This is a genomic window from Streptomyces sp. NPDC006655 (assembly GCF_040703965.1).
Lineage (GTDB): Bacteria > Actinomycetota > Actinomycetes > Streptomycetales > Streptomycetaceae > Streptomyces.
In genome coordinates this window covers 1-46219 of record NZ_JBEYJU010000074.1, presented here as the reverse complement: position 1 = coordinate 46219, position 46219 = coordinate 1, and the positions used below count along the sequence as shown (strand labels likewise).

Below are 46219 nucleotides of genomic sequence, written 5' to 3'. Positions count from 1 at the left end.
TCCCGTCGTCGCCCGGAGGGCGGCCGCGCGGCGTCAGGCGCGTGCTCTGGGGGTCCCCCCGGCCGGAGGCTGGGGGAGCGTGCATGGCGTCGCGTGGCAGGCGGGAATTGTCAGACAGCCCTAAGGGCCGTGACGGAATCGGGTGGGGCGGCGCTGTCATCAGTGGGTGGCTCGGCGCGCTCGCGGCCGACCGGCCGGTAACCGGACGGGGGCGGTGACCGGGCCGTACAGATTCGGTGGAGATTACGGAGGCGGAACCTACGGCACCGTAGGCGTTCTGCCCGGCCCTTCCCGATGTGAGCGTATTTTCCGGACGGGAACGCGACCATACGAGAGCAATGCTCGTTTTCACACACCCTCCCGCGCGGTCTTGCGGTGGGGTAGCTTTCACGGCGCTGTGCGGAGCGTCACTGCCGTCACTGTGGAGCGAGAAGCGGGGAGCGGGGTTTGCGCGAGTTCACCAACCCGCCGTCGGCATCGGCACCGCCGGTCGGCGGACTGGCCGACAGTGTGTTCGAGCGTGCCCGGACGGACCCGCTGCACACCGCCCTGGGCCGCAAGGACGAGCTGGGGCAGTGGCGCGACGTGACGTCCGGCGAGTTCCGCGACGAGGTGCTGGCGCTCGCCAAAGGGCTGCTGGCGCGCGGCATCCGGTTCGGCGACCGGGTCGCGATCATGTCCCGCACCCGTTACGAGTGGACCCTGTTCGACTTCGCGCTGTGGACGATCGGCGCCCAGGTGGTGCCGGTCTACCCGACCTCCTCGGCCGAGCAGTGCTTCTGGATGCTGTACGACTCCGAGTGCACGGCCGCGATCGTGGAGCACGAGGACCACGCGATGACGATCGCCACCGTCATCGACCGGCTGCCGCAGCTGCACCGGCTGTGGCAGCTGGACGAGGGCGCGGTGCAGGAGCTGTACGACGCGGGTGCGCACCTGGAGGACGAGGTCGTGCACCGGCACCGGCAGGCGGTCACTCCGGACTCGGTCGCCACGATCATCTACACCTCGGGCACCACGGGCCGCCCCAAGGGCTGTGTGATCTCGCACGGGAACCTCATGTACGAGGCGGACACGGTGGTCGGCCGCTGGGAGCCGGTGTTCCGTTCGAAGAAGAACGAAGAGGTCTCGACGCTGCTGTTCCTGCCGCTGGCGCACGTCCTCGGCCGGCTGGTGGAGGTGGCCGCGATCCGGCACGGCGTCCGCTTCGGCCACCAGCCCCAGCTGAGCGCGGCCGTGCTGCTGCCCGATCTGGCCGCCTTCAAGCCGACGTTCGTGGTGGCCGTGCCGTACATCTTCGAGAAGGTGTTCAACGCGGCGCGGCGGAAGGCGGAGAAGGAGGGCAAGGGCGGACCGTTCGAGAAGGCGGTCGAACTCGCGGTGAAGTACGCGGACGCGGTCGAGGCGAAGGCGTGGGGCACCGGCCCGGGCCCGTCGGCGGGGCTGCGCATGCAGCACCAGCTCTTCGACAAGCTCGTCTACTCCAAGGTGCGGGCCGCGCTGGGCGGCCGGATCCGCAACGCGGTGTCCGGCGGATCGGCCATGGACCGCCGACTCGGCCTGTTCTTCGCCGGGGCGGGCGTGCAGATCTACGAGGGCTACGGTCTGACCGAGTCGACGGCCGCCGCGACCATCAATCCCCCCGAGCGCACCCGGTACGGCACGGTCGGCCAGGCCATTCCCGGTGCCACCGTGCACATCGCGGACGACGGGGAGATATGGCTGCACGGCGGCAACGTCTTCCAGGGCTACCTCAACAACCAGAAGGCCACCGACGCCACCCTGCACGACGGCTGGCTGGCCACCGGCGACCTGGGCTCCCTCGACGAGGACGGCTATCTCACCATCACGGGCCGCAAGAAGGAGATCCTGGTGACCTCCGGCGGCAAGAGCGTCTCCCCGGGGGTGCTGGAGGAGCGGGTCCGTGACCATCCGCTGGTCAGCCAGTGCATCGTCGTCGGCAACGACCGCCCCTACATCGCCGCCCTGGTGACCCTCGACGCCGAGGCGGTCGAGCACTGGCTGACCATGCGGGGCAAGCCGCAGATGTCCGCGGCCCAGCTGGTGCGCGACGCCGACCTGGAGACCGAGGTGCGGCGCGCGGTGGTGGCCGCCAACACCCTGGTCTCACAGGCCGAGTCGATCCGTACGTTCCGTATCCTCGCGCAGCCGTTCACCGAGGAACACGGTCTGCTGACCCCGTCGTTGAAGCTCAAGCGCAAGGCGATCGAGAACGCCTACGCCAACGAGGTCGAGGCCCTCTACCGGGCCTGACGGGCCTGACGGCCCGTCATTTGATGTCGATCCGGAAGATCTTGTCCGATCCGTCCGGCTGGTTGCCGTTGTTGTCGCAGTTGGTGGTGGACAGCCACAGCTGGTCGGCGCCGGGCACCTTGGTCACGGTGCGCAGCCGGCCGTAGGTTCCGACGTAGTACGCCGTCGGGGTGCCGACGCTCTCGTTGTCACCGTTGATCGGGATCCGCCACAGCCGTTCGCCGCGCAGGGACGCCATGTAGACGACGTTGCGGACGATGGCGATGCCGCTCGGGGAGGCCTCGGAGACGTCCCAGGTGGCCTTCGGGTTGGTCATGCCCGCGACGGAGCAGGTGCCCTCGCAGGTGGGCCAGCCGTAGTTGGCGCCGGGCTTGATGAGGTTGAGTTCGTCCTTGGAGCTGTTGCCGAACTCGGCCTCCCACAGCCGCCCGCTGCGGTCGAAGGCGAGGCCCTGCGGGTTGCGGTGGCCGAGGCTGTAGACGTAGTTGCCGAAGGGGTTGCCCGGCGCCGGTTTGCCGTCGGTCGTCATGCGCAGGATCTTGCCGTTGAGGGAGGTCTTGTCCTGCGCCAGGTCCGGTGTCTGGGCCTCCCCCGTCGAGACGTACAGGTAGCCGTCGGGGCCGAAGAGGAGCCGTCCGCCGTTGTGGTAGCGGTTCTTCTTGATGCCCTGGAGCAGGATCTTGTAGTCGCTGAGCTTGGTGCCGTCGTAGGTCATGCGCACGACCCGGTTGCCCTCGGAGGCGGTGTGCATGAAGTACACGTAGTGGTTCGTGCCCCACTTGGGGTCGACGGCGACTCCCAGCAGTCCGCCCTCGCCGTTGGTGGTGACGGCGTTCGGGACGGTCCCGACCTGGGTCTTCGTGCCGTCCTTGGTGAGCTTCCAGACCGTGAAGTCGTCCCGCTGGGTGACCAGGGCGGTCTTGCCGTCGGGCATCCAGTAGGTGCCCCAGGGGATGGTCCAGCCGCTGGAGAGCGTCGCGATCGAGGACGGGACGCCGCCGTCGGTCGCGCACGCCTTCGTGGTGAAGGTGACGGTGTTGCCGGCCTCGGAGACGTTGCCGGCCGCGTCCCGGGCGACGACGTTCAGGCTGTACGGGCTGTTGCAGGCGAGCCCGGTGAGCGTGGTCGAGGTGCCGCTGGTGACGGTGTCGTAGACGGTGGTGTCGCTGCGCACGTCGTAGGCGACGACCCCCTTGTCGTCGGTCGAGGCGCCCCACGTGAGATCGGCGCTGTTCGCGGTGATGTTGCTCGCGGACAGCGTGCCCGGCCTGCTCGGCGGGGTGGTGTCGGAGCTGGGCCTGGTGGTGCAGTCGACGACCGGGCTGGCGGGCGAGGTGTTGCCGGCCGCGTCCCGGGCGATCACCGTGAGGTTGTAGTCGGTGTTCGGGGTGAGACCGGTCAGGGTCTTCGAGGTCGAACTCCCGGGCGCCTCGCTGATCTTGTTGCCGTGCTCGTAGATGTCGTACGCGCTCACGCCCACGTTGTCCGTGGCCGCCCCCCACGCCAGGGTGAGCGCGTCCTCACCGATGTCGGAGCAGCTGGGCTGTCCGGGGCGGGTCGGGGCCTGGGTGTCGGCGGCCGCGTCGAGGCTGACGCGGTCGAGGTTGGGGCCGCCGTCGGCGGTGGTGGCGGTGGCCCGGATCTTGTCGGTGCCCGCGGTCAGCGGAATGTCGACGGTCTTGGTGACCCAGGTGTTCCAGTCGGCGGTGGCCGGGAAGGACACCCCGGAGGCGACGACCGTGCCGTTCACGGAGATGTCCATCGGCCGGTCGGCGGAGGTCCCGTTGGCGTACCGGAGGGTGAGGGCGGAGGTGCCGGCGGCGGCCGCGCTCACCGTGAACTCCACGTAGGAACCCTTGACGTTGGTGTAGTCGACGAAGCCGGTGCCGGTGTACCCGGTGTGGTTGGTGGCGACGGTGCCCTGGGAGATGGTCGCGTCCTCGGCCTGGTAGTCGGTGGCCGCCCGCGCGGTGCCCTGGCCGAGTCCGGCGAGCGGCAGCGCCAGGGCCGCCGCCACGCCGTACGGCAGAACTCTTCTGATGTTCACGGATGTTCCCCTCAGCCCGTGTACTGGGTGAAGACCTTGAGGTAGTCGTACGGTTGCTGGCTCACGCCGCTGCACGCGTCGCCGTCGGTGCCCGAGCCGCAGGCCCGGTCCCGGTTGACGGCCCAGTAGGTGAGCCGTCCGATGTGGTGCTGCTGTGCGTAGGCGAGCATGGTCCTGAAGTCGGCCACCCGCACCTGCTCACCGGAGTCGTCGGTCCTGCCGTTCATCGACGACAGGCCGATGTGGGTGTAGGCGGTGGCGTCGCTGTAGCCGTACGCCGCCTTCACCTGGGCCTTGAGCCCTTCCATGGCCTTGGTGGTGAGGCTGCCCATGTTCGTGGTGCCGCCGCCGAAGTCGAACGGCATGATGCACCAGACGTCGTTCGCCAGACCGGAGTTCGCGGCCCGCTTGATCATGTCGGTGCCGGTGGGGTCGGGGCCGGAGGAGGTGGTACCGAAGGTGATGACGGTCTTCAGACCGGAGTTGTTGGCCTTCACCGTCTTCAGCGCGTCGACGACCCGCTGCCGCACGGTCGCGTCGGACCACTCGGTGTTCTCGATGTCGATGTCGAGCGCCTTCAGCTTGTAGGCGTTGATCACCTTCTGGTAGGCGCCGGCGAGCGCGGAGGCGCTGGAGCACTTCTCGCCGAGCTTGTTCCCGCTCCAGCCGCCGACGGAGACGACGACGTCACCGCCCGCCGCTCTGATCGCGTTGATGGTGGACTGGTCGCTGCCTCCGGTCAGCGGGCGGGAGCCGTCCCACTTCGGGTTGCAGGTGCCGTCGGAGAGGACGAAGGCGAGCGTGAACCACTTGACGCCGGTCGCGGACATCACCGACGTGGGGTTCTGGGGGCTGCCCCAGCCGAGGTACTCGTAGGGGGCGACGGCGAATCCGGGCGAAGCTGCCACTGACTTCGGGGAGTTGGCGGGCTTGACCCTGATGAGCCTGGTCTCGCCCGGACGCAGGGTCGCGCTGTAGGAGTCGGCGATCACGCCCTTGTGGGATCCGGACCAGAGATCGGTCACGTCACCCGAGCCGCTGAAGCCGACCTGCGACCAGTTCACGCTCACGGTCGCGTTGCCCGAGGTGCCGGTGTTGAACAGGGCCACGACGTACTGCCCGTCGCTCTCCTTCTTGCTCCAGACCTGCTGCACACCGCTGCTCACGATCCGCTTCGCGGCGACCCCGTCCTGGTCGACGCCGATCAGCCGGTCGTTGGTGAGCATCGCCTTGTCGACCGGGTCGAGCCGGGTGAGGTCGGTGCCGAGCAGCAGCGGGGCCGCCGCCATCGACCAGAGCGTGAAGTGCGAGCGGCGCTGGTCCGCCGTCAGACCCACCTGGTCGCCGTTGCCGATCTCCAGCGAGTCCAGGTCGTTCCAGCCGCCGGGTCCGGCGTACGGCTGCCAGGAGGCGGCCGAGTCGAAGCGCTTGGAGACGTGGGACCAGTCGGTCAGCGGATAGCCGCTGCCGTTGCTCCCCGGCCCGCAGTAGCACTCGACGTCACCCTGGGTGCGCCAGCTGTTCGCCAGTTTCCGCCAGGTGGCGGCGTCGGCGATCGGCAGGTTGTTGGACAGGGCGAAGTTGATGGGCCGTCCGCTCGCCCGCAGTGCCTTGTCCCAGGCCTGGACGTCGGGGACGTCGGCGCTGCCCACCCCGTCGATCTTCAGGTAGTCGACCCCCCAGGACGCGAACTGCTTGGCCCAGGAGTCGACGAACTCCTGCGCGCCCGGCTTGGAATAGTCGATGGCGTACATGTTCTTGCAGTTGTAGTTCTTCTCGGTCGTGGACGTGTCCGCGATGTCCTTCGCGTGGTACGGGGTCCCCTCGATCGGCGTGTTCTTGGTGACGGCGTTCTTCGCGATGCCGGGGGTGACGTAGAAGCCGAACTTCAGGCCCTTGGAGTGGACGTAGTCGGCCACCCCCTTGATGCCGTCGGGAAACTTGCCGGTGTCCACGGCCCAGCGGCCGTAGGTGTCGACGACGAAGCCGTTGCTGTCGCACTTCTGCCAGAAGTCGTCGAGGTTGACGTAGACGAAGCCGTGGTCCTTCAGGCCGCTGGAGACCAGGGCGTCGGCCTGCGCCTCGATCTTCGCCTCGGTCGGCGTGCGGCGTACGAAGCTCCAGCTGGACCAGCCCATGGCGGGCCGTACGGACTGTCCGTTGTCGGAGGCGGCGGCCGGGTGGGCGGTGACGCCCGCCAACGGCACGGCGGCCGCCACGAGCAGCCCGGCCACCGCGGCCGTGAGCGATCTGAGCCGGATCATGACTGTCCCCCGTTCGCGGGTGTGGCGTACGACGTGCCGATCCACGCCTCGTCGACCCGCAGTCGCTTGTAGCGGGTGGTGTCGCTGGAGGCGGCCCAGGTGGTGTCGACCTCGAGCCGGACGTAGCGGGCGTCGGCGGCGGTCAGGTCGATGCCCTGGATGCCGCGGCGGCTCGGCAGCTGCCCGGACTTGACCGCGCTGCCCCAGGTCGAGCCGTCGTTGCTGAGGAACACCTTGTAGTCCTTGATCCGCGCGGACTGCTCGGTGTCCGAGCGGGCGTAGGCCACGGAGTCCTCGCGCTGGTTGAGCCCGATGTACTGCACCTTCTTGGCCGAGCCGAGGTCGAAGGTGAGGTTCACGGGGAGGGTCTTGTTGTTGTCCCAGTAGGTGAGGTGGTCGCCGTCACCGGCCGCCGACGCGGCGTGCCCGCTCGCGGAGGCGCTCGCGCTGACCTTGACGCCGGTGAGGATGCCCTGGCGGCCGGCCGTCGTGACCTTGAAGACCGTGTCGTACGGGTCCCAGGTGCCGAGCCCGCCCAGGGTGAGCACGCCTCCGGACTGCGACCACGAAACCGCCGCTCCCGTGCGGAGGTCGGTGACGGAGGCGATGCGGTAGCCGTTGTCCCGCACGCGCAGGGTGCTGGTGCTGGGCGGGGTCAGGACGTGGATGTACTGCCGGTTCGCGTCGTCCTTGGCGATGGTCGTCACCCCGTACGCGCCGTCGTTCCAGGCGCCGGGCTTGAGACCGCCGTACATGTAGCCGCCGCCCTCGGTGCCGTGCAGGGACTCCCAGATGGGGTCGAGGTAGGAGTCGGCGTAGTTGTTGAAGGCGGCCTGGTTCGCTGGGAACTTCCCGTTGACCTGGGCGGTCTCGGCCATCAGGGCCTTCACCGAGGAGCCGACGTTGGTGACGAGGCGGCCGAGGGTGAGCATCTTGTCGACGGACGGGTCGGAGCCGTCGTACCACCAGGCGCCGGTGGAGGGCAGCTTGAAGTCGGCCTCGGTCAGGCGGGGCTGGGCGGTGTAGACGGCCTGCGGGTAGTCGTAGGCCGGGGTCATCCCCGTCTTCTGCTCATTGCTGATCATATCCATGATCGGCGTGTCTTCGTTGTTGTTGCTGAGCGTGTAGTTCGGGCGCTTGTCGTAGATCTGCTGGTAGAGGTTGTGGCTCTCCCAGTAGGAGTTGTCGTTGTCGATCCAGAAGCCGCCGAGGTCGGGGTAGCGGTCCATGACCTCGAAGAAGTTGTCGTAACTGAACTGACCGAAGCCGTCGTTGGTGGTCAGGTCGACGTTCTTGCCCTTGTACGCGGAGTACGCGGCCGAGTCCAGCCACTCGTGGCCGCCCTCGTCGTGCCACTGGGGGTCGTTGGTCATGTAGAGGATGACCTTCATGCCCTTGGCCTTGGCGGCGGTGATCAGTTCGCCGAGGAAGTCCCGCTTGGTGGAGCAGGAGCCGGGGATCTTCGAGGGCCAGGGGCGGGCGTAGCCGAGCCGGCTGTGGAAGGTGGCGAGGACCAGGTACTGGGTGTGCAGTTTCTGCGCCTCGTTCACCCAGTAGCCGGGGGTCCAGCCGCCGCTCGTGACGTCGTTCTCCCAGGCGGTGCAGCTGGTGTGGGCCGGTGCGGTGCGCAGGCCCCAGTGCAGGAACAGGCCGCCGACGGAGGCACGGAGGAAGTCCTGGCGGGGGTTCTCCAGGTCGAGCGGCCGCACCGCCGTGCTGCCGCAGTCCTGGCTTCCCGAGACCCGCAGGGCCCCGCCGGAGGTGTTGTGACTGCCCGTCAGACAGCCGCCGGTGACGTCCTGGAAGCCCACGTCGAAGGGCGAGTTGCCGCCCTTCTGCGCGGTGAACCGGGTGAGGCGGATGCCGCTCGCCGCGTTGGCGATGAACGCCGGCCGACCGTCGTCCGAGGCGAACTTCACCGAGCTGTCGGTGAACTGGACGTTGTCGGCGTTGTGCAGGTACCAGCCGTAGGCGGGCCGGGTGCCGATGCTCTTCGGGTTGTAGTCGGTCGCGTCGTTGCTCGGCACGCCCGTGGACATGGTGCCGTTGCCGCCGGGGACCGTGATGTTGACGTTGGTGAAGGTCACGCCGTCGATGCGGTGACCGGACTCGCCCCACAGGGTCGGGCTGAAGGAGGGGCTGTTGCCGGTCGCGGTGATGTCGTCGTACGTGACGTCGCTGATCGATCCGACGCCGGGACTGTTGCCGCAGCGTTTGCGGGTGCCGATCTTCTCCATGATCGGCGAGTGGACGTTCGTCATCGTGATGTCGCGGTAGTGGACGTCGGAGATCTTCGAGCCGTCCATGGAGACCATGCCGAGCCCGGACTTGTCGGCGCCGTCGATGCGGATGTTCTCGAACTGGTAGTCAGAGAAGTCTCCGCAGGTCTCGGAGCCGAACATCAGGGCGTTGCAGCACTTGGCGCCGAGGGTGGAACCGCTCACCCGGACGTGCCCGTTGGGCAGCTTGGCGCCGAGCGCGTAGTCGCTCTTGAACACCAGTGCGTCGTCGTTGGCGTGGATGGTGGCGTTGGTGATCGTGGCGTTGGTGGTGGAGATGACGTTCCAGCCGTCGCGGTCGCTCGCGGTGTCGATGGTGAGGTGGTCCGACGTCACGTTCGTGCAGCCGTTGATCAGCGCCGCGAAGTGGCCGCCGCGGCGCAGGGTGAGACCGTCGCCGATCCTGAGCCCGTCGCACCGTGTCAGCGAGATGATCTTGTCGGCCTGGCCCGGCTTGGGGTTGCCGGTGATCAGGTTGCCCGCGCCGTCGATGACGCCCTGGCCGACGAAGCCGATGTCGGTGAGCCTGTCGCCGTAGATCATCGCGTCGTGGAAGTGGCTGTGGCCGTAGTCCTGGTAGGCGTCGTAGGGGTTGGACTCGGCCTTGTCGTAGGTGTCCGCGCTGGAGCCCTGGAGAGTGGCGCCCTTGTCCAGCTGGAGCGTCACATGGCTCTTCATGTGCAGGGTGTTCTTGGACTTGTAGGTGCCGGCGGCGAAGCGGACGGTGCCGCCGCCCGCGTTGCCGGCCGCGGTGATGGCCTTGTCGATGGCCGGGCTGTCGTTGGTGGAGCCGTCGCCCTTGGCGCCGTAGTCGCGCACGTCGTAGACGGCGGCGGCGCCCCGGGCGGCGTGCGGGGCGGCGAGGGCCGCGGGATGGGAGAGCCCGAGGACGACGGCGAGCACGAAGAGGACGATCGCGGCAGCACTGCGCCGCTCAGCGGTCGGGGGTTTCATGGTGACGGTTCCTCACACCTGTTGGTAGCCGCGCAGATCGGTGAGCAGAAGGTAGGTGTCCTGGAGCGAGCCCGAGGTGTCGCCGAGGGAGCGGTAGATGCCCCACTTGGGTCGCACCCGGTCCGCCAGGAAGGTGTCCACGCCGCTCTTCGAGACGTCGATCACCGTGGCGCCGCCGGACTTGAGGATCCAGCGGACCGAACCCGCCGAGCCGTTGCCGACCTTGATCTGGAAGTCGACGTCGGTCCAGGTGTCGTGCAGCGGGTCGAGACCGGTACGGCCGACGACGATGCCGTCGGTGGCGAGGTTCAGCTCGATGGTCTGCTTGCCGTTCACCCGGCGCAGCGACTGCGTGACGATCGGCGAGGTGCCGCTGCCGGGCTGCTTCATCTGCATGATGTGCGTGAAGGTGGTGGTCGCCTTCAGCGAGCTCGGGATGTACATCGAGTACGTCACCCGCCAGGTCTGGCCCTGGTTCCACTTGAGGTAGCTGTCGGCACCGGTGCGCAGGCCGGTGACCTCCTGGCGCTGGCGGTCGGTCGAGGTGTCGCGGTCGACCATGTGCATGTTGAAGCGCCAGTTGTCGCCGGTGGCGAAGATGTGCGGATGCCCGGCGGGGTGCGAGTCGGCGCGGTCGTCCTCGACGGTCTCGAAAGCACCGAGACCGTCGCCGTTCGCCGACGGGGACCACTTGAGCTGCCAGGACGCGGCGTGTGCGGTGGTGGCGGGCAGACCGGCGGCCGCTGCTGCACCGGCGAGCGCGGCCCCCAGGACCGCCCTCCTGGATGTCGTGCTCATGACACTGAGTCTCCTCGAAGTTGCTCGTTCATGATCAGGAAGGCCCCTAGGCCGTGGAAGTCGTTGACGGCCCGGGTGCGGGCGACGTAGTACGCGTAGTCGCCGACGTTCGTGCCGACGGAGATGTCGGCGAGGTCGGTGCGGCCGTCCGCGCCGACCGACAGGTTCGCGAGCACGCCCTGGTAGCCGCGCCGGGCGACGTCCGCGAAGTGCGGGTCCAGGTAGTGCTGCTGGGCGCCGCGCGAGAGGGCGTAGGTGAACATGCTGGAACAGGACGTCTCAGTCCAGTTGTCGCTCCGGCCGCCCTTGTCGATCACCTGGAACCAGCGTCCGGTCGCCGGGTCCTGGTACTTCTCCAGAGCCGCCGCCAGCTTCCGGAAGACGGTCAGGACCTGGGGCCGGCGGGGCTGGTCCGCCGGGACGGCGTCCAGTACGTCGACGGCCGCCATCGCGTACCAGCCGACGGCACGGCACCAGTGTTCCGGTGCGAGCCCGGTCCCCGGATCCGCCCAGCTCGCGCTCTTCGACTCGTCGTAGGCGTGCCTGAGGAGGCCGTTCGCGACCTGGAGGTGGCCACCGTAGACGGCGAGTTGCTTCGCCGCCTCGTCGTCGGTGTAGGCGCTGTCGCCGAACTCCTTGCCGTACTCGACCAGGAACGGGTTCACCATGTAGGTGCCGTCCGCCCAGAGCTGGTGGGCGCGGCTGCTGGTGTCGGCGTGCCAGAAGCCGCCGTCGCTCGTGCGCGGGTAGGTGTTCAGGCGGTCGCGGATCTTCTGGGCCGCCTTGCGGTATCGGTCCTGGCCCGTCTCGTGGTGCAGGATCACCAGGAGCCGGCCGGCCTGCATGCTGTCCAGGCTGTTGAAGGACTGGCCGATCGAGCCGTCGCCCTTCACGAACCGGTCGACGTAGTTCTTGATGTAGCTGAGGTAGCGGGGGTCGTGGGTGCGCCGGTAGGTGAGGTACTGGCCGTAGAGGTAGAGGCCGACGGGGTAGGACCAGCCACCGATGGTGGCGGGGGTGTAGCGGGCCATGGTGGACTCGACGACCGCGGTCGACCAGTCGGTGGCGGCCGCCGGCCGGGACGCGGCGGCCGGCCCGACGGCGGCGGGGACCGCGGCGGCCGGCGGGGCGACGGCCGCGGGCAGGGCGGTGAGCGTGGCGGCGGTGAGCGCGACAGCCGTGAGCGCGGCGGTTCGCAGGCGTTTCATGATCCTCCTTCTCGGCGGTGGACAGCGGGCACCGGCGCATCCAGCCGGCGCGGCCGGTCACTTCCAGACGGTCTCCACGACCTGGTAACCAGGGCTTCGCCAGACCTTTTCATCCGATGTCTGTGCGGCGGCCGGGTCCGACGGTCGGCCCTCGGAGGCGGTCTTGTTCATGGCTGTGTACCTGTTTTCCGGAGGTGGGAGGTCTCGGGGTCCCTCGAGAAGTTCCCGTTCACAGGGGTCTGCTGGAAAACCCGCAGAGGTTCACATCTCTGTACCGGGTTCAGCGATACGTCCGACGATGCGAACCAGAGTCCCGGCAGGACGGTCAGCGGTCAATGGTCCGGACCCATAACGTCGGATGCATTTCCGGCCAATCTCGCCCCGGACGGCTGACTCATCGGTCAGTTCCGGCGGATTCCGCGGTCAGGAATGCATCGGGGCCCGTGATCGTTGACGATGGGAGTACCACCTGTCGACAACCTAAGGATCGAGAGCTCGTGAGCAGCAAGGTCCCCCCGAAAATCCTCAACAACGGCGTCGAGATGCCCCAGCTGGGCTTCGGCGTGTGGCAGGTGCCGGACGACGAGGCCGAGCAGGCCGTCGCCACGGCGCTGGAGGCCGGGTACCGCAGCATCGACACAGCGGCGATCTACGGCAACGAAGAGGGCACCGGCAAGGCGATCGCCGCCTCCGGCGTTCCGCGCGAGGACATCTTCGTCACCACCAAGCTCTGGAACGCCGACCAGGGATACGACTCCACGCTCCGCGCGTTCGACGTGTCGCTGGACAAGCTGGGTCTCGACTACCTGGACCTGTACCTCATCCACTGGCCGCTGCCGGCCCAGGACAAGTACCTGGACACCTACAAGGCGTTCGAGAAGCTGTACGCCGACGGCCGCGTCAAGGCGATCGGCGTCTCCAACTTCCTTCCCGAGCACCTGGAGCGGCTGATCGCCGAGACCTCGGTCATCCCGGCGGTCAACCAGATCGAGCTGCACCCGCACCTGCAGCAGCACGCCTCGCGCGAGGCCCACGACGAGCAGGGCATCGCCACCGAGGCCTGGTCGCCGCTCGGTCAGGGCAAGGGCCTGCTGGAGGTGCCGGCGATCGTCGCGATCGCGCAGAAGCACGGCCGCACCCCGGCCCAGATCGTGCTGCGCTGGCACATCCAGCTCGGCAACGTCGTGATCCCGAAGTCCGTGACGCCGTCCCGGATCAAGGAGAACATCCAGGTGTTCGACTTCAGCCTGGACACCGAGGACCTCGCGGCGATCAGCGCGCTCAACGAGGACCGGCGCATCGGCCCGGATCCGGCCACGTTCGACGTGAGCTGAGCGGTTCCGTACCGCAGCGGCCGTCCCGCCGACAGCACGGCGGGGCGGCCGTTCGCGTTCCGCGACTCCCCGTCAGGGCGCGTAGGCGGGGTGCACGTCGGCGTGGACGACCTCGAACTCCTCCAGACCGACCACGGTCACCCGCGCCTTGGCGGAGTCCGCACGCCGGGCGGCGGCCTGGCCCGTGCGTGAGGCGGCCATCGAGGCACGGTCGACGAAGAGCGAGCCGGCCATGCCCCGCCCCCGCTGCCGGTCGACGAACAGGGCGCATTGGGCGAATCCCGGCAGCGCCTCCAGCCGGGGCACGGCCGAGGAGCGGAACGTCTCGGCGAACAGGTCCGTGTCGGCGGGATCGAACTCGACCCAGGCGCAGCGCAGACCGCCGCCCGTCCTCGGCAGCTGCGCCGAACGGAAGACCGCCACCTCGTAGTTGCGGACCGCCACGGTGCCCGCGAACGGCTCCAGCATCGGCCCGCGCCGCTCGCTCATCACCTGGTCGCTGTTGCGCCGGGCCGCCTCGGAGCCCCACCAGCTCACCGCGAGCAGTTTGCCCAGGTCCCGGTCGACGAAGACCCCCGCGCCCCGGTACTCGGGGCGGTCCGCCAGCAGATCGCGTCCCTCGCTGTTGAGCGCCCTGATCGCGGCCTCGATCCTCGCCGGATCACCGGTGGCGTACACCGCACGTACGAACATGACCCCTCGCCTTCCAGGAGCCACCGGAGCCACCGCTCAACCCCCGCACGGCTCCTGCGTAAATATTCGGAATGTTCCGCCCCACCAGTGTTCCCCGACGGTCATATCACCGCAATGCGCGACAATTTCCCGAGTTCACACCCAGGGGTTGACGCGGACATGCAGCCGGGTCCACCTTGTACGGCACCCGGTCAGGAAACTTTCCTAACAGAAGGGCACCCCCACAGTGCGCATGCGAACACTGACCCTTGCCGCGGCCTCCGGGGCCGCACTGCTCGCCACCGGTGTGCTGCCCGCCAGCGCGTCCGGCGCCACTCCCAGGTCCGCCCAGGAGGGCTCGGTCAGCGCGGCGGACCTGCTCGCCAAGGTGACCTCGTGCTCCCAGATCTCCAACGGCAAGTACAAGACCGACGACGAGACCTCGGCCACGATTCCCGTCTGCGGCAAGAACGGCGCGGTCTTCTGGAAGGCCGACATGGACATCGACTGCGACGGCCAGCGCACCACCAACTGCAACGAGGACCGCGACCCCTGGTACCAGAACGACACCGCGTTCCACCAGTCCGACGGCAAGCCGCTGAAGGCCGAGTCGCTGCCGTACATCGTGGTTCCCAGCTCCAGCAGCATCTGGAACTACTCCAGCGCCGGCATCAAGGGCGGCGGCGTGGTGGCCGTGATCTACAACAACAAGGTCGAGTACGCGGTGGTCGGCGACACCGGCCCCACGAAGATCATCGGTGAGGCGTCGTACGCCACCGCCAAGGCGCTCGGCATAGACCCCGACCCGGCGACCGGCGGTGCCGACTCCGGCGTGACCTACATCCTGTTCAAGAACTCGAAGGTCTCCCCCATCGAGAGCCACAGCGCGGCGGTGTCCCTCGGTGACCAGTTGGCGAAGCAGTTCCTGGCCAACAACTGACCGGGGGTTCGCCGCCGGCCGACGACCCGGGGTGGGCGAGCGGCCCGGTACCGCACGGTACCGGGCCGCTGGGACCAGGGCGCGGACACGGCACCGCCGGATCCCGACGGGACGCTCCCTAGGCCGGCCGTACGGCCGTGTGCACCGTGCGGGCGCCCAGGACGAAGACGTCCGGCCTGCGGTGGACGCTCGCCGGGTCGGCCGGGTCCAGCAGCCGGTCCAGGGTGGCGCGGTCGTCGGTGGCGAGTCCCTCGGCGACCGTGTCCCGGAAGCGGGAGAGCTGCTCGGCCGCGTAGGCGCGGGCCCGGTCGGAGGCCGGGGCGGGCAGGTCGACCAGGAAACTGCGGCTGCGGGTGTGCTTGAGGCCGGCCGAGTTCAGCAGCGTGGGCCAGTCCTCGGCCTCCGCCACCGAGCCGGGCAGGTCGGTGCGCATCTGCTCGAACCACTCCTCCTGCAACGCGTCCAGCCGCGCCTGGAGACCGGGCCGCCCGATGCCGATGTCCCGGGGCAGGAAGCGGCTGGGCAGGCCGCCCTCCAGGATGGCCAGGGTGCCGCCGGGGGCCAGCCGCTCGCCGAAGGCGGTCAGGGCGGCCCGCTGGTCACCGAGGTGGTGCAGGGCGTGTCCGGCCCACAGCAGATCCGCCGGGTAGTCCAACTCGTCCAGCACCCCGGGGAGGTCGCCGGCCAGCACGCCGAAGCGGTCACCGACGCCCAGTCGCCCGGCGCGGGCCAGGGCCCGGTCAAGGAGCGGCGCGCTGCCGTCCACGGCCAGTACCCGGGCGCCCGGGAAGGCCTCCGCGAACAGACACGACACCACGCCGGGTCCGCTGCCCGCGTCCACGATCAGTCCGGGCTCGGTGACCTCCTTGCCGAGCCAGCCCAGCGCGTTCTCGTACAGGGGCGCGAAGAGCTCCGCCTGCGACTCCAGGTGGTCGGCCATCTCGGCCCAGTCGATGTCGGTGCCCGCGTGGGAGTGGGTGTGCCGGTGGTCGTGGTCGTGGTCGTGGTCGTGCGCCATGGGATCAGCCTCTCGTCCGGATGGCGCAAGGGTGCGCCGACGCCACGTCCGGGGGCCAGTTCTGTTGCCGATGCGGCAAAAAACCCGATGCGGACGGCAAGGCGGACGGGGCACGATGACCCGGTGGACGACGAACTCGTGGAACGATTCCTGACCGACGGCTTCGTGAAGATCGAGGGCGCGTTCCCGCCGCGGGTCGCCGAGGACTGCGCCCGCCTGCTGTGGCGGGAGACGGGGTACGACCCGGAGGACCCCGGCACCTGGCGGGACCCGGTGGTGTGGGTGGCGGACATGGCCCAGGGCCCGTTCGCGGCGGCGGCGAACTCGCCCGCCCTGCACCGGGCGTTCGACCTGCTGGTGGGCGAGGGCAGGTGGGTGCCCAGGTACTCGCTGGGGAGCTTCCCGCTGCGGTTCCCGCACCCCGAGGAGCCGGACGACGCGGGCTGGCACATCGAGGGGAGCTACCTTCCCGAGGGCGCGAGCTGGTACTTCACCAACCTGCGGTCACGGGACCGGGCGCTGCTGATGCTCTTCCTGTTCAGCGAGGTGACGCAGGAGGACGCCCCGACCCGGATCCGGATCGGCTCGCATCTCGACGTGCCGCCGCTGCTCGAACCGTACGGGGAGGACGGCGTGTCCGGTCTGAAGATCGCGCCGCGACTGGTCGAGGCCTCCGCGCACCGCCCCCTCGCGTACGCCACCGGCCGTCCCGGCGACGTCTTCCTCTGTCACCCGTTCCTGGTGCACGCGGCCCAGCCGCACCACGGCTCCCGCCCCCGATTCATGGCCCAGCCGCCACTGATGCCGGCCGCTCCCTACGAACTGGAGCGGCCGGACGGTGACTACTCGGCGGTGGAGACCGCCATCCGCCGGGGCCTGGCCCGGGAGGGCTGAGCCCCGGCGGAGGCCGCCGTCAGGACAACGGCGGGTAGGCGTTCGCCATCAGCTGCTGGAACTCGGCGGAGAACCAGTGCCCGGACAGCGGCGCGTTCGGCAGGGCGCCGGACATGTTGTTGTCGTTGCGGGCGTTGCCCGTGTACGTCGGGTCGCACATCCGGTCGAAGCCCTTGCCCTCGTCGTTCGGGATGGCGGAGCTGGAGCCGTCCGACTCACCCGGAGGCTTCATCCAGACGTAGGCGTCGATCCCGGCCGCCGGGCTGGCCTGCGGGCGCTCGCCGAGGCCCGCTCCGGCCTGGTTGCACCAGTTGCCGACGTTGATCCGGCGGTCGTAGCGGCCGCCGTCGACGTACGCGTCCACGCTGGTCGTCGGGCCGGGGCCGGCCGGCCGCGCGCTGCCGCCCCAGCCGTTGCGGGAGGTGTCGATCAGCATGCCGATGTTCGAGTTGAAGCCGACCGAGACCAGTTCGGTGCGGAAGGCCTGGGCGAAGGACAGCTCGTCGACGTAGCGATTCCAGTCGACCCACTTGGACTGGCGGACGGAGGTGCCGTTCACCGAGTCGTTGATGGTGAAGTTGTTCTCCTTCAGGGCGCTGTAGTTGGCCGTGTTGGTGATGAAGCCCTGGACGTCGTCGACGGTCGCGCCCTCACTGGTGGCCGCCTGCTTGAACACGTTGGCCGCCGGGGCGAAGTTGTCGTCCCAGCCGAGCCAGCCGTGGTGGCCGGCGTCCAGGTAGTTGTAGACGTTGGGGATCGCGCCGAGCTTGGCGAGCGCGTAGCCGACGCCCTTCACGTAGTTACCGTTGGCCAGCATGGTGTTGCAGTTGGCGGTGGCGGTGGCCCGGCTGCCGGTGTTGGTGACCAGGTTGGGCAGCGAGTCGAGCTCGATGGTGGTGACGATCCGCAGCGAGGCGTACTTGCTGTCGGAGAGGATCGCCGCGATCGGGTCGATGAACTGCGTCTTGTACTTGTCGATCTCCGTCGGGCCGAGTTCGCCGTTCGAGGCGAGGGCGGCACAGTCGCGTCCGGGCAGGTCGTAGATGACCAGCTGGACGACCTCCTGACCGCTGCCCTTCTGGGCCAGGGCCGCGTCGAGGTGGTCGCGCAGGCCCATGCCGCCGTTCACGCCGTTGATCGCGGCGATGCGGTCGATCCAGACGCCGGTGGGCTGGTTGGAGACGCGGGTGCCGCCCGGTTCGGCGGCGGCCTTCGCCGACCACTCGGGGTTCACGTACACCTTGGCGCCGGCGTACGGGTTGTCGACACGGGTGCCGGAGCCGCCGCCGTTGCCTCCGCCGCCACCACTGCCGGTGCCGTCGTCGACGTTGCAGGTGACTCCGTCGAGCGTGAAGGCGGTCGGGACCGCGTTGGTGCCGCTGTAGGTTCCGTTGAACCCGAAGCTGACCGAACCACCGGTCGCCAGCGTGCCGTTGTACGTCTCGTTGCTCGCGGTGACCGCGGTGCCGCTCTGGCTGATCTTGGCGCTCCAGTAGCTGCTCACCGACTGGTTACCGGCGTACGACCACTTCACCGCCCAACTCGACTTCGCGGCAGAGTTGTTGGTGACGGTGACGGCGGCGGTGAAGCCGGAGCCCCAGTCGTTCTGGATCTTGTAGTCGACGGTGCAGGGGATGGCGGAGATCGCCGCGTGGGCGGCGGGGGCCGCGGCGAGCGCAGGCCCCGAAACCCCGGCGACGAGCGCCAGGGCGGCGAGTAACGCTGTTCTGGTACGACTCATGAGTGCGGGTTCCTTCTTCTCGGTTCGGACTTCTCCGGTGGGGTGGGTGCGCTTACGGGTTGAGGGCCTTGAGGTGGTCGTGCAGGCCGGCGCCGTACGCGGTCGGCGTGCCGTCGTAGTCGGAGATCAGGGACGGGCCGGAGGAGCAGTCCCAGGTGTTCCAGGTCCAGCCCAGGTAGGAGAGGCCGCGGTCGTCGAACCACTTCATGACCTGGTCCACGAACGCGTGCGAGCAGGTGTTCTCACCGATCTCCCCGGCCACCAGCGGCACCTTGGCCGCGACCGGCGCGAGGGTGGAGTTCCAGCAGCTCTCGGTGGAGCAGGTGTTGAAGTTGTAGACGTGGTAGGCGGCGACGAGATTGCCCGCCGGATCGGTGGGCTCGTACGTCAGCCACTGGCTGAGGTCGTTGGAGTACGCCAGTCCGCCGATCATGATGACGTTCCTGGCACCGGCGCCGCGGACGCTGTTCACCAGGTCCTGCATGCCGGCGACCGGGTAGCCGATCCCGGGGCAGGTGCCGCCGTCCCGCCAGCACTCCCAGGCCTGGGTGGTCGTCGAGGTCGCCCGGTCCGGGTAGGGCTCGTTGAACAGGTCGAACACGGCCGCCGGGTCGTCCTTGAAGGTGCCGGCCACCGAGGACCAGAAGGTCGGGCTGTACTGGGCGTCCGGCATCGGCTTCTGGCAGGTGGCGTGCACGTCGGAGCAGCCCGCCGAGTTGCCGGTGTACTGGCCGTGGGACCAGTGGAGTTCGAGGATCGGGGTCATGCCGTACGACTCGACGCGGGCCACCAGGTCCTTGACCGCGTCGATGTAGTGGGCGCCCGCGTACTCGGGCTTGATATTGGACAGGCCCAGCCAGCACTCCTCGTTGAGCGGGATGCGGACCGCGTTGGCCTTCCAGTCGGCGATCGCCTTGATGGCGGCGTCGTCGACCGGACCGTCCCAGATGCCGTAGCCCTGCACGCACATGAACTCGCCGCCGGAGCGGTTCACGCCGAGGAGGCGGTGGGCCGTGCCACCGGCGTCCACGAGCTTGGTGCCGGAGACGTGCAGGGCCGGGGCCGACCCGGTGGCGGGCGGGCCGGTCGGTGTCGGGGTCGGCGTCGGTTCCGCATCCGCGTTGCAGGTCGTGCCGTTGAGCCTGAAGGCCGACGGCACGGCGTTGCTGCCCGACCAGGAGCCGAGGAACCCGGCGCTGACGCTCGCGCCGGTGCCGAGGGAGCCGTTCCAGCTCTCGTTCGCGGCGGTGACCGTCGTACCGGACTGGGACCACCTGCCGTTCCAGCCCTGGGTGACCTTCTGGCCGCTCGGGAAGTCGAAGCTCAGGCTCCAACTGCTCAGGGCCGCCATGTTGTTGGTGATGGTCACGGAGCCCTGGAAGCCGGTGTCCCACTGACTCGTGACCGTGTACTGCACCGTGCACGCGGGCGTGGCGCCGGACGCCGACACCACCGGCACCAGCGCGGCGCCGACGAGGGCGACCGCACCGGTGACGGCTAAAAGAACCGAACGCGGGGGGTGTCGCATGAGCGACTCCTTGCAGCTCGGGCACGTCGTGACGGACGCGCCGACTGAACGGAATCGCTCCCACTGGTGCGAAGGAAGGTAGCGCCGAGCGACTGCAAAGAACAGGGGAACCGCTTGACTTTTCTCCAGCCGGATCCGTCGAATCTTTTCGACTCTTCAACAGCCTTGACCGCACCATGCCACATCCGCACTATGGGAGCGCTCCCACTGGTTCAAGCCTTGACTTCTCCCCGAGCCGCAAGCGCAAGGAGGAACCAGCACATGCATCCCGCACTTTCCCCCACTCCCGGTGCCGGGAGGAGGCGCAGAGCCGTACGGCGGTTGTGGACCGCCGTCGTCGCGGCCCTCGCCCTGCCGCTGTCCATGCTGGCCGTCGGGACGGTTCCCGCCCACGCGGCGACCGTCCAGTGCAGCGTCGACTACAAGACCAACGACTGGGGTTCCGGCTTCACCGCGGACCTCACGATCACCAACCGCGGTACGGACGCGATCAACGGCTGGACGCTGACGTACGCGTACGCGGGCAACCAGAAGCTGTCGAACGGCTGGAACGGCACCTGGTCCCAGTCCGGCACCTCGGTCACCGTGAAGGACGCCGGCTACAACGGCACGATCGCGCCGGGCGCGGCGGTGTCGACGGGCGCCCAGTTCTCGTACACGGGCAGCAACGTGGCGCCGACCTCCTTCGCGGTCAACGGCACGACCTGCGCCGGCGCGCACCAGCCGCCGGTCACCGTGCTGACCAGCCCGAGCGCGGGCGCGGTCTACACGCAGGGCGACGCGGTGCCGCTGGCGGCGACCGCGGCGGCGGCGGACGGCGCCACGGTCAGCAAGGTGGAGTTCTACGACGACACCACGCTGCTGGGCACGGACACCTCGGCGCCGTACACGCTCTCGGTCTCCAGTTTGACCGTGGGCAGTCACTCCCTGGTGGCCAAGGCGTACGACAGCCTCGGCGCGTCCGCGGCCTCCACGCCGGTCGGCATCACGGTGGCCTCGGGTCCCGCGGTGGTCGCCTCGCCCACCCAGCTGGGTGTCCGGCAGGGCGCGACCGGGAGCTTCGGGGTGAGTCTGTCGAAGCAGCCGAGCGCCAGTGTGACGGTGTCGGTGGCGCGTACGGCAGGCAACACCGGACTGTCGGTGAGCGCCGGTTCGTCGCTGACGTTCACGCCGTCGAACTGGAGCACCGCACAGAACGTGACCGTGGCGGCGGACTCCTCCGGCACCGGCACCGCGACCTTCACCGCGTCCGCGCCCGGCTACACCGGGGCCGCGGTGACGGTGACGGAGCTGGCCGCGTCGAAGGCGTACGACGCGCGCTTCCTGGATCTGTACGGGAAGATCACCAACCCGGCGAACGGCTACTTCTCGCCGCAGGGCATCCCGTACCACTCGGTCGAGACGCTGATCGTCGAGGCCCCGGACCAGGGCCACGAGACCACGTCCGAGGCGTACAGCTACCTCCTGTGGCTACAGGCGATGTACGGCAAGGTCACCGGTGACTGGTCCAAGTTCAACGGCGCGTGGGCGCTCATGGAGAAGTACATGATCCCCACCCACGCCGACCAGCCCGCCAACTCCTTCTACAACGCCTCCAAACCGGCCACCTACGCACCGGAACTGGACACACCGAACCAGTACCCGGCGAAGCTCGACACGTCGGTGTCGGTGGGCACGGACCCGCTCGCCGGGGAGCTGAAGAGCGCGTACGGCACGGACGACGTGTACGGCATGCACTGGCTGGAGGACGTCGACAACGTCTACGGCTACGGCGACACCCCCGGCGGCACCTGCGAGGGCGGCCCGACGGCCACCGGTCCGTCGTACATCAACACCTTCCAGCGCGGTCCGCAGGAGTCCGTGTGGGAGACCGTGCCGCAACCGACCTGCGACGCCTTCAAGTACGGCGGGACCAACGGGTACCTGGACCTGTTCACCGGCGACTCGTCCTACGCCAAGCAGTGGAAGTACACCGACGCCCCGGACGCCGACGCGCGTGCGGTGCAGGCCGCGTACTGGGCGGACGTGTGGGCGAAGCAGCAGGGCAAGGGCAGCGACGTCGCCACGACCGTGGGCAAGGCCGCGAAGATGGGCGACTACCTGCGCTACGCCATGTACGACAAGTACTTCAAGAAGATCGGCAACTGCGTCGGACCGTCCACCTGCCCGGCCGGCACCGGCAAGGACGCCTCGGACTACCTGCTCTCCTGGTACTACGCGTGGGGCGGCTCGAACGACACCAACGGGGGCTGGGCCTGGCGCATCGGGTCGAGCCATGTGCACGGCGGGTACCAGAACCCGTTGGCCGCCTACGCGCTCAGCTCGAACGCCGACCTGAAGCCCAAGTCAGCGACGGGCGCGACGGACTGGGGTACCTCGCTGACCCGGCAGCTGGAGTTCTACCGCTGGCTGCAGTCGTCCGAGGGCGCCATCGCGGGCGGCGCGACCAACAGCTGGCAGGGGCGGTACGCGAGTCCGCCGGCGGGTACGTCGACGTTCTACGGCATGTACTACGACTGGGAGCCGGTGTACCACGACCCGCCGTCCAACCAGTGGTTCGGCTTCCAGGCCTGGTCGATGGAGCGGGTCGCCGAGTACTACCAGCAGACCGGCAACGCGCAGGCCAAGGCGATCCTCGACAAGTGGGTGGCGTGGGCGCTGTCGAAGACCACGATCAACCCGGACGGCACGTATCTCATCCCGTCGACGCTCCAGTGGTCGGGGCAGCCGGACACCTGGAACGCGTCGAGTCCCGGTTCCAACAGCGGGCTCCATGTCACGGTCGCCGACTACACGAACGACGTGGGCGTGGCGGCCGCGTACGCAAAGACGTTGACGTACTACGCCGCCAAGTCCGGTGACGCGACGGCGAAGTCGACGGCGAAGGCGCTGCTCGACGGCATGTGGGACCACTACCAGGACAGCCTGGGGGTCGCGGTGCCGGAGACGCGGGCCGACTACAACCGGTTCGGGGACGCCGTGTACGTCCCGAGCGGGTGGAGCGGGAAGATGCCGAACGGCGACGCGATCAACTCGTCGTCGACGTTCGCCTCGCTGCGGAGCTTCTACAAGAACGACCCCGCGTGGTCGAAGATCCAGGCGTATCTGGCGGGCGGGGCCGCACCGGTGTTCACGTACCACCGGTTCTGGGCCCAGGCGGACATCGCTCTCGCCATGGGGTCGTACGCGGAGCTGCTGGAGTAGGGCGGCCGCGGGTCGCGTGTGGCGGAGCGCGCCACACGCGACGGCAGCCGCGCATGAGATACAGCCCGCGCCCCTGACGGGGCGCGCCGGTGGGCGGTCCCTGCCTGCACCAGGGGCCGCCCTTCCCTCTCCGGAGAGGACCTCTCCCGTGCGAAGAACCCGCATCCTCACCGCCGTGCTCGCCCTCGCGGCCGGGCTGCTCGCGGGCACCCCGCCGGCGGTCGCCGCCACCACCCAGCAGGTGGCGCTCGCCGCCGACACGTACACCTGGCACAACGCCCGGATCGACGGCGGTGGTTTCGTCCCCGGGATCGTCTTCAACCGTACCGAGAAGAACCTCGCCTACGCCCGTACCGACATCGGCGGTGCCTACCGCTGGTCGGAGTCGACCAGGAGCTGGACGCCGCTGCTGGACTCGGTCGGCTGGGACGAGTGGGGGCACACCGGTGTGGTCAGCCTGGCCTCCGACTCCGTCGATCCGGACAAGGTGTACGCGGCCGTCGGGACGTACACCAACAGCTGGGACCCGACGAACGGCGCCGTGCTGCGCTCCTCCGACCGGGGTGCCAGCTGGCAGAAGGCCGACCTGCCGTTCAAGCTGGGCGGCAACATGCCCGGGCGGGGCATGGGCGAGCGGCTGGCGGTCGACCCGAACAAGGACAGCGTGCTGTACCTGGGCGCGCCCAGCGGCAAGGGGCTGTGGCGGTCGACGGACTCCGGGGTGAGCTGGTCGCAGGTGACCGGCTTCCCGAACGTCGGCGACTACCGGCAGGACCCGAGCGACACGACGGGGTACGCCAGCGACAACCAGGGCATCGTCTGGGTCACCTTCGACGAGTCCACGGGCACCTCGGGCAGCGCCACGAGAACCGTCTACGTCGGGGTCGCCGACAAGGACAACGCGGTGTACCGGTCGACGGACGCGGGCGCGACCTGGACCCGGCTGGCCGGCCAGCCCACCGGCTACCTCGCCCACAAGGGCGTGCTGGACGCCAGGAACGGCTACCTGTACCTGGCCTACAGCGACACGGGCGGTCCCTACGACGGCGGCAAGGGCCAGTTGTGGCGGTACTCTACGGCGACCGGTGGCTGGACGAACATCAGCCCGGTCGCGGAGGCCGACACCTCCTACGGGTTCAGCGGCCTGACGGTCGACCGGCAGCACCCCGGCACGGTGATGGCGACGGCGTACAGCTCCTGGTGGCCGGACACCCAGATCTTCCGCTCCACCGACAGCGGGGCGACCTGGACGAAGGCGTGGGACTACACCTCGTACCCGAACCGCTCGAACCGCTACACGATCGACGTCTCGTCCTCCCCCTGGCTCACCTTCGGCGCGAACCCGTCGCCGCCCGAACAGACGCCGAAACTGGGGTGGATGACGGAGTCCCTGGAGATCGACCCGTTCGACTCGGACCGGATGATGTACGGCACGGGTGCGACGCTGTACGGCACGGAGAACCTGACGAAGTGGGACAGCGGCGGCCGGTTCACCGTGACGCCCATGGTGCGGGGCCTGGAGGAGACCTCGGTCAACGACCTGGCCGCTCCCCCGTCGGGCGGCGCCCGGCTCTTCAGCGCGCTCGGTGACATCGGCGGCTTCCGGCACACGGACCTCACCGAGGTCCCGTCGATGATGTACACGTCCCCGACCTTCACCACCACCACCGGCCTCGACTTCGCCGAGTCGAACCCGGACACGGTGGTCCGGGTGGGCGACCTGGACTCCGGCCCGCACATCGCGTTCTCGACGGACAACGGCGCCGACTGGTTCGCGGGCACGGACCCCTCGGGGGTGAGCGGCGGCGGTACCGTCGCGGCCGCCGCCGACGGCAGCCGCTTCGTGTGGAGCCCGGCCGGCACCGGCGTCCAGTACACGACGGGGTTCGGCTCGTCCTGGTCGGCGTCCAGCGGCATCCCGGCCGGAGCGGTCGTCGAGTCGGACCGCGCGGACGCGAAGACCTTCTACGGTTTCAAGTCCGGGAAGTTCTACGTCAGTACGGACGGCGGCGCGACGTTCACGGCGTCCGCCGCGACCGGCCTGCCGAGCGGGGACAGCGTGCGCTTCAAGGCACTGCCCGGGACGAAGGGCGACGTGTGGCTGGCCGGCGGCGCGTCGGACGGCGCGTACGGCCTCTGGCACTCGACGGACGGCGGCGCGACCTTCACCAGGCTCTCCGACGTCGACCAGGCCGACACCGTCGGCTTCGGGAAGGCGGCGCCCGGCGCCTCGTACCAGACCCTCTACACCAGTGCGAAGATCGGCGGCGTCCGGGGCGTCTTCCGTTCCACGGACAAGGGCGCGACCTGGACCCGGATCAACGACGACGCCCACCAGTGGGGTTGGACGGGTGCGGCGATCACGGGTGACCCGCGGGTGTACGGCCGGGTGTACGTCTCGACCAACGGCCGGGGTGTGATCTACGGCGACACCTCGGACAGCGACGGAGACGGCGGCGGCACGGATCCGACGCCGACCGGCGCCTGCACGGTCGCCTACCGGATCACCAACCAGTGGGCGGGCGGTTTCCAGGCGGACGTGCGGCTCACCAACACCGGCTCGACGGCGTGGAACGGCTGGACGCTGGGCTGGTCGTTCGCGAACGGGCAGACGGTCGGGCAGCTCTGGAACGCCGACTGGACCCAGTCGGGCACGTCCGTGACGGCCAGGAACGTGAGCTGGAACGGCACGGTGGCCGCGGGCTCCTCGGTGTCCTTCGGTCTCACCGGCGCCTGGACGGGTGCCAATGAGAGACCCACGGCGTTCACCCTGGGCGACCGGACCTGTACGGCCGCTTGACCGGCCGAGGGCGCGGGTCAGGGCTTGCCGAAGGCGGGTCAGGGCTTGCCGAAGGCGGGTCAGGGCTTGCCGAAGGCGCGGACGGTGAAGCGGGGGTCGGGGCGACGGCGGTCCTGGTCCGGCAGGGCCGCCAGCCGATCGGCGAACTCCGCCACCCTGGGGTCGTCGGGGCGCAGCACGGTGAACCAGCCGCGTCGCAGGTCGGCGATGGTGGAGCGGGGGCTGCGGCCCTGGCCGAGGCCGGGGAAGGCGGCCTGCCCGGCGGGAGACAGTCCACTGTGCCGGGCGTGCGCGGTGACGTCGGCGGCCGCGTCCGGTGCGGGGCGTCGGGGACGGTCGGCGAGCACCGCGTCGATGTCGCTGCCGACGTCGTGCGCGGCGGCCTTGTCGACGGTCGTGACGTACACCCCGCCGGGGCGCAGCACCCGCGCGCACTCCGCGACGATCTCACGGGCCTCGGCGCTGTCCCGGGCGAGGTGGAGCAGCCAGACGGTGGTGACCGCGTCGAAGGTGGCGTCCGGGAAGGGGAGCCGCCGTCCGTCGGCGCGTACGACCGCCCCCGGCAGCCGGGCGGCGGCCGTGCGGGCCATGGCGTGCGCACGGTCCGCGGCGGTGACCCGGAGGTCCGGGCGGGCGGCGGCCAGCCGGCGGGTGACGATGCCGGTGCCGCAGCCGAGGTCGAGGAGCCGGCCGGGGCGGCCGGACGGGCCGCCGGGCTGCCCGGCCCGGTCGGGTATCAGGCCGAGGACGGCGTTCGCGGCCGCCGCCGCGCGGGGTTCTCCGCCGCGTGTCGCGTCATAGACACCGGCTTCCTCGTCGTAGTCCAGCACAGGGCTCAGTGTGCGCCGTGGCCCGGGGCGATGTCCTCCACCCTGCGGGCGAGTCCGAAGTCCTTGGCGGTGACGGCGCCGCCCGCGCTGTGGGTGTGCACGGTGAGGGTGACGGTGTGATAGCCGAGGGTGAGGTCGGAGTGGTGGTCGAGTTCGTCCTGGATGGCGGCGATGTGCATGACCAGCGCGGCGGCGGCGACGTGCGAGTCGAGGCGGTAGGCGCGGGCGAGCCGGTCGCCGTCCACCGACCAGCCCGGCAGCTCGGCCAGCCGGTCCTCGATCTCCTTCTGGGACAGCGGTTCGACGGCCATGGTGCGGTTTCCCTCCCGGTTCTGCGGCGGCTTGCGGGGTCTTCGAGCCTACGGGGTGGGGGCGGTGCCGGGCGTGCGGCGCGACCGTGATCGGTCCCGGCTTCCGGCCGGCGTCCCCCGTCGATGTCAAGTAGGCGCGTTTGGCGCGGTGTTGACGCGACGAGGGTTTCGCGCGTAGACACAGGAGGCCGCCTCGACAACGTGTGCGACGGCGGCCTCGCGTGGCAGACTGCACGGGTACTTGTGCACGTAGGGGAGGCGTGGCGTGAGTGAGCGGCGTGCTGCGCCCACGGTCGGTCAGGTCGTGCTCGGCAAGCGTCTGCAGGAGCTGCGGGAGGCGGCGGGCCTGGGCCGGGACGAGGCGGCGCGGGTCCTGCGGGTGGCGCAGGCCACCGTGCGGCGGATGGAGATGGCCGAGGTCGCGCTGAAGATCCCGTACGTCCAGGTGCTGCTGGAGACGTACGGGGTGCCCGAGGAGGAACAGGCCGCGTTCGTGCGGCTCGCCGAGGAGGCCAACCAGCCGGGCTGGTGGCAGCGGTTCCACGACGTGCTGCCGGACTGGTTCAGCCTCTACGTGAGCCTGGAGGGCGCCGCCCGGGTGATCCGCTCCTACGAACCGCACTTCTTCCCCGGCCTGTTGCAGACCGAGGCGTACGCGCGGGCCGTGATGGAGGCCGGGACGATCGGCCACACCGACCCCGCGGCCGTGGAACGGCACGTGGACCTGCGGTTGACCCGGCAGCGGCTGCTGGAGCAGGACGATCCGCCCCACCTGTGGGTCATCATGGACGAGACCGTGCTGCGCCGCCCGGTGAGCATCGACTGCGCGGTGATGCGCGACCAGGTCGACAAGCTGCTCGCCTTCGTCGAGCGGGACCGGATCACCCTCCAGCTGGCCGAGTTCGCCAGTGGCCCGCACCCGGGGACGTACGCGCCGTTCACGCTGTTCCGGTTCGCCGAACCCGAGCTGCCCGACATGGTCTTCACCGAGTACCTGACCGGCGCCCTGTACCTGGACTCCCGGGACGAGGTGGGGGCGCACCTGGAGGTGCTGGACCACATGACGGCCCGGGCCGCCTCCGCGCAGCGGACCGGGGAACTGCTGCGGAAGTACCGCGACGAACTCTGAGGAGCCCAGAACGTGACCGCATCCGAGCCCGCGCCTCCCGCCATCGACACCAGCCGGCCGCACCCGGCGCGGGTGTACGACTGGTGGCTGGGCGGCAAGGACAACTACCCGGTGGACGAGGAGCTCGCCCGCAGGATCCTGGCCGTGGACGGCACGGTGCTGCGCGGGGCGCGCGCCAACCGCCGGTTCATGCAGCGGGCGGTCCGGGTCGCCGCCGAGTCCGGCACCCGGCAGTTCCTGGACATCGGCACGGGCATCCCCACCGAGCCCAACCTGCACCAGGTGGCGCAGGGCGTCGCACCGGAGTCGAAGGTGGTGTACGCGGACAACGACCCGATCGTGCTGCGGCACGCGGAGGCCCTGCTGCGCGGCACCGCGGAGGGCGCCACCGCCTATGTGCACGCCGACGTACGCGACCGCGACACCCTGCTGGCCAGGGCCGCCGAGACCCTGGACTTCACCGAGCCGGTCGCGCTGTCCCTGGTGGCGCTGACCCACTACCTCGGCGACGACGTGTACGGCCTGCTGCGCGGGTACGTCGAGGCGCTCGCCCCGGGCAGCCACCTGATCCTCTCCCAGGTCACCCCGGACCTGAGCCCGGCGGCCGTCGAGCAGGCGGCGGCGAACTTCCGGCGCAGCGGGACGCCCTTCCACCCGCGTTCGCTGCCCGAGTTCTCCCGCTTCTTCGACGGTCTGGAGCTGCTCGGCCCCGGCGTGATCCCGGTCTCCGGGTGGCGCCCGGACCCCGAGGACGTGGCCCTCCAGCAGGAGGGGATCGTGCCGGTGTACGGCGGGGTGGCCCTGAAGGTGTGACCCGTCCGGGCGCCCTGGACGGGTGCGTTCCCGCGTCCGCCCCTAGCGTCGAGACGAGACGAAGGGGGCAGCGAGGGAGGCGAAGGAGGACCGATGCCCTCGGACGCGGTGTTCTACCAGGCGGCGGCGCTCTGTCTGACCTATCCGGACGACGACTTCATCGCCCGGCTGCCGCTGCTGCGCGAAGCCGCCCCGCAGCTGCGGGAGTTCACCGACCACGCGACGGTGACCCCGCCGCCGGAGCTGGCCGCGCACTACGTGTGGGTCTTCGACTCAGAGAACCGGCACGGCCTCTACCTCAGCCGGTGGCAGGACGGCGACACCGGTCGGCGGGGCGGGTCCCTGGTCCGGTTCGAGGACGTCTACAAGGCGTACGGCATCGAGTTCACCGGCGCGGAACTGCCGGACTACCTGCCGGCCGTGCTGGAGTTCACGGCCCGCACCGGCGACACGGACCTGCTCACCGAGCACCGCGCCTGCCTGGAGCGCCTGCGGGGCCGGCTGACCGACATCGGCACGCCCTACGCCTGCGTCCTGAACGCGGTCTGCACCACCCTGCCGGCCACCCGGGAGTGAGTTCCGGCGGTGGCTGGTGCTGTGGCCGGAAAGGTTCACCGGAACGCGACGCCGCGGAGATCCATCAGAAGGGCCCTAGCCGGCGGCGCCCTTCTCGTCGTCCACGATCTCCGCGTCCACCACGCCCTCCTCCTCGGCTTCCGGTGTCCGCTGTTCCTCGGCCGAACCGCCGGCCGCGGCGGCCGACGCGTACATGGCCTGGCCCATCCGCTGGCTGACCGTGGCGAGCTTCTCCACCCCGTTGCGCAGGTCGGCCGTCTCCGCGTTCTCGGCCAGCAGCCGCTTGAGGTCCGCCACCGCCGACTCCACCTCGGTCCTGGTCTCGCCCGCCACCCGGTCGCCGTTGTCCCGGAGGAAGCTCTCCGTCTGGTACACGAGTTGCTCGGCCTGGTTCCGGGTCTCCGCGGCCTCCCGGCGCCTGTGGTCCTCCTCGGCGTACTGCTCGGCCTCCCGCATCATGCGGTCGATGTCGTCCTTGGGCAGGGCCGAACCGCCGGTGACGGTCATCTTCTGCTCACGCCCGGTGGCCAGGTCCTTCGCCGAGACGTGCATGATCCCGTTCGCGTCGATGTCGAAGGCCACCTCGATCTGCGGCACCCCCCGCGGCGCCGGCGGCAGCCCCGTGAGGTCGAAGACGCCCAGCTTCTTGTTGTACGCGGCGATCTCACGCTCGCCCTGGTAGACCTGGATGCCGACGGAGGGCTGGTTGTCCGCGGCGGTCGTGAAGATCTCCGAACGCCTGGTCGGGATCGTCGTGTTGCGCTCGATGAGTTTGGTCATGATGCCGCCCTTGGTCTCGATGCCCAGGGACAGCGGGGTGACGTCGAGCAGCAGCACGTCCTTCACGTCACCGCGGATGACACCGGCCTGGAGGGCCGCCCCGACCGCGACGACCTCGTCCGGGTTGACGCCCTTGTGCGGGTCCTTGCCGGTGAGTTCCTTGACCAGGTCGGTGACGGCGGGCATCCGCGTGGAACCGCCGACGAGGATGACGTGGTCGATCGCGGACAGCTGCACCCCGGCGTCCTTGACGGCCTGGTGGAACGGCTTCTTGCAGCGGTCCAGCAGGTCCGCCGTGAGCTCCTGGAACTGGGCGCGGGTCAGCTTCTCGTCCAGGTGCAGCGGCCCCTCGGCGGACGCGGTGATGTACGGCAGATTGACCGAGGTCTCGGTGGCGGACGACAACTCGATCTTGGCCTTCTCGGCGCCCTCCCGCAGCCGCTGGAGCGCCATCCTGTCGTTGCCGAGGTCGATGCCGTACTGCCCCTTGAACCGCTTCACGAGGTGCTCGACGATCCGCTGGTCCCAGTCGTCGCCGCCGAGGTGGGTGTCGCCGTTGGTGGCCTTGACCTCGATCACGCCGTCGCCGATCTCCAGCAGCGACACGTCGAAGGTGCCGCCGCCGAGGTCGAAGACGAGGACCGTCTGCTCCTCGCCCCGGTCGAGGCCGTAGGCGAGCGCGGCGGCGGTGGGCTCGTTGATGATCCGGAGCACCTTCAGACCGGCGATCTCCCCGGCCTCCTTGGTGGCCTGCCGCTGCGAGTCGTCGAAGTACGCGGGTACGGTGATGACCGCGTCGGTGACGTCCTCGCCGAGGTAGGCCTCGGTGTCCCGCTTGAGCTTCTGCAGCACCCGCGCCGACAGCTCCTGGGCGCGGTAGCGGGTGCCGTCCACGGACCCGCTCTCCGGGAACCGCCAGTGGGCGTCGCCCATGTGCCGCTTCACGGAGCGGGCGGTGCGGTCCACGTTGGTCACCGCCTGCCGCTTGGCGACCTCGCCGACCAGCACGTCGCCGTTCTTCGCGAAGGCCACCACCGACGGGGTGGTGCGGGCCCCCTCGGCGTTGGCGACGACCGTGGGCTCACCGCCCTCCAGCAGGGCCACCACCGAGTTCGTCGTACCGAGGTCGATCCCGACCGCACGTGCCATGTCCGTCCCCTTCCGCCGGGCGCCGCCTCGTCTCCAGCACAAAACCTGAGCGGGCCGTTGTCAATGCCGGGTACCCCGGGAACGGCGATGCCGTGCCCCCGGGCGGGGACACGGCATCGGATGGCGTACGGCGGTCAGGCGAGCTTCGCCGACAGGGTGATGGTGGTGCCGGTCAGGGCCTGGCTGACCGGGCAGTTCTTCTTGGCGTCCTCGGCGGCGGCGGCGAAGCCGTCCTCGTCGAGGCCGGGGACGGTGCCCTCGACGGTCAGGTGGATGCCGGTGATGCCGGTGCCCGGCTGGAAGGTGACGTCGGCGTTGGTGACCAGCTTGGTGGGCGGGGTGCCGGCGCCGGCCAGGGCGTGCGAGAGCGCCATGGAGAAGCAGCTGGAGTGGGCGGCCGCGATCAGCTCCTCCGGGCTGGTCTTGCCGTTCGCCTCCTGGGAGCGGGCGGCCCAGGTGACCGGCTGCTCGCCGATGCCGGAGGAGTCGAAGGTGATGACACCGTTGCCCTCGGTCAGGCTGCCTTCCCAGACGGTGTGTGCGGTACGCGTGGTAGCCACGGTTGTTCCTTTCGGCGGGTGGACCGGTTCGCAACCCCCATCCGATCACATCCCGGCTCAGCGCACGCGGAAGACCGGTCCCCTCGCGCTGAAGGGCAGGCGGGCGCCCTCGGGGATCAGGTAGGCGTGTTCGCGGCGGATCCGCAGCACGTCGCACCAGCCGTCGGTGATCACCAGGACCGGCGCGGCCGGCGGGAAGTCGTCGGCGCGGTGCAGCAGGTCGATGCCGGGCTGCAGGACGGTGCCGCCACGCCCGTGCACGCGGACCCGGCCCGCGATCTCGGTGGCCGGCAGGTAACCGGCGTCATGGGGCGCCGCGTCGCAGAAGACGACCCGGGCGGCCGGGACGTCGCGGGCCTCGGCGTAGGAGGCGATGGCGCCGAGCGCCTTGCCGAGCAGGGTGCGGTCCATGGAGCCGGAGGTGTCGAGAACGACGCCGAAGGTGCAGCGGGCGACCTCCTCGGGCGGGAAGTACCGGCCGGCCCGCGGGATGTCGGGGGTGGACGACTGGCGGCGCGACGGGCGGGCGTAGGACCGTACCGCCACCGGGCGCGGCACGAACTCGTCGAACCAGCGGGCGAGTCGGGCGTCCCAGGGCAGCGGCGGATGGCTGAGCGCGCGGATCTCCTCGACCAGGCCGCCGGGCAGCAGGCCCCGGCCCTGCGACCGGTGCAGGTCGAGGCCCTGGCCGAGGCCCCGGCGGTAGAACTCGTCGAGGTCGACGTACGCGCCCGGCGGTCCGAGCGGCGCGCCCAGGACGTCGCCGCGTCCCTTGCCGCGCAGGGTGGCGAGGCGCCGTGCCCGCCGCAGGTCGCCGGCGATCCGGTCGTACACCTCCTCCGCGGAGAGGTCCTTGAGCTCCGGGTCGTGCAGCAGCCCTTCGGGCATCGTGCCCACCTGCATCTCGACCAGCCAGCCGTTGATGACGTAGTCGCAGGCGATGTTGAAGAGGTAGGGGTCGCGGCCGCCGAGGCGGTCGCCGTGGCGCAGCGCGGCGTGCAGCATCTCGTGGGCGAGGACGAACCGCCACTCCTCGTCGTCCATCGTGCGCAGCGGGTTGACGTAGATCTCGCCGGCCTCGGGGTTGACGGCCGCGACGGCGATGTCGTGGGCGCGGGCCAGTTCGGCGTCGGCGACCAGCCTGATCCCGGCCGCGATGCCGCCGAGCAGCGGGTAGGAGGAGACGAACCAGCTCAGCGCCTGCTCCCAGGGGCGCAGCGGGGTCGGCGGGCCGGTCATCGTGGTGCGGCGGCCGCCGGCCAGGTCCATCGCGCGGGACATGGTGCGGGTCAGCGCGTGCGCGAACCCGAGCTGCCAGTCGGGCACCTGACCGGCCCACCGGTTCCAGGAGAGCAGCAGCTGGTCGGGGTCGCCTCCGCTGGTGCCGCCGCGCTCGTAGGCGGCGGGCACGCCGCCGGCCCGGCGCCAGCCCGCGGCGAGCCGGTCCTCGTCGCCCTCCGGGTAGGACGCGGGCAGGTGGTCGGGGGCCTCGCCGACCGGGAAGGTCTCCAGGAAGCGGTTGACGACGGCGCAGCGGGCGGCGAGGTCGTAGCGGTCCGGCTGGGTGCGCGGGCCGGTGGCGGCGGGCAGGTGGCCGAAGCCGAGGTGGAGGGTGCAGTGGGCCAGCGCCCAGGCCCACTCGGCGGGTTCGGCGCGCCGGGTGGCGTGGGCGTGCAGGACGCCGTCGGAGTCGGCCCGTACCAGCCCCTCGTGCGGGGCGAGTTCGCACTTCTCGTGCCGGCAGACGGTGAACTCGACGGCGCGCAGGGCCGGGTTGGCGCGCAGCAGTTCGACCCCGGCGGCGAAGTTCTCGGCGGCCGGGTCCTGCTTCTTGCGCGCAGCGGTACGCCTCACCGGCGGGCCTCCACCAGCCGGGGCATGTCGCGGGCGGCCTCGATCAGGAACCAGGCGGGCAGCACCGGGTTGCCGTCGGCGTCGGAGGCGATGACGGTCTGGGCGACCTCGACGGAGATCTCCGCGAGCTGCACGAGGAGCGACTTGGCGCGGTACGCGGTCGCCCGGCCGTTCGCCGACATGTGCTCCTTGGCGACGGGCAGTTCCTTGACCAGCCGGCCGCGGAAGGACTCGGCGAGGTAGTACAGCAGGTCGCGGTCCTCGATGCGGTGCGGCCAGCCGGCGTCGCCCCGCAGGATCGCCTCCAGGCCGAAGCGGCTGCGCACGATCTTGACGTATCCGCAGAAGGCGGTCGCGTGCGCGGGGGTGAGCGTGCCGTGCGCGAGGACCTTCAGGGTGGCCTCGTCGAGGTCCCGTCCGAAGGAATGCAGGGCGTCGGAGAGCATGTGCCAGGAGCGCGGGGTGGAGAACGGTTCCTCGGTCTTCGGCGGTTTGGACCACAGGTGGTCGGGCCGGTCGGTGAGGTGGTCGAGGATCCACGGGTGGATGCCGTGGCCCGCGGCCCAGGCGAGCCAGTCGTGCGCGGAGGCCTCCAGATGCACGTGGGCCAGGCGGTTGACCAGGGCGGAGGCGATGGGCCTGGCGAGGGCGTTGTCGGTGGCGCGGTTGCCGGCGCCGATCACGATCGAGCCCTTGGGCAGTTCGTAGTTCCCGATCCGGCGGTCCAGGATCAGCGAGTAGAACGCCTTCTGCACGTCGGGGGTGGCCGCGTTCAGCTCGTCGAGGAAGAGGCAGTACGGCTCGTCGCGGGCGATGGCCTCGGGCGGGCAGAACACCGACCGGCCGTCGCGGATCTGCGGCACCCCGATCAGGTCCTCGGGGGCGAGTTGCGTACCCAGCAGGCTCACGCACTCCAGCCCCAGCGACTCGGCGAACTCCCGCACCAGGGAGGACTTCCCGATGCCGGGCGCGCCCCAGAGGAAGACGGGCCGCACGGTGGCCAGGCCGAGGAGGAGGTCGGGGATACGGGCGGGGGTGACGGTGACGGCTGCCTGCAAAGGGGAGGCTCCTGTGGGGTGTTCGGAAGGGTCGCTTTCGACCGGCTCGAACAGTGTGTGCCGGGAGCCGGGCGAACGCAGCCGATTTTTCACCGGTGGGGACGCGCCCCGGCCGGCCGCGCGCCCCCACCGGCTACGCGGCCCTCTCCCCCTCCACGGCCAGGGGAACCTGCGGCCCGTCCGCCTCCAGGAGCCACCGCCGCAGCACCCCGTGCACCGCCTCGGCCCCCACGAGCTCCTCACCCTCCGCCACCGGGGCGGACACACCGGCAGGCGACAACAGGAACGGCCGCCCCTGCGCGCCCCCCAGTCCCCCGTGCGAGCCGATCTGCTCCTCGAACGCCAGGACCTCGCCGTCCTCCGGGTCGTACCAGGAGTTGACCATGATGTCGGCGGTGTGCGGGAAGGAGTGGGTGCGCCGGACGGCGTCCGCGGCGCCCGGCCCGAAGGCGGCCAGCGGTCCCGGCTGGGTGTCCAGCCGGTCGAGCGGGATCTCGGCGCCGTGGGCGCCGAGCACCACCCCGCCGTGTTCCTCGCTGCGGACCAGCAGGAAGCCGACGCCCGGGTGGTTGGCGAGGGTGGTGAGCAGCGCCGGGTGGCGGGCGTCCAGCTCCTCCTTGGTCATCCGGTGCGGCACGTCCGGGAAGGAGATCAGCCCGAGGTTGCCGGAGGCGAGCACGACGGGTTCCGAGTGCCGGGTCGGCCGGTGCTTCCCGCCGCCCTCCTCGACCGGTCTGCGCAGGGCCGCGCGGACGGCGGCCCGCGCCTCGGTGCCGCTGTGCGTGCGTTCGGCGCGCCGCGGCACGGGCAGTCCGCAGCCGGCCCTGACCAGGTCGCCGAGGGTCAGCCCGTAGCGGGAGCGGAAGGTCTCGCCGGGGCTCTGCCCGTGGTCGGAGAGGACGACGATCCGGTACTGCCGGGGGGCGTGCTCGGCGGCCTTCTCGATCAGGGCGAGGGCGCGGTCCAGGCGTTGCAGCACCTTGTCGGCGTCCCTGCTGTGCGGGCCGGAGTGGTGGGCGACCTCGTCGTAGGCGACCAGGTCGGCGTAGACGGCGCTGCGGCCGCCGAGCAGGTCGCCGATGACGGCGGCGACCACGACGTCCCGTTCGACGACCGTCGCGAAGGCGCGGACGAGGGGATAGAGACCGCCGCGGCCCACCCGCGGGCGCTGCCTGCGCAGCCGGGCCGTGACGGACTGGCCCACCTCCCGGCCGACCTCGGCGAAGAAGGAGAGGGCGGTGCGGACGGCGTTGGCGGGGTCGGCGAAGTAGGCGAAGTAACCGGCCCGGGAGCGGTTCTTGCGGTCCCGGCGGCGGATCGCTATGGACAGCACCAGGGCCTGTTCCTCGGCGCCGCCGCTGAAGAGGTTGCCGCGGCTGGCGCCGTCGACGGTGAGCAGCCCCCCGTCGGCGGTGCGCTCGACGGCGCGGCGCTGGAGTTCGGCGGCGCTGGTCGGCCGGTTGCAGACCATCACCTCCTGGCTGTCCTTCTCGTACCAGCGGAAGGCGGGGACGTCGAAGTTCGAGCCGTGCAGGATGCCGAGCTGGCTGGCGCCGGTCTGGCTGGACCAGTCGGTGCGCCAGGGGGTGAGCCGGTGGCCGGCGGCCAGCCAGGCGGCCACGGTGGGCATCAGGCCCCTGGCGACGGCGGTGGTGAGGACGTCGTGGCCGACGCCGTCGAGCTGGAGCAAGACGGTGCCGGGGGCGGTCGGGCAGGGCGGGTGGGATCTGCGGCGGCGGGTGGCCAGCCGGGACAGCCGGTGCCGGTAGGCGTCGTCGTCGCGGACGGCGAGGGCGCCGCCGGTGGCGGAGGCGACCGCGGACATCACGGCGGCCACGATCACGGCTGTCTCCGGGGCGGCCTCGCTCTGCCCGGAGGGGTTGACGCGCAGGGCGACCAGGAGCAGGGAGCCGTTGAGGAAGAAGACCAGCAGGCCGAGGACGAGGGCGGGCACCAGCAGCAGCAGTCGGACGAGCAGGGGCCACACGACGGCCGACAGCACACCGAAGGCACCGGCCCCGAGGGCCGCGGTCATCGCGATCCGGGTGGCGCTGTCACCGTCCGGGGACTGGAGCTGGAAGTCGGGCAGGATCCCGGCGAGCACCAGCATGGTGACGGTGGACACCGCCCACACCGCCACACTCCGCCCGATCTGACTGACGACCCGCCGCCACCGCACGCCCCACCGACCTCGACTCCGGGACCCGCGCCGCCCGCGGATCGGTCCCCCGACCAGACTGTCATACGGGCGTCGGCCCCTGGCCCTACCGCCCGTCGTACCCGGCCGTCGGCATGGAGAGACGCCGGTGGACCCGGGCCTTCATCTGGGCGTCGTAGCAGGGCTCGGCGCGGCCCACCGTCTCCACCCGCACCCCGCGTCGGGCGCACTCCGCCGTGAAGGCCTCCACCGACGACAGCGCGCTCTCCAGCACCCGTCTGCTCGGTGCCACGAACACGTCGAGGCCGGGACGGACGCCCGCCCACAGGGCGCTGTGGTCGTGACGCAGGCCACGGACCAGGAGTTCGCGGGCGACGACGTACCCGTGCTCCACGGCCCAGCGCGCGCACATCGCGTGCTGGCTGCGGGAATCGACCAGAAAGGGGTCGATCTCCAGCTCCTCCAGGGGCGTAAGACTCGCGATGGCGGTCACCCGCACCGGCGCGAGCCCGCCGGAGGCACCCCGCACCTGTCCCATGGCGTCCCCCTCACCTCCGGGTTTCGCCGCCGACCCTACTCCTGCACGTAGGCTTCGGGGAGTCGCGCGAAGGAGGCAAAGAGGGTGCCGGTGGAGATCACCTGGTGGGGCCACGCCACCTGCACGATCGAGGATTCGGGCGTACGACTGCTCACCGATCCTCTGTTCGCGCGCCGGCTCGCCCATCTGCGCCGGCGCCGGGGCGCCCCGCCCCCGCCCGAGGCCCGCCGCGCGGACCTCGCGCTCGTCTCCCACCTGCACGCCGACCATCTGCACGTCCCCTCGCTCGCCGGGCTCGCCCCGGGCACGCGCCTGCTTGTGCCCCGGGGCGCACAACGCGCGGTGCCCGCGCTCCGTCGGCTCCGGCAGCTGCACGTCACCGAGGTCGGTGTCGGCGACGAGATACACGTCGGCCCGCTCGTCGTCCGTGCCGTGCCCGCGCTGCACGACGGCCGCCGGCTGCCGGTCGGCCCGCAGCGCTCCCCCGCCCTCGGGTACGTGGTCGAGGGCGCGGCACGGACGTACTTCGCCGGGGACACCGGGCTGTTCGACGAGATGGCCGAGGTGGTGGGCCCGGTGGACGTGGCGCTGCTGCCGGTGGGCGGCTGGGGGCCGTACCTCGGGGAGGGACACCTGGACGCCGGGCGGGCGGCGCGGGCGGTGGCGCGGCTGGCGCCCCGCAGCGCGGTGCCGGTGCACTACGGCACGTACTGGCCGATCGGCATGGACGCTGTGCGCCCCCACGAATTCCATGCGCCGGGTGACGAGTTCGTGCGCCTCGCGGCCGAGTACGCGCCGCGGGTGGCGGTGCACCGGCTCGAACACGGGGAGCGCGTGCGGCTGGAGGTCGCGCGGTGAGACTGCTGCTGGTCATGGCGGCCGCCGGGTCCACCGCGGCGACCCCGTCGTCCGTCGGGTCGGCGCAGCAGGCGATCGGGTATCCGACGCTGTTCCTGCTGGTGCTGGTCGGCGCGTTGGTACCGGTGGTGCCGACGGGGGCGCTGGTGAGTTCGGCGGCGGTGGTGGCGTTCCACCAGACGGCGCCGTTGGCGCTGGCGCTGGTGTTCGTGACGGCGTCGCTGGCGGCGTTCCTCGGCGACGCGGCGCTGTACTGGCTGGGGCGGCGTGGGCTGCGGTCGAAGAACGGGTCGCGGTGGCTGGAGGCGATCCGGTCGCGGGCGCCCGAGGAGCGGCTGGAGCAGGCGCAGGGGAAGCTGGCCGAGCACGGGGTGGCGGTGCTGGTGCTGTCCCGGCTGGTGCCCGCCGGGCGCATACCGGTGATGCTGGCGTGTCTGCTGGCCGAGTGGCCGCTGCGGCGGTTCGCGCGGGGGAACGCGGCGGCGTGTCTGGCGTGGGCGGCGACCTATCAGGTGATCGGGATTCTGGGTGGGTCGTTGTTTCCGGAGCCGTGGGAGGGGGTTGTGGTGGCGGTCGCGCTGACGGTGCTGATCAGTGTGGCGCCGGGGGTGTGGCGGCGGGTTCGGTCCCCCGGGTGACGGTGCGTTGCGGGGCGCGGGTGCGGTTGTGGTTGCTCGCGCAGTTCCTCCCCCAGCCTTCGGCCGGGGGGACCCCCAGCGCCCCCAAAGGGGCGCGACTTAGTTGGCGGCGCTCCGTAGCGGAGTCTGTTCCAGGGTCCTCGAACCCCCCACCGGCAGGTCCCAGAGATCTTCCCGGCGCAGGCCCGCGCTGTCCCAGGCCGCCCGGACCCGGGTGAGCGGCTCCAGGACCGGTTCTGCCGACAGGATGAACGTGCCCCAGTGCATGGGGGCCATCCGCCGCGCGCCGACGTCCTGCGTCGCCCGGACCGCCTCCTCCGGGTCGAGGTGGACGTCGCGGAGCCACCAGCGGGGGTCGTAGGCGCCGATCGGCATCAGGGCGAGGTCGATGCCGGGGTGGCGTCGGCCGATGCGGGAGAACCAGTGGCCGTAGCCCGTGTCGCCGGCGAAGTAGACGCGCTGTCCGCCGGGGCCGGTGAGCACCCAGCCGCCCCAGAGGCTGTGACAGGTGTCGGTGAGGGTGCGCTTGGACCAGTGGTGGGCGGGGACGAAGTCGAAGCGGACGCCGGACAGTTCGGCCGCCTCCCACCAGTCGAGCTCGGTGACGGTGGTGAAGCGGCGGCGCCGGAACCAGCCGCCGAGGCCGGCGGGTGCGAAGACGGGGGTGTCGCGCGGCAGTCGGCGCAGGGTGGGGGCGTCCAGGTGGTCGTAGTGGTTGTGGCTGATGACGACGGCGTCGATGCGCGGCAGCGTCTCCCAGGGGACGCCCACCGGGGTGATCCGGGCCGGGGTCCCGAGGATGCGGCGGGACCAGACGGGGTCGGTGAGGACGGTGAGGCCGCCGATCCGGACGACCCAACTGGCGTGCCCCGCCCAGGTGACGGCGACGGTGCCGGTGTCCACGGGGGACAGCGGGGCGGGTTCGCAGGGCAGTCCGGCTATGTCGGCGAGACCCTGGCGGCCGGGGCGGACGGAGCCTTCGCGGGCGAAGCGGGCCATGGCCTTGAGACCGGGCAGGGGGGCGGTGAGACGGTCGTGGAAGGTCCGCGGCCAGACCCGGAGTTCGCCCAGCGGGCGGGGTTCGGCGAGCGGCGGGTCGGCAGCCGTGATGACGGCGGGCGGCGGGCCGGCGTTGGTGATGACGGCGGGCGTCGTAGCGGTGGCCGTCGAAGCGGTGATCGTCGTGGCGGCAGGCGTCGTAGCGGTGGTGGTCGTGGCGGCGGGCGGTGTGTCGGCGGTCGTCGTGGCGGGCCCTTGCTCTTGCGTCTGCTGCGTCATCGAGGAGGCTCCCATCGCTGAGCGTCGTCGCGGAGATCGTCGAGTACCGACCTCAAGGACATCAACGCGCGTTGCACGTGTGGCAGTTCCAACGGCGCGGGGGACGTGAGGCATTCCAGACGTTCCTCGTCGGTGCCGCCCAGCAGCGGCCCGGTGGCGAGCCGTACCCGCAGTGCGCCCAGGTCGTCGCCGAAGCGGTGACCGCCGGGTGCGGGCATGCCGAGGCGTGCGGTGAGGAAGTCCTCCAACTCCTGTGCGTCGCCGACGCCTCGGGCGCCGAGCCCGGCCCGCAGCGGCTCCAGGTCGACGTACAGGTGACGGCCGGCCTGCGGGGGCCGGGCCAGCGCGCCGCCGGCGACGACCGCGGTGTGCGCGGCGGCGGCCACGCGCGCGTGCAGTCGTACGGCGGCGGCGCGACGTACGACGACGGGTTCGGGTTCGTCGAGCGCGTGACGGGCGGCGACCGCGACCGGGCCGGCGAGGCGGGCGCCCATCGCGGTGAGGACGTCGAGCACGCGCGCGTGCAGTGCCGTACCGGTGTCGTCCGCCGGGAACCGGGCCACGGCGGCGGGCCAGCCCGCCGGCAGCAGACCGCCGGCCAGATCGGTGACCACGGTGACCCGGTCCGGCAGCATCTCCGCGGGACTGAGCAGCACGGTGGCGTCCGGGGCGTGCAGGGTGTCGCGCCAGGTCTCGTCGCTGACCAGGTGCAGTCCCTCGCCCGCCGCCGCCTCCACGGTCTCGTGCAGCAGTTCGGGCGGGGCGACGGTGGCGGTCGGGTCGTCGGCGACGGAGAGCACGAGCAGCCGCGGGTCGCCGCCCTCGTCGCGGACCCGGCGCACCGTCTCCAGCAGCGCGTAGGGGTCGGGGACGCCCCCGGACTCGGCCGGGGTGGCCACATGGAAGACGGGCCGACCGAGCAGCCGGGCGTACGGTGCCCACCAGGCGGCGCAGGGACGCGGCACCAGGACGTCGCCGCCGAGCGCCGCGGTGAGCGCGAGGAGCAGGGCGGGGGCGCCGGGTCCGGCGGTGAGGCGGCCGGGCGTGCCGGGCAGCCCGCGGCGCTCCCAGTAGCCGTGGGCCGCGTCCAGCAGCGCGGGCCCGCCGCCGACGGGTTCCTCCCCGCCCCGGCTCGCGGCGGCGGACAGCACGGCGGAGAGTTCGGGCAGGACCGGCAGCCCGTCGTCGGGCAGGGCCGGCCCGAAGCGGACGGGCCCATGTCCCGCGGCTCCGGTGGACGTGCCGCGGGGCCGCTCGGCCGACCCGCCGGGCACCCCCGCCCCGCCCTCGGCCCCGCCACACGCAGCCTGCGTCCGTCCGGCAGGCGTGCCCTGCGTCGGTCCGTGGCCCTCGGGGTCCGTCCGCCGCATGTCCGCCTCCGCGCAGTCCGTGGTGCCGTGTGCTGTCCGGGCCGTGCCACCTCCTCGCGGGGGTGGCCCACGGTGCCGGAGTGGTTGCTCCGGGGTACCCGGTCCCGGCCGTGTCACCCGTCCGCGCCGGACCGTCCGCCGAACAGCCGGTGCTGCCTGCCGCCCCACAGCCGGTACCCCGCGCCGCAGCAGGCGGCCGCGATCAGCAGCGCGCCCGCGGCCAGGGCCGGCACGGAACCGGTGTAGGAGCCGCCGTCCCCTGCCGCCACGCCGTGCTGGACGCCCGCCGGGACGCAGGCCGCGGCATCGCCCCGCACCCCGTCGCACTCCCGCCCGTCACCCCCGCGTCCGGCCGTACCGTCGCCCCCGCGTCCAGCGGTGGCCTCGTCCCCGCGTCCAGCGGTGGCCTCGTCCCCGCGGAACTCCGCCGTGCCGTCGCCCGCAGGGGGTTCCACGGCGCCGCCGTCCCCGTGCGCGGCCGTGCCGTCGCCCCCGCCCGGAACCCTGCCCCCGTCACCCCGCGGCCCCGTGATGCCGTCGCCGCCCGGGAGGACCCCTTCTGCGCCCTGCGGACCCGTGGCGTCGTCCCCGTGCGGGACCGCGGCCCCGCTGCCGTGCGAGTCCGTGCCGCCCTGGTCCGGTGCGACACCCGGGGCGGGCGGGGCGGGCGGGGTCCAGGGCCGCTGCCGGTCGCCGCCCGCCCCCGCCGGGCAGGTCCCGTCGGCGGCGCGGGTACCGTCGGCGACGGCGCCCGCCGTACCCGCCTCCGTATAGCTCTCACAGCCCACGGGGCTCGCCCCGGCGGCGGGGCCGGCGGCCGCGGCCGTACCGGCGACGCCGAACGCGGCACCCGTCAGGACGGCGACGGACAGGGCGCGAACGGTGCGGCGCATGACGGGAACTCCTCGCACGGACGACTCCGGGGGCACGGGGCCCGTACCTCCGCAGCCATCACAGCCCGCCCCGGGCCCCGCCGCGCGCGGCCGACCCCCATTCGCGGGACATCCGCGCCCTTCCGGGTGACCTGACCGCCCGGAACCGGCGTGTCGGGAACCGCCGGACGGATCCCTGTGTCGGCCCCCCGTCCTCGGGTACGCGGGCGGCACCCCCTGATGTACCTGGAGGGAGAACATGCAACGAGGCAGTGACCGGCTGAACGTGCACCGGGACGACGAGATGAAGCACGAGTTGCAGGGCCTGCTCAGGTCCGGCCATCCGACACGGAGCGAGGAGTGGAACGATCCCGAGCCGCCCGCCGACGACGATCCGGAGCTGTTCCGCGCCGGGGTGGCTCCCGGGGTCGGTGAGCAGCCGTCACCGGAGGCGGTGCGGCTGCTCCTGGCCCGGTCCCTGACCCGGCACGACTTCCCGGCGGCACCGAGCGAGCTGACCCGGACGCTGCGGCGGGGCCACGCCCCCGACGCCCTGGTCGAGCGGGTCTCCCGGCTGCCGCACCGGACACGCTACGACAGCCTGCTGGCGCTGGCGGAGGCGGTGTCCGTCGGAGAGTGAGGCCCGGGAGACGGAGCCCCTGAGAAGGACAAGACGCTGGCGCGCGGGTCGTCGACCCGCGCGCGGAAGGGAGTGAACATCATGCGTATCGCGTTTCTGACCGCGCCCGAGGGCGTCGAGCAGGTGGAGCTGACCGAGCCGTGGAAGGCGGCGTCCGACGCCGGGCACGAGCCGGTCCTGGTGTCGACGGCACCGGGGAAGGTCCAGGGCTTCGACCATCTCGACAAGGCGGACACGTTCCCGGTGGACGAGGTGGTCGGCGAGGCGTCCGCGGACTCGTTCGGGGCGCTCGTCCTGCCGGGCGGGGTCGCCAACCCGGACTTCCTGCGGACGGACGAGAAGGCCGTCGCGTTCGTGAAGGACTTCTTCGACGCGGGCCGGCCGGTCGCCGCCATCTGCCACGCGCCCTGGACGCTGGTGGAGGCCGACGTCGTACGCGGCCGGACGCTCACGTCCTGGCCGAGCCTGCGGACCGACATCCGCAACGCGGGCGGCACCTGGGTGGACGAGCAGGTCAAGGTCTGCGACGGCGGCCCGAACAAGCTGATCACCAGCCGCAAGCCGGACGATCTCAAGGCGTTCTGCGAGGCGTTCCTCGCCGTGTTCGCCGAGGCCGGAAAGGCCGGCTGAGCGAGGGGGTCCCGCGACGCCGAGCGTGGGGGCCCCCGCCGCGCCGCGGAGTTCAGCTCGCCGGGGTCCCCGGCGCCGCCGCCTCGGCGCAGCTGCGCTCCCGGGCGCCCTCCCGGGTGCGGCCGGCGGCGACGAGGCGGCGCGGATTACGGCGCAGGTACTCGCCCTCCAGCTGGGCCATGCGCTCGTTGTGGGCGCGCAACGCGTCGTTGGAGCCGTACAACAGGGTGTCGTGGCGGGTCCGGTGGATGGTCTCCAGCTCCTTCATGAGCTGCTGGTCGTCCAGCCGGCTGGGGTCGACTCCGGTCATGGTGGTACCCCGCTCGTCGTGTGGGTCCCGGCGGTCCGGATTCCTGCCTCCACTGTACGAACATCCGGGCCCGCGGGCCTCCCTACCGGACGCGCTCCACACGGCGCTCGTCCCAGACCGGCTCGGCGGACTCCCGGACCCGGCCGTCGCTGCCGAAGACCAGGAACCGGTCGAAGGAGCGGGCGAACCAGCGGTCGTGGGTGACCGCGAGCACCGTGCCGTCGAAGGCCTCCAGACCCTCCTGGAGGGCTTCGGCGGATTCCAGGTCGAGGTTGTCGGTCGGCTCGTCGAGGAGCAGCGCCGTCACGCCCTGCAGTTCCAGCAGGAGGATCTGGAACCGCGCCTGCTGGCCGCCCGACAGCCGTTCGAAGGTCTGCTCGGCCTGCTGGGTCAGTTCGTAGCGGCGCAGCCGGGACATCGCCGCGCCGCGGTCCTGGGAGTGTTCCGTCCAGAGGATGTCGAGGAGGACGCGGCCCTGGAGTTCGGGGTGGGCGTGGGTCTGGGCGAAGTGGCCGGGCACGACGCGTGCGCCCAGCTTCCACTGACCGGTGTGCGCCACGTCCTCGCCGGCCAGCAGCCGCAGGAAGTGCGACTTGCCGGAGCCGTTTGAGCCGAGCACGGCGACCCGCTCCCCGTAGAAGACCTCCAGGTCGAAGGGTTTCATCAGGCCGGTGAGTTCGAGTCCCGCGCAGGTGACGGCGCGGACGCCGGTACGGCCGCCCTTGATGCGCATCCTGATGTCCTGCTCGCGCGGCGGCTCCGGAGGCGGTCCGGCCTCCTCGAACTTGCGCAGCCGGGTCTGGGCGGCCGCGTACCGGGACGCCATCTCGTGGGAGACCGCGGCGGCCTGACGAAGCGTCAGCACCAGCTTCTTGAGCTGGGCGTGCTTCTCGTCCCAGCGGCGGCGCAGCTCCTCGAAGCGGGCGAAGCGTTCGCGGCGGGCGTCGTGGTAGGTGGCGAAGCCGCCGCCGTGCACCCAGGCGTCGGCGCCGGTGGGCGACGGTTCCACGGAGACGATCTTCTCGGCGGCCCGGGCGAGGAGTTCGCGGTCGTGGGAGACGAACAGGACCGTCTTGCGGGTCTCCTTCAGCTGCTGCTCCAGCCAGCGCTTGCCGGGGACGTCCAGGTAGTTGTCCGGCTCGTCGAGGAGCAGCACCTCGTCGGCGCCCCGGAACAGCGCCTCCAGCACCAGCCGCTTCTGCTCACCGCCGGAGAGGGTGCGCACCTGCCGCCACTGGGCCTTCTCGTACGGCACCCCGAGCGCGGCCGTGGTGCACATGTCCCACAGCGTCTCGTGTTCGTAGCCGCGCACCTCGGCCCAGTCGGCGAGGGCCTGCGCGTAGCGCAGCTGGGCGGACTCGTCGTCGACGGTCATGATGCCGTGCTCGGCCTCGTCGACGGCCCGCGCGGCCTGCTGGATGCCGGGCGGCGCGACCGACACGAGCAGGTCGCGCACGGTCGTCTCGTCGCGCACCGAGCCCACGAACTGGCGCATCACGCCGAGGCCGCCGCTCACGGTGACGGTGCCGCCGTGCGGCTTGAGCTCGCCGGAGATCAGCCGGAGCAGAGTGGTCTTGCCGGCGCCGTTGGGGCCGACCAGGGCGACGGCGGCGCCCTCGCCCACCCGGAAGGAGACGTCGCCGAGCAGCGCCCTCCCGTCGGGGAGGTAGTACTCGAGGTGCGCGGCTTCCAGATGTCCCATGGTCAGGGATTCTGCGGGGGGCACCGCCGGTGGGGCAAACCGTTATCGGGGGGGCGTTCGAAAAGGTCGGGTGCGGGTGCGTAGTGGTTGACTCGCGCAGTTCCCCGCGCCCCTTTCAGGGGCGCCCGGTCCACGCGCCTGAAAGGGGCGCTGGGGGTACCCCCGGCCGGAGGCTGGGGGAGGAACTGCGCGACCAGCCCCCACCGGGCC

At 71.3% G+C, this 46219-nt stretch carries 35 protein-coding genes; 13 read left to right on the top strand and 22 right to left on the bottom strand.

What is annotated here, in order from left to right; genetic code table 11:
- Window positions 1-447 precede the first annotated feature (447 nt).
- Window positions 448-2274 carry a long-chain fatty acid--CoA ligase gene (locus AB0958_RS32435; protein ID WP_366894045.1) on the top strand — a complete coding sequence of 609 codons (1827 nt, stop codon included), beginning with the start codon at window positions 448-450 and terminating at the stop codon, window positions 2272-2274.
- Window positions 2275-2290: 16 nt separating this feature from the next.
- Here the strand turns inward: AB0958_RS32435 and AB0958_RS32430 are convergent, their stop codons facing one another.
- From AB0958_RS32430 to AB0958_RS32410, 5 genes are read right to left on the bottom strand one after another with little or no spacing between them, the layout of a single operon-like run.
- Window positions 2291-4321, bottom strand: a complete 2031-nt coding sequence (locus tag AB0958_RS32430; RefSeq protein ID WP_366894044.1) for a PQQ-dependent sugar dehydrogenase — start codon at window positions 4319-4321, stop codon at window positions 2291-2293.
- A gap of 11 nt (window positions 4322-4332) precedes the next feature.
- On the bottom strand, window positions 4333-6585 hold the full coding sequence (locus tag AB0958_RS32425) for an alpha-galactosidase (protein ID WP_366894043.1): 2253 nt from the start codon (window positions 6583-6585) through the stop codon (window positions 4333-4335).
- Complete coding sequence (locus AB0958_RS32420; protein ID WP_366894042.1) at window positions 6582-9818, bottom strand: glycosyl hydrolase family 28 protein; 3237 nt, start codon at window positions 9816-9818, stop codon at window positions 6582-6584. Before AB0958_RS32420 ends, AB0958_RS32425 begins: the two co-directional genes overlap by 4 nt.
- A 12-nt stretch (window positions 9819-9830) precedes the next feature.
- Window positions 9831-10616 carry a heparin lyase I family protein gene (locus tag AB0958_RS32415; protein ID WP_366894041.1) on the bottom strand — a complete coding sequence of 262 codons (786 nt, stop codon included), beginning with the start codon at window positions 10614-10616 and terminating at the stop codon, window positions 9831-9833.
- A complete protein-coding gene (locus AB0958_RS32410) occupies window positions 10613-11824 on the bottom strand; it encodes a glycoside hydrolase family 88 protein (RefSeq protein ID WP_366894040.1) in 1212 nt (403 codons plus the stop codon). Before AB0958_RS32410 ends, AB0958_RS32415 begins: the two co-directional genes overlap by 4 nt.
- A gap of 497 nt (window positions 11825-12321) precedes the next feature.
- Here AB0958_RS32410 and AB0958_RS32405 point away from each other — a divergent pair, with 497 nt between their 5' ends.
- On the top strand, window positions 12322-13158 hold the full coding sequence (locus AB0958_RS32405) for an aldo/keto reductase (RefSeq protein ID WP_366894039.1): 837 nt from the start codon (window positions 12322-12324) through the stop codon (window positions 13156-13158).
- 72 nt (window positions 13159-13230) lie between these two features.
- On the opposite strand, the gene AB0958_RS32400 is transcribed toward AB0958_RS32405, so the two are convergent.
- On the bottom strand, window positions 13231-13851 hold the full coding sequence (locus AB0958_RS32400) for a hypothetical protein (RefSeq protein ID WP_366894038.1): 621 nt from the start codon (window positions 13849-13851) through the stop codon (window positions 13231-13233).
- 226 nt (window positions 13852-14077) lie between these two features.
- Here AB0958_RS32400 and AB0958_RS32395 point away from each other — a divergent pair, with 226 nt between their 5' ends.
- Window positions 14078-14770: a glycoside hydrolase family 75 protein gene (locus AB0958_RS32395; RefSeq protein ID WP_366894037.1), complete on the top strand. Its 693-nt coding sequence runs from the start codon at window positions 14078-14080 to the stop codon at window positions 14768-14770.
- Window positions 14771-14888: 118 nt separating this feature from the next.
- Here the strand turns inward: AB0958_RS32395 and AB0958_RS32390 are convergent, their stop codons facing one another.
- Window positions 14889-15788 (bottom strand): class I SAM-dependent methyltransferase, encoded by a 900-nt coding sequence (locus AB0958_RS32390; protein WP_366894036.1) that lies wholly within the window; start codon window positions 15786-15788, stop codon window positions 14889-14891.
- Window positions 15789-15875: 87 nt separating this feature from the next.
- Between AB0958_RS32390 and AB0958_RS32385 the strand changes: the two genes are divergently transcribed.
- A complete protein-coding gene (locus AB0958_RS32385) occupies window positions 15876-16682 on the top strand; it encodes a phytanoyl-CoA dioxygenase family protein (RefSeq protein WP_366894035.1) in 807 nt (268 codons plus the stop codon).
- A gap of 19 nt (window positions 16683-16701) precedes the next feature.
- Here the strand turns inward: AB0958_RS32385 and AB0958_RS32380 are convergent, their stop codons facing one another.
- Window positions 16702-18423 carry a glycoside hydrolase family 6 protein gene (locus tag AB0958_RS32380; protein WP_366894034.1) on the bottom strand — a complete coding sequence of 574 codons (1722 nt, stop codon included), beginning with the start codon at window positions 18421-18423 and terminating at the stop codon, window positions 16702-16704.
- A 52-nt stretch (window positions 18424-18475) separates the two neighbouring features.
- Window positions 18476-19951 (bottom strand): cellulose binding domain-containing protein, encoded by a 1476-nt coding sequence (locus AB0958_RS32375; protein WP_366894033.1) that lies wholly within the window; start codon window positions 19949-19951, stop codon window positions 18476-18478.
- Between the two features lie 261 nt (window positions 19952-20212).
- Between AB0958_RS32375 and AB0958_RS32370 the strand changes: the two genes are divergently transcribed.
- Window positions 20213-23155: a glycoside hydrolase family 48 protein gene (locus tag AB0958_RS32370; RefSeq protein ID WP_366894032.1), complete on the top strand. Its 2943-nt coding sequence runs from the start codon at window positions 20213-20215 to the stop codon at window positions 23153-23155.
- Window positions 23156-23303: 148 nt separating this feature from the next.
- On the top strand, window positions 23304-25955 hold the full coding sequence (locus AB0958_RS32365; RefSeq protein WP_366894031.1) for a cellulose binding domain-containing protein: 2652 nt from the start codon (window positions 23304-23306) through the stop codon (window positions 25953-25955).
- A 59-nt stretch (window positions 25956-26014) separates the two neighbouring features.
- Here the strand turns inward: AB0958_RS32365 and AB0958_RS32360 are convergent, their stop codons facing one another.
- Together AB0958_RS32360 and AB0958_RS32355 are read right to left on the bottom strand one after the other, a co-directional pair.
- Window positions 26015-26785, bottom strand: coding sequence for a class I SAM-dependent methyltransferase (locus AB0958_RS32360; protein WP_366894030.1), 771 nt, complete (start codon window positions 26783-26785; stop codon window positions 26015-26017).
- Between the two features lie 5 nt (window positions 26786-26790).
- A complete protein-coding gene (locus tag AB0958_RS32355) occupies window positions 26791-27096 on the bottom strand; it encodes a 4a-hydroxytetrahydrobiopterin dehydratase (protein ID WP_132893715.1) in 306 nt (101 codons plus the stop codon).
- Between the two features lie 265 nt (window positions 27097-27361).
- On the opposite strand from AB0958_RS32355, the gene AB0958_RS32350 reads away from it, so the two are divergent.
- From AB0958_RS32350 to narJ, 3 genes are all read left to right on the top strand, one after another.
- Window positions 27362-28225: a helix-turn-helix transcriptional regulator gene (locus AB0958_RS32350; protein WP_358984549.1), complete on the top strand. Its 864-nt coding sequence runs from the start codon at window positions 27362-27364 to the stop codon at window positions 28223-28225.
- Between the two features lie 12 nt (window positions 28226-28237).
- A complete protein-coding gene (locus AB0958_RS32345) occupies window positions 28238-29038 on the top strand; it encodes an SAM-dependent methyltransferase (protein ID WP_366894029.1) in 801 nt (266 codons plus the stop codon).
- Between the two features lie 93 nt (window positions 29039-29131).
- A complete protein-coding gene (narJ, locus tag AB0958_RS32340) occupies window positions 29132-29614 on the top strand; it encodes a nitrate reductase molybdenum cofactor assembly chaperone (RefSeq protein ID WP_366894028.1) in 483 nt (160 codons plus the stop codon).
- Window positions 29615-29689: 75 nt separating this feature from the next.
- On the opposite strand, the gene dnaK is transcribed toward narJ, so the two are convergent.
- The 6 genes from dnaK to AB0958_RS32310 all read right to left on the bottom strand — a co-directional run bounded on the left by dnaK (window position 29690) and on the right by AB0958_RS32310 (window position 37711).
- Entirely contained in the window at window positions 29690-31543 is a 1854-nt protein-coding gene (gene dnaK, locus AB0958_RS32335; RefSeq protein ID WP_366894027.1) for a molecular chaperone DnaK, read from the bottom strand.
- A gap of 134 nt (window positions 31544-31677) precedes the next feature.
- Window positions 31678-32103 (bottom strand): OsmC family protein, encoded by a 426-nt coding sequence (locus tag AB0958_RS32330; RefSeq protein ID WP_366894026.1) that lies wholly within the window; start codon window positions 32101-32103, stop codon window positions 31678-31680.
- Window positions 32104-32160: 57 nt separating this feature from the next.
- On the bottom strand, window positions 32161-33957 hold the full coding sequence (locus tag AB0958_RS32325; protein WP_366894025.1) for a hypothetical protein: 1797 nt from the start codon (window positions 33955-33957) through the stop codon (window positions 32161-32163).
- Window positions 33954-35015 carry a MoxR family ATPase gene (locus AB0958_RS32320; RefSeq protein ID WP_366894024.1) on the bottom strand — a complete coding sequence of 354 codons (1062 nt, stop codon included), beginning with the start codon at window positions 35013-35015 and terminating at the stop codon, window positions 33954-33956. The genes AB0958_RS32325 and AB0958_RS32320 overlap by 4 nt, the downstream gene beginning before the upstream one ends.
- Before the next feature lie 133 nt (window positions 35016-35148).
- The gene (locus tag AB0958_RS32315; protein WP_366894023.1) at window positions 35149-37149 is read right to left on the bottom strand and encodes an alkaline phosphatase family protein; all 2001 of its coding nucleotides are present in this window, start codon (window positions 37147-37149) and stop codon (window positions 35149-35151) included.
- Between the two features lie 130 nt (window positions 37150-37279).
- Complete coding sequence (locus AB0958_RS32310; protein WP_366894022.1) at window positions 37280-37711, bottom strand: hypothetical protein; 432 nt, start codon at window positions 37709-37711, stop codon at window positions 37280-37282.
- An 84-nt stretch (window positions 37712-37795) separates the two neighbouring features.
- Between AB0958_RS32310 and AB0958_RS32305 the strand changes: the two genes are divergently transcribed.
- Window positions 37796-38569 carry an MBL fold metallo-hydrolase gene (locus AB0958_RS32305; RefSeq protein ID WP_366894021.1) on the top strand — a complete coding sequence of 258 codons (774 nt, stop codon included), beginning with the start codon at window positions 37796-37798 and terminating at the stop codon, window positions 38567-38569.
- A 14-nt stretch (window positions 38570-38583) separates the two neighbouring features.
- A complete protein-coding gene (locus AB0958_RS32300) occupies window positions 38584-39207 on the top strand; it encodes a VTT domain-containing protein (RefSeq protein ID WP_366894046.1) in 624 nt (207 codons plus the stop codon).
- A gap of 99 nt (window positions 39208-39306) precedes the next feature.
- Here AB0958_RS32300 and AB0958_RS32295 read toward each other — a convergent pair whose 3' ends face one another.
- The 3 genes from AB0958_RS32295 to AB0958_RS32285 all read right to left on the bottom strand — a co-directional run bounded on the left by AB0958_RS32295 (window position 39307) and on the right by AB0958_RS32285 (window position 42748).
- Entirely contained in the window at window positions 39307-40485 is a 1179-nt protein-coding gene (locus AB0958_RS32295; RefSeq protein ID WP_366894020.1) for an MBL fold metallo-hydrolase, read from the bottom strand.
- Complete coding sequence (locus AB0958_RS32290; protein WP_366894019.1) at window positions 40482-41855, bottom strand: aminotransferase class I/II-fold pyridoxal phosphate-dependent enzyme; 1374 nt, start codon at window positions 41853-41855, stop codon at window positions 40482-40484. Before AB0958_RS32290 ends, AB0958_RS32295 begins: the two co-directional genes overlap by 4 nt.
- A 113-nt stretch (window positions 41856-41968) precedes the next feature.
- Window positions 41969-42748, bottom strand: a complete 780-nt coding sequence (locus AB0958_RS32285) for a hypothetical protein (protein ID WP_366894018.1) — start codon at window positions 42746-42748, stop codon at window positions 41969-41971.
- A 238-nt stretch (window positions 42749-42986) separates the two neighbouring features.
- Between AB0958_RS32285 and AB0958_RS32280 the strand changes: the two genes are divergently transcribed.
- Complete coding sequence (locus tag AB0958_RS32280; RefSeq protein WP_366894017.1) at window positions 42987-43367, top strand: DUF2795 domain-containing protein; 381 nt, start codon at window positions 42987-42989, stop codon at window positions 43365-43367.
- Window positions 43368-43448: 81 nt separating this feature from the next.
- A complete protein-coding gene (locus tag AB0958_RS32275) occupies window positions 43449-43997 on the top strand; it encodes a type 1 glutamine amidotransferase domain-containing protein (protein ID WP_366894016.1) in 549 nt (182 codons plus the stop codon).
- A 52-nt stretch (window positions 43998-44049) separates the two neighbouring features.
- Here the strand turns inward: AB0958_RS32275 and AB0958_RS32270 are convergent, their stop codons facing one another.
- Both AB0958_RS32270 and AB0958_RS32265 read right to left on the bottom strand, forming a co-directional pair.
- Window positions 44050-44307, bottom strand: a complete 258-nt coding sequence (locus AB0958_RS32270) for a DUF6158 family protein (protein WP_366894015.1) — start codon at window positions 44305-44307, stop codon at window positions 44050-44052.
- A gap of 82 nt (window positions 44308-44389) precedes the next feature.
- Window positions 44390-46009 (bottom strand): ATP-binding cassette domain-containing protein, encoded by a 1620-nt coding sequence (locus tag AB0958_RS32265; RefSeq protein WP_366894014.1) that lies wholly within the window; start codon window positions 46007-46009, stop codon window positions 44390-44392.
- Between the last annotated feature and the right edge of the window lie 210 nt (window positions 46010-46219).

What these genes read in the sequence shown, in the direction of transcription:
- AB0958_RS32385 (WP_366894035.1), top strand. Translation starts at nt 15,876, where the DNA reads ATGCGGACGGCAAGGCGGACGGGGCACGATGACCCGGTGGACGACGAA.
- AB0958_RS32380 (WP_366894034.1), bottom strand. Translation starts at nt 18,423, where the DNA reads ATGAGTCGTACCAGAACAGCGTTACTCGCCGCCCTGGCGCTCGTCGCC.
- AB0958_RS32265 (WP_366894014.1), bottom strand. Translation starts at nt 46,009, where the DNA reads ATGGGACATCTGGAAGCCGCGCACCTCGAGTACTACCTCCCCGACGGG.
- AB0958_RS32420 (WP_366894042.1), bottom strand. Translation starts at nt 9,818, where the DNA reads ATGAAACCCCCGACCGCTGAGCGGCGCAGTGCTGCCGCGATCGTCCTC.
- AB0958_RS32300 (WP_366894046.1), top strand. Translation starts at nt 38,584, where the DNA reads ATGGCGGCCGCCGGGTCCACCGCGGCGACCCCGTCGTCCGTCGGGTCG.
- AB0958_RS32425 (WP_366894043.1), bottom strand. Translation starts at nt 6,585, where the DNA reads ATGATCCGGCTCAGATCGCTCACGGCCGCGGTGGCCGGGCTGCTCGTG.
- AB0958_RS32370 (WP_366894032.1), top strand. Translation starts at nt 20,213, where the DNA reads ATGCATCCCGCACTTTCCCCCACTCCCGGTGCCGGGAGGAGGCGCAGA.
- AB0958_RS32275 (WP_366894016.1), top strand. Translation starts at nt 43,449, where the DNA reads ATGCGTATCGCGTTTCTGACCGCGCCCGAGGGCGTCGAGCAGGTGGAG.
- narJ (WP_366894028.1), top strand. Translation starts at nt 29,132, where the DNA reads ATGCCCTCGGACGCGGTGTTCTACCAGGCGGCGGCGCTCTGTCTGACC.
- AB0958_RS32285 (WP_366894018.1), bottom strand. Translation starts at nt 42,748, where the DNA reads ATGCGCCGCACCGTTCGCGCCCTGTCCGTCGCCGTCCTGACGGGTGCC.
- AB0958_RS32390 (WP_366894036.1), bottom strand. Translation starts at nt 15,788, where the DNA reads ATGGCGCACGACCACGACCACGACCACGACCACCGGCACACCCACTCC.
- AB0958_RS32310 (WP_366894022.1), bottom strand. Translation starts at nt 37,711, where the DNA reads ATGGGACAGGTGCGGGGTGCCTCCGGCGGGCTCGCGCCGGTGCGGGTG.
- AB0958_RS32410 (WP_366894040.1), bottom strand. Translation starts at nt 11,824, where the DNA reads ATGAAACGCCTGCGAACCGCCGCGCTCACGGCTGTCGCGCTCACCGCC.
- AB0958_RS32415 (WP_366894041.1), bottom strand. Translation starts at nt 10,616, where the DNA reads ATGAGCACGACATCCAGGAGGGCGGTCCTGGGGGCCGCGCTCGCCGGT.
- AB0958_RS32400 (WP_366894038.1), bottom strand. Translation starts at nt 13,851, where the DNA reads ATGTTCGTACGTGCGGTGTACGCCACCGGTGATCCGGCGAGGATCGAG.
- AB0958_RS32280 (WP_366894017.1), top strand. Translation starts at nt 42,987, where the DNA reads ATGCAACGAGGCAGTGACCGGCTGAACGTGCACCGGGACGACGAGATG.
- AB0958_RS32290 (WP_366894019.1), bottom strand. Translation starts at nt 41,855, where the DNA reads ATGCGGCGGACGGACCCCGAGGGCCACGGACCGACGCAGGGCACGCCT.
- AB0958_RS32270 (WP_366894015.1), bottom strand. Translation starts at nt 44,307, where the DNA reads ATGACCGGAGTCGACCCCAGCCGGCTGGACGACCAGCAGCTCATGAAG.
- AB0958_RS32355 (WP_132893715.1), bottom strand. Translation starts at nt 27,096, where the DNA reads ATGGCCGTCGAACCGCTGTCCCAGAAGGAGATCGAGGACCGGCTGGCC.
- AB0958_RS32295 (WP_366894020.1), bottom strand. Translation starts at nt 40,485, where the DNA reads ATGACGCAGCAGACGCAAGAGCAAGGGCCCGCCACGACGACCGCCGAC.
- dnaK (WP_366894027.1), bottom strand. Translation starts at nt 31,543, where the DNA reads ATGGCACGTGCGGTCGGGATCGACCTCGGTACGACGAACTCGGTGGTG.
- AB0958_RS32375 (WP_366894033.1), bottom strand. Translation starts at nt 19,951, where the DNA reads ATGCGACACCCCCCGCGTTCGGTTCTTTTAGCCGTCACCGGTGCGGTC.